This window comes from Flavobacterium chungangense LMG 26729, assembly GCF_000735715.2.
Lineage (GTDB): Bacteria > Bacteroidota > Bacteroidia > Flavobacteriales > Flavobacteriaceae > Flavobacterium > Flavobacterium chungangense.
This window is the reverse complement of the sequence record NZ_JASY01000008.1, coordinates 115343-173013: the sequence shown is the minus strand read 5'-3', so window position 1 is coordinate 173013 and position 57671 is coordinate 115343. Positions and strand designations below refer to the sequence as shown.

The 57671-nt window shown below is 30.6% G+C and carries 64 protein-coding genes (2 of these 64 running past the window's edge); 63 read left to right on the top strand and 1 reads right to left on the bottom strand.

Annotation, left to right across the window (positions count from 1 at the left end; genetic code table 11):
• The 26 genes from rplP to ctlX all read left to right on the top strand — a co-directional run.
• Positions 1–258: the 3' portion of a 50S ribosomal protein L16 gene (rplP, locus tag JE46_RS14655; RefSeq protein WP_007803637.1), read on the top strand. It extends 168 nt beyond the left edge of the window; only the last 258 of its 426 coding nucleotides appear in the window; its start codon lies beyond the left edge, outside the window; the stop codon is at positions 256–258.
• Between the two features lie 13 nt (positions 259–271).
• Entirely contained in the window at positions 272–463 is a 192-nt protein-coding gene (rpmC, locus tag JE46_RS14650; RefSeq protein ID WP_031456038.1) for a 50S ribosomal protein L29, read from the top strand.
• A gap of 17 nt (positions 464–480) precedes the next feature.
• Positions 481–741: a 30S ribosomal protein S17 gene (gene rpsQ / locus JE46_RS14645; protein WP_007803646.1), complete on the top strand. Its 261-nt coding sequence runs from the start codon at positions 481–483 to the stop codon at positions 739–741.
• A gap of 2 nt (positions 742–743) precedes the next feature.
• Positions 744–1112 carry a 50S ribosomal protein L14 gene (gene rplN, locus JE46_RS14640; RefSeq protein WP_007803649.1) on the top strand — a complete coding sequence of 123 codons (369 nt, stop codon included), beginning with the start codon at positions 744–746 and terminating at the stop codon, positions 1110–1112.
• Positions 1113–1123: 11 nt separating this feature from the next.
• Complete coding sequence (gene rplX / locus JE46_RS14635) at positions 1124–1438, top strand: 50S ribosomal protein L24 (RefSeq protein WP_007803650.1); 315 nt, start codon at positions 1124–1126, stop codon at positions 1436–1438.
• A 2-nt stretch (positions 1439–1440) separates the two neighbouring features.
• The gene (gene rplE / locus JE46_RS14630) at positions 1441–1992 is read left to right on the top strand and encodes a 50S ribosomal protein L5 (RefSeq protein ID WP_017495015.1); all 552 of its coding nucleotides are present in this window, start codon (positions 1441–1443) and stop codon (positions 1990–1992) included.
• A gap of 3 nt (positions 1993–1995) precedes the next feature.
• Positions 1996–2265 carry a 30S ribosomal protein S14 gene (gene rpsN, locus JE46_RS14625; protein WP_031456037.1) on the top strand — a complete coding sequence of 90 codons (270 nt, stop codon included), beginning with the start codon at positions 1996–1998 and terminating at the stop codon, positions 2263–2265.
• A gap of 104 nt (positions 2266–2369) precedes the next feature.
• Entirely contained in the window at positions 2370–2768 is a 399-nt protein-coding gene (gene rpsH / locus JE46_RS14620; RefSeq protein ID WP_007803657.1) for a 30S ribosomal protein S8, read from the top strand.
• An 18-nt stretch (positions 2769–2786) separates the two neighbouring features.
• Positions 2787–3329, top strand: coding sequence for a 50S ribosomal protein L6 (rplF, locus tag JE46_RS14615; RefSeq protein ID WP_031456036.1), 543 nt, complete (start codon positions 2787–2789; stop codon positions 3327–3329).
• A gap of 11 nt (positions 3330–3340) precedes the next feature.
• Positions 3341–3691 (top strand): 50S ribosomal protein L18, encoded by a 351-nt coding sequence (gene rplR / locus JE46_RS14610; protein WP_031456035.1) that lies wholly within the window; start codon positions 3341–3343, stop codon positions 3689–3691.
• Between the two features lie 3 nt (positions 3692–3694).
• Positions 3695–4219 carry a 30S ribosomal protein S5 gene (gene rpsE / locus JE46_RS14605; protein ID WP_085950271.1) on the top strand — a complete coding sequence of 175 codons (525 nt, stop codon included), beginning with the start codon at positions 3695–3697 and terminating at the stop codon, positions 4217–4219.
• Between the two features lie 12 nt (positions 4220–4231).
• A complete protein-coding gene (gene rpmD / locus JE46_RS14600; RefSeq protein WP_017495010.1) occupies positions 4232–4414 on the top strand; it encodes a 50S ribosomal protein L30 in 183 nt (60 codons plus the stop codon).
• Between the two features lie 11 nt (positions 4415–4425).
• The gene (rplO, locus tag JE46_RS14595) at positions 4426–4878 is read left to right on the top strand and encodes a 50S ribosomal protein L15 (RefSeq protein WP_017495009.1); all 453 of its coding nucleotides are present in this window, start codon (positions 4426–4428) and stop codon (positions 4876–4878) included.
• A gap of 12 nt (positions 4879–4890) precedes the next feature.
• Positions 4891–6237, top strand: coding sequence for a preprotein translocase subunit SecY (gene secY, locus JE46_RS14590; protein WP_031456034.1), 1347 nt, complete (start codon positions 4891–4893; stop codon positions 6235–6237).
• Positions 6238–6244: 7 nt separating this feature from the next.
• Positions 6245–6460, top strand: coding sequence for a translation initiation factor IF-1 (gene infA / locus JE46_RS14585; RefSeq protein WP_007136545.1), 216 nt, complete (start codon positions 6245–6247; stop codon positions 6458–6460).
• A 12-nt stretch (positions 6461–6472) separates the two neighbouring features.
• Positions 6473–6589, top strand: a complete 117-nt coding sequence (gene ykgO / locus JE46_RS23860; RefSeq protein WP_002987490.1) for a type B 50S ribosomal protein L36 — start codon at positions 6473–6475, stop codon at positions 6587–6589.
• A 2-nt stretch (positions 6590–6591) separates the two neighbouring features.
• Entirely contained in the window at positions 6592–6966 is a 375-nt protein-coding gene (gene rpsM, locus JE46_RS14580) for a 30S ribosomal protein S13 (protein ID WP_031456033.1), read from the top strand.
• An 8-nt stretch (positions 6967–6974) separates the two neighbouring features.
• A complete protein-coding gene (gene rpsK / locus JE46_RS14575; RefSeq protein ID WP_007803677.1) occupies positions 6975–7358 on the top strand; it encodes a 30S ribosomal protein S11 in 384 nt (127 codons plus the stop codon).
• Positions 7359–7449: 91 nt separating this feature from the next.
• Entirely contained in the window at positions 7450–8055 is a 606-nt protein-coding gene (gene rpsD / locus JE46_RS14570) for a 30S ribosomal protein S4 (protein WP_031456032.1), read from the top strand.
• A 21-nt stretch (positions 8056–8076) separates the two neighbouring features.
• Complete coding sequence (locus tag JE46_RS14565; RefSeq protein ID WP_026109818.1) at positions 8077–9069, top strand: DNA-directed RNA polymerase subunit alpha; 993 nt, start codon at positions 8077–8079, stop codon at positions 9067–9069.
• 36 nt (positions 9070–9105) lie between these two features.
• Complete coding sequence (gene rplQ, locus JE46_RS14560) at positions 9106–9597, top strand: 50S ribosomal protein L17 (protein WP_031456031.1); 492 nt, start codon at positions 9106–9108, stop codon at positions 9595–9597.
• Positions 9598–9845: 248 nt separating this feature from the next.
• The gene (gene carA / locus JE46_RS14555) at positions 9846–10955 is read left to right on the top strand and encodes a glutamine-hydrolyzing carbamoyl-phosphate synthase small subunit (protein WP_031456030.1); all 1110 of its coding nucleotides are present in this window, start codon (positions 9846–9848) and stop codon (positions 10953–10955) included.
• Positions 10956–11066: 111 nt separating this feature from the next.
• Positions 11067–12359 carry a phosphopyruvate hydratase gene (gene eno, locus JE46_RS14550; RefSeq protein WP_031456029.1) on the top strand — a complete coding sequence of 431 codons (1293 nt, stop codon included), beginning with the start codon at positions 11067–11069 and terminating at the stop codon, positions 12357–12359.
• Between the two features lie 155 nt (positions 12360–12514).
• The gene (locus tag JE46_RS14545; protein ID WP_031456028.1) at positions 12515–13792 is read left to right on the top strand and encodes a citrate synthase; all 1278 of its coding nucleotides are present in this window, start codon (positions 12515–12517) and stop codon (positions 13790–13792) included.
• A gap of 60 nt (positions 13793–13852) precedes the next feature.
• The gene (locus JE46_RS14540) at positions 13853–14767 is read left to right on the top strand and encodes a dimethylarginine dimethylaminohydrolase family protein (protein WP_031456027.1); all 915 of its coding nucleotides are present in this window, start codon (positions 13853–13855) and stop codon (positions 14765–14767) included.
• Between the two features lie 14 nt (positions 14768–14781).
• Complete coding sequence (gene ctlX, locus JE46_RS14535; protein ID WP_031456026.1) at positions 14782–15717, top strand: citrulline utilization hydrolase CtlX; 936 nt, start codon at positions 14782–14784, stop codon at positions 15715–15717.
• 90 nt (positions 15718–15807) lie between these two features.
• Here ctlX and JE46_RS14530 read toward each other — a convergent pair whose 3' ends face one another.
• Entirely contained in the window at positions 15808–16437 is a 630-nt protein-coding gene (locus JE46_RS14530) for a MarC family NAAT transporter (protein ID WP_031456025.1), read from the bottom strand.
• A 154-nt stretch (positions 16438–16591) separates the two neighbouring features.
• On the opposite strand from JE46_RS14530, the gene JE46_RS14525 reads away from it, so the two are divergent.
• The 37 genes from JE46_RS14525 to JE46_RS14345 form a co-directional block, all read left to right on the top strand.
• The gene (locus tag JE46_RS14525; RefSeq protein WP_031456024.1) at positions 16592–16957 is read left to right on the top strand and encodes a CoA-binding protein; all 366 of its coding nucleotides are present in this window, start codon (positions 16592–16594) and stop codon (positions 16955–16957) included.
• 164 nt (positions 16958–17121) lie between these two features.
• A complete protein-coding gene (recR, locus tag JE46_RS14520) occupies positions 17122–17742 on the top strand; it encodes a recombination mediator RecR (protein ID WP_031456023.1) in 621 nt (206 codons plus the stop codon).
• A 69-nt stretch (positions 17743–17811) separates the two neighbouring features.
• A complete protein-coding gene (locus JE46_RS14515; protein WP_031456022.1) occupies positions 17812–18600 on the top strand; it encodes a polysaccharide biosynthesis/export family protein in 789 nt (262 codons plus the stop codon).
• A gap of 16 nt (positions 18601–18616) precedes the next feature.
• Positions 18617–21067 (top strand): polysaccharide biosynthesis tyrosine autokinase, encoded by a 2451-nt coding sequence (locus JE46_RS14510; RefSeq protein ID WP_031456021.1) that lies wholly within the window; start codon positions 18617–18619, stop codon positions 21065–21067.
• Between the two features lie 13 nt (positions 21068–21080).
• Positions 21081–22064 carry an SDR family oxidoreductase gene (locus JE46_RS14505; RefSeq protein ID WP_031456020.1) on the top strand — a complete coding sequence of 328 codons (984 nt, stop codon included), beginning with the start codon at positions 21081–21083 and terminating at the stop codon, positions 22062–22064.
• A gap of 38 nt (positions 22065–22102) precedes the next feature.
• A complete protein-coding gene (locus tag JE46_RS14500; RefSeq protein ID WP_031456019.1) occupies positions 22103–23494 on the top strand; it encodes a UDP-glucose 6-dehydrogenase in 1392 nt (463 codons plus the stop codon).
• 11 nt (positions 23495–23505) lie between these two features.
• Complete coding sequence (locus JE46_RS14495) at positions 23506–23982, top strand: UpxY family transcription antiterminator (protein WP_031456018.1); 477 nt, start codon at positions 23506–23508, stop codon at positions 23980–23982.
• A gap of 271 nt (positions 23983–24253) precedes the next feature.
• On the top strand, positions 24254–25537 hold the full coding sequence (locus JE46_RS14490) for a nucleotide sugar dehydrogenase (protein WP_031456017.1): 1284 nt from the start codon (positions 24254–24256) through the stop codon (positions 25535–25537).
• Positions 25538–25567: 30 nt separating this feature from the next.
• Positions 25568–26569 (top strand): mannose-1-phosphate guanylyltransferase, encoded by a 1002-nt coding sequence (locus JE46_RS14485; RefSeq protein WP_031456016.1) that lies wholly within the window; start codon positions 25568–25570, stop codon positions 26567–26569.
• Between the two features lie 4 nt (positions 26570–26573).
• Entirely contained in the window at positions 26574–27620 is a 1047-nt protein-coding gene (gene rfbB, locus JE46_RS14480; protein WP_031456015.1) for a dTDP-glucose 4,6-dehydratase, read from the top strand.
• 48 nt (positions 27621–27668) lie between these two features.
• Positions 27669–30092: an SLBB domain-containing protein gene (locus JE46_RS14475; protein ID WP_031456014.1), complete on the top strand. Its 2424-nt coding sequence runs from the start codon at positions 27669–27671 to the stop codon at positions 30090–30092.
• Between the two features lie 14 nt (positions 30093–30106).
• Positions 30107–31180, top strand: coding sequence for a Wzz/FepE/Etk N-terminal domain-containing protein (locus JE46_RS14470; RefSeq protein ID WP_031456013.1), 1074 nt, complete (start codon positions 30107–30109; stop codon positions 31178–31180).
• Between the two features lie 271 nt (positions 31181–31451).
• Positions 31452–32348, top strand: coding sequence for an alpha-1,2-fucosyltransferase (locus JE46_RS14465; protein WP_031456012.1), 897 nt, complete (start codon positions 31452–31454; stop codon positions 32346–32348).
• Between the two features lie 136 nt (positions 32349–32484).
• Positions 32485–33861 carry an oligosaccharide flippase family protein gene (locus JE46_RS14460; protein WP_167343442.1) on the top strand — a complete coding sequence of 459 codons (1377 nt, stop codon included), beginning with the start codon at positions 32485–32487 and terminating at the stop codon, positions 33859–33861.
• Positions 33862–34592: 731 nt separating this feature from the next.
• Entirely contained in the window at positions 34593–35414 is an 822-nt protein-coding gene (locus tag JE46_RS14455; RefSeq protein ID WP_031456010.1) for a hypothetical protein, read from the top strand.
• 298 nt (positions 35415–35712) lie between these two features.
• Positions 35713–36489 (top strand): glycosyltransferase family 2 protein, encoded by a 777-nt coding sequence (locus JE46_RS14450; protein ID WP_051872894.1) that lies wholly within the window; start codon positions 35713–35715, stop codon positions 36487–36489.
• Positions 36486–37664, top strand: coding sequence for a hypothetical protein (locus JE46_RS14445; protein WP_031456008.1), 1179 nt, complete (start codon positions 36486–36488; stop codon positions 37662–37664). Before JE46_RS14450 ends, JE46_RS14445 begins: the two co-directional genes overlap by 4 nt.
• Before the next feature lie 144 nt (positions 37665–37808).
• Positions 37809–38891, top strand: coding sequence for a glycosyltransferase family 4 protein (locus JE46_RS14440; protein ID WP_031456007.1), 1083 nt, complete (start codon positions 37809–37811; stop codon positions 38889–38891).
• Between the two features lie 35 nt (positions 38892–38926).
• On the top strand, positions 38927–39907 hold the full coding sequence (locus tag JE46_RS14435) for an NAD-dependent epimerase/dehydratase family protein (protein WP_031456006.1): 981 nt from the start codon (positions 38927–38929) through the stop codon (positions 39905–39907).
• Positions 39908–39948: 41 nt separating this feature from the next.
• A complete protein-coding gene (locus tag JE46_RS14430) occupies positions 39949–41016 on the top strand; it encodes an EpsG family protein (RefSeq protein WP_031456005.1) in 1068 nt (355 codons plus the stop codon).
• A 40-nt stretch (positions 41017–41056) separates the two neighbouring features.
• Positions 41057–42007 carry an MraY family glycosyltransferase gene (locus JE46_RS14425; RefSeq protein ID WP_031456004.1) on the top strand — a complete coding sequence of 317 codons (951 nt, stop codon included), beginning with the start codon at positions 41057–41059 and terminating at the stop codon, positions 42005–42007.
• 10 nt (positions 42008–42017) lie between these two features.
• Entirely contained in the window at positions 42018–42443 is a 426-nt protein-coding gene (locus JE46_RS14420) for a WxcM-like domain-containing protein (protein ID WP_031456003.1), read from the top strand.
• Positions 42436–43581: a DegT/DnrJ/EryC1/StrS family aminotransferase gene (locus tag JE46_RS14415; RefSeq protein WP_031456002.1), complete on the top strand. Its 1146-nt coding sequence runs from the start codon at positions 42436–42438 to the stop codon at positions 43579–43581. Before JE46_RS14420 ends, JE46_RS14415 begins: the two co-directional genes overlap by 8 nt.
• Before the next feature lie 24 nt (positions 43582–43605).
• A complete protein-coding gene (gene rfbC, locus JE46_RS14410; protein ID WP_031456001.1) occupies positions 43606–44154 on the top strand; it encodes a dTDP-4-dehydrorhamnose 3,5-epimerase in 549 nt (182 codons plus the stop codon).
• An 84-nt stretch (positions 44155–44238) separates the two neighbouring features.
• On the top strand, positions 44239–45084 hold the full coding sequence (rfbD, locus tag JE46_RS14405; RefSeq protein WP_031456000.1) for a dTDP-4-dehydrorhamnose reductase: 846 nt from the start codon (positions 44239–44241) through the stop codon (positions 45082–45084).
• Between the two features lie 76 nt (positions 45085–45160).
• Entirely contained in the window at positions 45161–46045 is an 885-nt protein-coding gene (rfbA, locus tag JE46_RS14400; RefSeq protein ID WP_031455999.1) for a glucose-1-phosphate thymidylyltransferase RfbA, read from the top strand.
• Positions 46046–46127: 82 nt separating this feature from the next.
• The gene (locus JE46_RS14395; protein WP_031455998.1) at positions 46128–48095 is read left to right on the top strand and encodes a polysaccharide biosynthesis protein; all 1968 of its coding nucleotides are present in this window, start codon (positions 46128–46130) and stop codon (positions 48093–48095) included.
• A gap of 103 nt (positions 48096–48198) precedes the next feature.
• Positions 48199–49062, top strand: a complete 864-nt coding sequence (locus JE46_RS14390; RefSeq protein WP_031455997.1) for an ABC transporter permease — start codon at positions 48199–48201, stop codon at positions 49060–49062.
• 31 nt (positions 49063–49093) lie between these two features.
• Positions 49094–50374: an ABC transporter ATP-binding protein gene (locus tag JE46_RS14385; protein ID WP_031455996.1), complete on the top strand. Its 1281-nt coding sequence runs from the start codon at positions 49094–49096 to the stop codon at positions 50372–50374.
• A gap of 61 nt (positions 50375–50435) precedes the next feature.
• Complete coding sequence (locus JE46_RS14380) at positions 50436–51515, top strand: DegT/DnrJ/EryC1/StrS family aminotransferase (protein WP_031455995.1); 1080 nt, start codon at positions 50436–50438, stop codon at positions 51513–51515.
• Positions 51506–52165, top strand: coding sequence for an acetyltransferase (locus JE46_RS14375; protein ID WP_031455994.1), 660 nt, complete (start codon positions 51506–51508; stop codon positions 52163–52165). Before JE46_RS14380 ends, JE46_RS14375 begins: the two co-directional genes overlap by 10 nt.
• The gene (locus JE46_RS14370) at positions 52155–52973 is read left to right on the top strand and encodes a glycosyltransferase family 2 protein (RefSeq protein ID WP_083480890.1); all 819 of its coding nucleotides are present in this window, start codon (positions 52155–52157) and stop codon (positions 52971–52973) included. The genes JE46_RS14375 and JE46_RS14370 overlap by 11 nt, the downstream gene beginning before the upstream one ends.
• A 57-nt stretch (positions 52974–53030) precedes the next feature.
• Positions 53031–53732 (top strand): class I SAM-dependent methyltransferase, encoded by a 702-nt coding sequence (locus JE46_RS14365; RefSeq protein WP_031455992.1) that lies wholly within the window; start codon positions 53031–53033, stop codon positions 53730–53732.
• Positions 53713–54831, top strand: a complete 1119-nt coding sequence (locus tag JE46_RS14360) for a glycosyltransferase family 4 protein (RefSeq protein ID WP_031455991.1) — start codon at positions 53713–53715, stop codon at positions 54829–54831. The genes JE46_RS14365 and JE46_RS14360 overlap by 20 nt, the downstream gene beginning before the upstream one ends.
• Positions 54828–55781 carry a glycosyltransferase family 2 protein gene (locus tag JE46_RS14355; RefSeq protein ID WP_167343441.1) on the top strand — a complete coding sequence of 318 codons (954 nt, stop codon included), beginning with the start codon at positions 54828–54830 and terminating at the stop codon, positions 55779–55781. Before JE46_RS14360 ends, JE46_RS14355 begins: the two co-directional genes overlap by 4 nt.
• A gap of 7 nt (positions 55782–55788) precedes the next feature.
• Positions 55789–56862, top strand: a complete 1074-nt coding sequence (locus JE46_RS14350) for a glycosyltransferase family 2 protein (RefSeq protein WP_031455989.1) — start codon at positions 55789–55791, stop codon at positions 56860–56862.
• Positions 56863–56881: 19 nt separating this feature from the next.
• Positions 56882–57671, top strand: the 5' portion of a protein-coding gene (locus JE46_RS14345; RefSeq protein WP_031455988.1) for a polysaccharide pyruvyl transferase family protein. 26 nt of this gene lie beyond the right edge of the window; only the first 790 of its 816 coding nucleotides appear in the window; the start codon lies at positions 56882–56884; its stop codon lies off the right edge, out of view.

The window sequence follows — 57671 nt, the reverse complement described above, 5'->3', positions numbered from 1 at the left end:
ACTCGTTTCATGAAGAGAGAAGGACAATTATGGATCAAAATATTTCCAGACAAACCAATTACTAAGAAGCCTCTTGAGGTACGTATGGGTAAAGGTAAAGGTGCCGTTGAATATTGGGCTGCCGTTGTTAAACCCGGAAGAATTATGTTTGAAGTTGGAGGAGTTCCTTTATCAGTTGCAAAAGAGGCTTTGCGTCTTGCAGCTCAAAAGCTTCCAGTAAAAACTAAATTCGTTGTTGCTAGAGATTTCGAAGCATAATTAAATTTATATTATGAAACAATCAGAAATAAAAGATCTTTCTGCAGCGGAGTTGCAAGAAAAACTTAGTCAAACTAAGAAAGTATATGCTGACCTAAAAATGGCTCACGCTATTTCTCCAATTGAGAACCCGCTTCAAATCAGAAGTGTAAGAAGAACAGTTGCAAGATTGGCTACAGAGTTAACTAAAAGAGAGTTACAATAATTGTATTCTGCTGAAAGATGGAAGAAAAAAGAAATTTAAGAAAAGAAAGAATAGGTGTTGTTACTTCAAATAAAATGGATAAATCTATTGTTATTGCTGAAGTAAGAAAAGTAAAACACCCATTATACGGTAAGTTCGTGTTGAAAACTAAGAAATATGTTGCACACGACGAAACAAACGACTGTAACATTGGAGATACTGTAAGAATTAGCGAAACGCGTCCTTTAAGTAAAACAAAATGTTGGAGATTAGTTGAAATCTTAGAAAGAGCTAAATAATTATGGTACAACAGGAATCAAGACTAAAAGTAGCAGATAACACGGGAGCAAAAGAAGTTTTAACTATCCGTGTTTTAGGAGGTACCAAAAGAAGGTATGCCTCTGTTGGTGACAAGATTGTAGTATCTATTAAAGATGCAACTCCTAACGGTAACGTTAAAAAAGGAGCTGTTTCAACTGCAGTTGTTGTACGTACCAAAAAAGAAGTGAGAAGAGCTGATGGTTCTTATATCCGTTTCGATGATAATGCATGTGTTCTTTTGAACGCTGCAGGAGAAATGAGAGGAACACGTGTTTTTGGTCCGGTAGCAAGAGAACTTCGTGAAAAACAATTCATGAAAATTGTATCATTAGCACCAGAAGTGCTTTAATTCGTTTTAAGATGATAAAGCTAAAAATAAAATCAGGAGATATCGTAAGAGTTATTGCTGGAGACCATAAAGGTGCTGAAGGTAAAGTTTTACGTGTTTACCGTGAGAAAAATAAAGCGATAGTTGAAGGTGTAAACATGGTTTCGAAACATACAAAACCAAGTGCTAAAAACCCTCAAGGTGGTATCGTTAAGAAAGAAGCTTCTATACAAATATCTAACATTTCACTAATTGATCCTAAAACTAAGGAAACAACTAGAGTTGGTATTAGAGTAGAAGGAGATAAGAAAGTAAGATTTTCAAAAAAATCTAATCAAGTACTATAGTAATGGCATATACACCTAGACTAAAAGAAGAATATAAGAGTAGAGTAATCTCTGCTCTTAAAGAGGAATTCGGATATACAAACGTAATGCAAGTTCCAAAACTTGAAAAAATCGTTTTGAGCCGTGGAGTTGGTGCAGCTGTATCAGATAAAAAACTTATTGACTATGCTGTTGATGAGTTAACAAAGATCACTGGACAAAAAGCAGTATCTACAATTTCAAAGAAAGACGTCGCGTCATTCAAATTGAGAAAAGGGATGCCTATTGGAGCAAAAGTTACTTTACGTGGTGAAAGAATGTATGAGTTTTTAGATAGACTTATTACTTCTGCTTTACCACGCGTTAGAGATTTTAGTGGTATCAAAGCTACTGGTTTCGACGGAAGAGGTAACTACAATCTTGGAGTTTTGGAGCAAATCATTTTCCCTGAAATTGATATTGACAAAGTAAACAAAATTTCAGGAATGGATATTACTTTTGTTACTACTGCAAAAACAGACAAAGAGGCAAAGTCATTATTGGCTGAATTAGGATTACCTTTTAAAAAGAATTAAGACATGGCTAAAGAATCAATGAAAGCCCGTGAGGTGAAAAGAGAAAAAACGGTAGCTAAGTACGCTGAAAAAAGAAAAGCTTTATTGGAAGCTGGAGATTATGAAGGCTTACAAAAATTACCTAAAAATGCTTCACCAGTTCGTTTGCATAATCGTTGTAAATTAACAGGCAGACCAAGAGGTTATATCCGTCAATTCGGTATTTCACGTGTAACTTTCCGTGAAATGGCTAATAATGGATTAATTCCAGGTGTAAAAAAAGCATCTTGGTAATCTCATAATTAGTTTGTAGTTTTGCAAACCAAAAAATAATTTTAATTGATTAAAGGTTCGGGAGATGAGTATCTCCCGAAAACCATAATCGCAATCAAATACATATGTATACAGATCCTATTGCAGATTATTTGACTAGAGTTCGTAACGCTGTGGCCGCAAACCACAAAGTTGTTGAAATTCCAGCTTCTAATCTAAAAAAAGAAATAACTAAGATCTTATTTGATCAAGGTTATATCTTAAGTTACAAATTTGAGGACAACACTGTTCAGGGTTCAATCAAAATTGCTTTAAAGTATGATAAAGATACTAAAGAGCCTGTAATTAAAGATATCCAAAGAATTAGTAAACCTGGTTTACGTAAATACGCAGGTGCTGCCAAATTACCAAGAATCCTTAACGGATTAGGAATTGCTATTGTTTCAACTTCAAAAGGTCTTATGACTGGAAAACAAGCGAAACAATTAAATGTAGGTGGTGAAGTAATTTGTTACGTATACTAATTTTAAAGACTAAATAAGATGTCAAGAATAGGTAAAAGCCCAATTGTAATCCCTGCTGGAGTAACTGTAGAAGTTAAAGACGGTATTATTACAGTAAAAGGAAAAAAAGGTCAACTAACTCAGGAGTTTTCGGACGTAACTGTAACAGTTGAAGGCGATCAAGCTTTAGTAGAAAGATCGTCTGATCATAAAGACCAAAGAGCAAAACATGGATTATACAGATCTTTAATCAGTAATATGATTGTTGGTGTATCTGAAGGTTTTACAAAAGAACTTGAATTAGTTGGAGTTGGTTACAGAGCTTCAAACCAAGGTCAAAAATTAGATTTAGCTCTTGGATATTCTCACAATATTGTTTTAGAAGTTGCTCCGGAAGTAGTGGTAGAAACAATATCTGAAAAAGGTAAAAACCCTATAGTAAAATTAACATCATTTGATAAACAACTTTTAGGTCAGGTTGCTGCGAAAATCAGAGGTTTCCGTAAGCCTGAGCCATACAAAGGAAAAGGTGTTAAATTTGTAGGTGAAGTATTAAGAAGAAAAGCAGGTAAATCAGCTTAAAAAATAAGATTATGTCATTAACAAAATCTGATAGAAGACAGAGAATTAGATTCAGAATTAGAAAATCGATTAGTGGTACTGCTGCTAACCCAAGATTATCTGTATTTAGAAGTAACAAAGAAATTTACGCTCAACTTATTGATGATGTGAATGGAGTTACTATTTTAGCTGCATCTTCAAGAGAAAAAGAAATAGGAAAAGGTACTAACGTTGAAGTAGCTGCTGCAGTTGGAAAACTAGTTGCTGAAAAAGCGTTAAAAGCTGGGATTGATACCATCACTTTTGATAGAGGTGGATATTTATATCACGGTCGTATTAAATCATTAGCAGAAGGCGCAAGAGCGGCTGGACTTAAATTCTAATATATTATGTCTAAATACAAAAATGTAGAATTGGTAAAACCAAGTGGTCTTGAACTTAAAGATCGTCTGGTAAGTGTTAATCGTGTTACTAAGGTTACAAAAGGAGGTAGAGCTTTCGGTTTTTCTGCTATTGTAGTTGTAGGTGATGAAAACGGAGTAGTTGGTCATGGATTAGGAAAATCTAAAGACGTTTCTGAAGCAATTGCAAAAGCAGTAGAAGATGCTAAGAAAAATTTAGTAAAAATTCCTTTGAACGGTCAATCTGTTCCTCACGAACAAAAAGGTAAATTTGGCGGTGCACGTGTTTTTTTAATTCCTGCTTCTCATGGTACAGGAGTTATTGCTGGTGGAGCTGTTCGTTCAGTTCTAGAATCAGTAGGTATTCACGATGTATTGTCTAAATCTCAAGGATCATCAAATCCTCATAACGTGGTTAAAGCAACTTTTGATGCTTTATTGCAAATGAGAAGCGCTTATACTGTTGCAAAACAAAGAGGTGTTTCTTTAGAAAAAGTTTTTAAAGGTTAATTCAAGGAAATTATGGCTAAATTATTAGTAAAACAAGTACGAAGCAAAATCAACTGTCCTCTTTCTCAAAAGAGAGGTTTGGAAGCTTTGGGTCTACGTAAAATGGGACAAGTTGTAGAGCATGATTCAAACCCTGCTATCCTTGGGATGATAAACAAAGTTAAACACTTAGTTTCTGTAGAAGAAGCTAAATAACAAATACTGTTATGAATTTAAGTAACTTACAACCAGCTGAAGGGTCAACACACAATCAAAATAAAAGATTAGGTAGAGGAGAAGGTTCTGGAAAAGGTGGTACTTCTGCAAGAGGTCACAAAGGAGCAAAATCTCGTTCTGGTTATTCTAAAAAGATTGGTTTTGAAGGAGGGCAAATGCCACTTCAAAGACGTGTGCCTAAGTTTGGTTTCACAAACATCAACCGTAAAGAATACGAAGGTGTTAATTTAGATACGCTTCAATTATTAGTAGACAATGGTGTTATTACTGATTCTGTTTCAATGACAGATTTCGTAGCAAACCGTCTGGCTACCAAAAATGAAATCGTTAAGATTTTAGGTAGAGGAGAGTTGAAAGCAAAATTAAAAGTAACTGCTCACAAATTTACTGCTACTGCAAAAGCTGCTATTGAAGCTGCTGGTGGAGAGGCTGTAACAATATAATTTTTCTATTGTATGAAGAAATTTATTGAATCAATAAGTAATGTTTGGAAAATCGAAGAACTGAAAAACAGAATCCTGATTACATTAGGTCTACTTTTAGTATATCGTTTTGGAGCACACGTTACGCTTCCTGGAATTGACGCAACTCAATTGACTGGTTTAGCGGGACAAACAAAAAATGGTTTAGGATCTATCTTAGACATGTTCACCGGAGGTGCTTTCTCTAAAGCTTCAGTTTTTGCTTTAGGTATTATGCCTTATATTTCTGCGTCTATTGTTGTTCAGTTAATGGGAATTGCGATTCCATATTTACAAAAACTTCAAAATGATGGAGAAAGCGGTAGAAAAAAGATTAATCAAATTACTCGTTGGTTAACTATTGCTATTACATTGGTTCAAGGTCCTACTTATATTTATAATTTATACAGAACATTACCAGGGAATGCATTTTTGCTTGGGTTTAACTCTCCTGAGTTTTTATTTTCTTCTGTTATTATCTTAGTTACTGGTACTATTTTTGCTATGTGGCTTGGAGAAAAAATTACTGATAAAGGTATTGGAAATGGAATTTCATTATTGATTATGGTTGGTATATTAGCGCGTTTACCACAAGCTTTTATACAAGAATTTACGACTAGAGTTACTAATAATAATGGAGGTCCAATGTTATTGGTTATTGAAATTATTGTATGGTTATTAGTTATTATTTCTTGTGTATTGCTTACAATGGCGGTACGTAGGATTCCTGTACAATATGCCCGTCGTACGACTACAGGAGATTACGAGCAGGACTTAGCTGGCGGTAATAGACAATGGATTCCTCTTAAGCTTAATGCTTCCGGGGTTATGCCAATCATTTTTGCTCAGGCAATTATGTTTATTCCTGCTGCTGTAGCCGGATTGTCTAAATCAGATACATCACAATCTATTGTTGGTGCATTTAGTAATATGTTTGGATTTTGGTATAATTTTGTTTTTGCAACTTTAATTATTGTATTTACATTCTTCTATACTGCAATCACAGTACCTACTAACAAAATGGCCGATGATTTAAAAAGAAGTGGTGGTTTTATTCCGGGTGTTAGACCTGGAGCTGAAACTTCTGACTTTCTTGATAAAGTGATGTCTTTAATAACTTTCCCTGGATCTTTATTCCTTGCTTTAATTGCTGTGTTCCCAGCTATTGTTGTAAGTATTATGGATGTACAACAATCTTGGGCAATGTTTTTTGGAGGTACCTCTTTAATAATTATGGTTGGAGTTGCAATAGATACTATTCAACAAATCAATTCATACTTGTTAAACAAACATTATGATGGTTTAATGAAGACTGGTAAAAATAGAAAAGCAGTAGCTTAATATATTTATGGCAAAACAATCAGCAATAGAACAAGACGGATCAATTATTGAAGCATTGTCAAATGCTATGTTCCGTGTAGAATTAGAAAATGGACATATTGTAATTGCTCATATTTCTGGTAAAATGCGTATGCATTACATCAAATTATTACCTGGTGATAAAGTGAAACTGGAAATGAGTCCTTATGATTTGTCAAAAGCAAGAATTACTTATCGATATTAAAGGATATTCACTATGAAAGTTAGAGCATCAGTAAAAAAGAGAAGTGCCGAGTGCATTATCGTGCGTAGAAAAGGGAGACTGTACGTAATAAACAAAAAGAATCCTAGATTTAAACAAAGACAAGGATAATTATGGCAAGAATAGCAGGGGTAGATATCCCAAAAAACAAAAGAGGTGTTATAGCACTTACCTACATCTTCGGATTAGGAAGAAGCAGAGCTATTGAGATTTTAGAGAAAGCTCAAGTTAGCCAGGATAAAAAAGTTCAAGATTGGAATGACGACGAGATCGGAGCAATTCGTGATGCTGTTGGATTTTACAAAATTGAAGGAGAATTGCGTTCTGAAGTTTCTTTAAACATCAAACGTTTAATGGATATTGGATGTTACAGAGGTATCCGTCATAGATCTGGTCTTCCGTTGAGAGGGCAAAGAACTAAAAACAACTCTAGAACAAGAAAAGGTAAAAGAAAAACTGTTGCTAACAAGAAAAAAGCAACTAAATAATAAGTAATATGGCTAAAGCAACTGCAAAAAAACGTAAAGTTATCGTTGAATCAACGGGTGAAGCTCATATTTCTGCCACTTTCAACAATATCATTATTTCTTTGACTAATAAGAAAGGTGAAGTTATCTCTTGGTCTTCAGCTGGTAAAATGGGTTTCAGAGGTTCTAAAAAGAATACTCCGTACGCAGCTCAGATGGCAGCAGAAGATTGTAGTAAAGTAGCTCTTGAGGCAGGACTTAAAAAAGTTAAAGTTTATGTAAAAGGGCCAGGAAACGGGCGTGAGTCTGCTATCCGTTCTATTCATAATGGTGGAATTGAAGTTACAGAGATTATCGATGTTACTCCAATGCCTCACAACGGATGTCGTCCTCCAAAGAGACGTAGAGTTTAATAATATATTTAAGTATAACAAGGTAGAATAAACGATTATCGAAGGATTTGACCTGAATTCATAATCTCTATCTTAAATTTAATTTTTAGAAATGGCAAGATATACTGGTCCTAAAACTAGAATTGCTCGTAAATTTGGCGAAGCAATCTTCGGAGATGACAAATCTTTCGAAAAAAGAAATTACCCACCTGGACAACACGGGATGGCTAAAAAAAGAGGTAAAAAATCTGAGTATGCTGTTCAGTTAATGGAAAAGCAAAAAGCTAAATATTCTTACGGAATTTTAGAAAAACAATTCAGAGGTTTATTTAAAAAAGCATCAGCTACTAAAGGTGTTACTGGTGAAGTTCTTTTACAATTATGTGAAGCAAGATTAGATAATGTTGTTTTTAGAATGGGAGTTGCTCCATCTCGTAGAGGTGCCAGACAATTAGTTTCTCACAGACACATTACTGTAAATGGAGAGGTTGTAAACATTCCTTCTTACCACCTTAAGCCTGGTGATAAAGTTGCAGTTCGTGAAAAATCTAAATCTTTAGAAGCTATCGAACGTTCTTTGTCAAATTCAAGTCATGTTTATGAATGGATTACATGGAATAATGATCTTAAAGAGGGAACTTTCGTTTCTGTACCTGCAAGACTTCAAATTCCAGAAAACATTAAAGAACAATTAATCGTAGAGTTGTACAACAAATAATAATTGACTTAGTCGAAATTTATGGCAATATTTAATTTTCAAAAGCCCGATAAAGTTATCATGATCGATTCAACCGATTTTGAAGGTAAATTTGAATTTAGACCTTTAGAACCTGGTTACGGATTGACAGTTGGTAATGCACTTAGAAGAGTTTTGCTTTCAGCATTAGAAGGTTATGCAATTACATCTGTTCGTATCGAGGGTGTAGATCATGAGTTTTCTACTATTTCAGGTGTTGTTGAAGATGTTACCGAAATTATCCTTAATCTAAAACAAGTACGTTTCAAACGTCAAATTGAAGACATCGATAATGAAGCAGTTACTATTTCTGTTTCTGGTAAAGATCAATTAACAGCAGGTGATTTTCAAAAATTTATCTCAGGTTTTCAAGTTCTTAACCCAGATCTTGTTATCTGTAATTTAGATTCTAAAATCAAATTGAATTTCGATTTAACAATCGAAAAAGGTAGAGGATACGTACCTGCTGAGGAGAACAAAAAACAGAATGCTGCAATTGGAACTATTTTTACAGATTCTATTTTTACTCCGGTAAAAAATGTAAAATATGCAATTGAAAACTTCCGTGTTGAGCAAAAAACAGATTACGAAAAATTAGTTTTTGAAATTAAAACTGATGGCTCTATTAATCCAAAAGATGCTCTTACTGAAGCTGCTAAAGTTTTAATTCACCACTTCATGTTGTTCTCTGACGAAAGAATTACACTCGAGGCTGACGAAATTGCACAAACAGAATCGTATGATGAAGAGTCATTGCATATGAGACAATTGCTTAAAACTAAGCTTGTTGATATGGATTTATCTGTGAGAGCATTAAATTGCTTGAAGGCGGCTGAAGTTGATACACTTGGTGATTTAGTATCGTTCAATAAAAATGACCTAATGAAATTCCGTAATTTTGGTAAAAAATCTTTAACTGAACTTGATGAACTTGTTGCAGTTAAAAATTTAACTTTCGGAATGGACTTAGCTAAATACAAATTAGATAAAGAATAATTCAATCCCGCTTGCGGGGTTAAATTTAAAATAGCAATGAGACACGGAAAAAAATTCAATCACTTAAGCAGACAGACTGGACATAGAAAAGCTATGTTGGCTAATATGGCTTGTTCTCTTATCGAGCACAAACGTATTAACACCACTGTTGCTAAGGCTAAAGCGCTTAAACAATTTGTTGAGCCTTTAATCACAAAATCAAAAGAAGATACGACTCACAACCGTCGTATTGTTTTTGCTTACTTACGTAGCAAATATGCGGTAACTGACTTGTTCAGAGATGTAGCTGCTAAAGTTGGAGACCGTCCAGGTGGATACACTCGTATCATTAAAGTTGGAAATCGTTTGGGAGATAACGCTGATATGGCGATGATCGAACTTGTAGATTTCAATGAACTTTACAATGGTGGTAAAAAAGAAGTTAAGAAAGCAAAAAGCCGTCGTGGTGGTAAAGCTAAAAAAGCTGAGGAGACAACTCCGGAAGCTCCTGCTGCTGAATCAGAAACGACTACTGAAGCTTCTGAATAATTATGAAAGTAATGATTCTATAGAAATCAAGGATAAGCTAATTTTTAGTTTATCCTTTTTTTTTTGATTTTTTTAGAAAGAAAATAAAATTTAACTTATTTAGGAATTTAGGTTTTATTTTTATTAATGAAATTTTTAAAAAATTTTGGAGGCACTCTTTTAAAAAAGTAAATTTGCAAAATATCTAATTAAAAATAATGAGCTATTGCTTGTTTATAAGACGATAAAAAAAACAATACAATTAAAGAATGAAATACACGACACGACAAAGCGCCATTTTATTACTAAGTGATGGGACTATTTTTCATGGGAAATCTATCGGTATTAGCGGTAAAACTTTTGGTGAAGTTTGTTTTAATACAGGAATGACCGGGTATCAGGAGATTTTTACAGATCCTTCATACTTTGGGCAAATATTGGTAGCTACAAATGCGCATATTGGAAATTATGGTGTTAATGATTTGGAAATTGAATCGGATAGCGTTAAAATTGCTGGTTTAGTTTGTAAAAACTTTAGCTTTAATTATTCAAGAGAAGATGCTTCGGGAAGTTTAGAAGATTATTTTACAAAACAAAATTTAATCTGTATTTCTGATGTTGATACAAGAGCTCTTGTAAGTTATATCCGTGATAATGGAGCAATGAATGCTGTTATTTGTACAGACGGAACTTCGATTGATGAATTGAAAAAAGAATTGGCTAATGTACCAAACATGGAAGGTTTAGAATTAGCGTCAAAAGTTTCAACTAAAGAACCTTATTTTTTTGGTGATGAAAATGCTACTTATAAAATATCTGCTTTAGATCTTGGAATTAAAAAGAATATTTTGAGAAATCTTGCAAAAAGAGATTGTTATATCAAAGTTTTTCCTTATAATTCAACATATGGAGATTTGACTGCCTTCAGCCCTGATGGTTACTTTTTGTCAAATGGGCCTGGAGATCCCGACCCTCTATTTAGTGCTATACAAGTTGCTAAAGAAATTATAGCAGATGATAAACCATTATTTGGAATCTGTTTGGGTCATCAGGTTATAGCTTTGGCTAACGGAGTTAAAACTTATAAAATGTTTGGAGGTCATCGTGGAATTAATCATCCTGTAAAAAATATTATTACTGGAAAAGGTGAAATAACTTCTCAAAATCATGGATTTGCTGTAAAAAGAGAGGCTTTGGAAGGTCATCCAGAATTAGAGATTACACACGTGCATCTTAATGATGATACAGTTGCGGGAATGCGTATGAAAAATAAAAATTGTTTTTCAGTGCAGTATCATCCTGAAGCTAGTCCTGGGCCGCATGATTCGTCTTATTTGTTTGATCAATTTGTTGATAACATAAAATCTGCAAAGGTCTAAAACGATGTAGTTAATAAATAAAGATGTTTAATGATAAAAATGCGTTTTTAGTATTAAATATTTTTATACTTTCGAAAAAAAATTATATTTTATTAATAAAAAACAAAAATAATGAGTATTATAATTAAAGTTCACGCAAGACAAATTCTTGATTCCAGAGGGAATCCTACTATTGAAGTTGATGTAGTAACTGAAAATGGTGTATTAGGTAGAGCGGCTGTTCCGTCTGGAGCATCAACTGGAGAGCACGAAGCTGTTGAATTACGTGATGGAGGTAAAGCTTATCTTGGAAAAGGAGTTTTGAATGCAGTGAATAATGTAAATACTGTTATTGCTGAAGAATTGGTTGGAACTTCTGTTTTTGAACAAAATACTATTGATCAATTAATGATTGATTTAGATGGAACACCAAATAAATCTAAATTAGGAGCTAATGCTATTTTAGGAGTTTCACTTGCTGCTGCAAAAGCTGCTGCTAATGAACTTGGATTACCATTATATAGATACGTAGGTGGGGTTTCTGCTAATACATTACCAGTTCCGATGATGAATATCATCAACGGTGGTTCTCACTCTGATGCGCCTATCGCATTCCAGGAATTTATGATTTTCCCTGTAAAAGCAACATCTTTTACACATTCTATGCAAATGGGAACTGAAATTTTCCATAGTTTGAAAAAGGTACTACACGATAGAGGTTTAAGTACTGCTGTTGGTGACGAAGGAGGGTTTGCTCCAAACTTGGCAGGAGGAACAGAGGATGCTCTTGATACTATCAAACTAGCTGTGGAAAAAGCAGGTTATACTTTCGGTGACGAAATTATGATCGCTCTTGACTGTGCTGCATCTGAGTTTTATGTAGACGGCAAATATGATTACACTAAATTTGAAGGAGAAACCGGAAAAATCAGAACTTCTGAAGAGCAAGCAGATTATTTAGCTGAACTTGCTGCTAAATACCCAATTATTTCTATCGAAGATGGTATGTACGAAGATGATTGGGATGGATGGAAATATTTAACTGAAAAAATTGGAGATAAAGTTCAATTAGTTGGAGATGATTTATTCGTAACTAACGTTGCTCGTTTGTCAACGGGAATTGAAAAAGGTATCGCTAACTCAATTTTAGTAAAAGTAAACCAAATTGGTACTTTGACAGAAACTATTGCTGCAGTAAATATGGCTAAAAATGCGGGTTATACTTCAGTAATGTCTCACCGTTCAGGAGAAACAGAAGATAATACAATCGCAGATTTGGCTGTAGCTTTAAATTGTGGTCAAATTAAGACAGGTTCTGCTTCTCGTTCTGATCGTATGGCAAAATATAATCAATTGTTGAGAATCGAAGAAGAATTAGGAAGTACTGCTTATTTTCCTGGGTTAAACGCTTTTAAGATCAAGTAATTGTAGCGTTATATTCGTAAAATCAAACCATTCGTATAAACGAGTGGTTTTTTTTTGGGGTTTTAACAAATTCATAGCATTATTCCTTTTTTAATTAGTCTTAAATTCCTTAGATTTGATAAATTATTATTTTAAAGAATTATTTCCCATATATTATGTCAAAAATAGCTACATTAGAAGTAGATGGTAAGAAAATTGAGCTTCCGGTAATCACAGGAAGTGAAAATGAATCCGCTATCGATATTAACAAATTACGTGATTTAACTGGTATTATTACTATTGATCCTGGTTATAAAAATTCTGGTTCATGCAAAAGTGAAATCACTTTTCTGGATGGAGAATTAGGAATTTTACGTTACAGAGGGTATTCAATTGAAGATCTTGCAGAGAAAGCAAGCTTCTTAGAGGTTTCTTATCTTTTGATTTTTGGAGAATTACCAACCGCTGCACAATTAGAGGATTTCGAAAATAATATTAAAAAGCATTCTTTGGTAAACGAAGAAATGAAAAATATTATTGACGGTTTTCCAAAAACTGCTCATCCGATGGGGGTTTTATCTGCTTTGACAAGTGCTTTAACAGCATTTAATCCTAAAGCAGTAAATGTTGATAACGAAAAAGAAATGTACGAAGCTATTTGTAAAACAATGGCTAAATTTCTCGTAATTGCTACATGGACTTACAGAAAGTCAATGGGGTATCCTTTAAACTATTATGACAATACAAAAGGATATGTAGAAAGCTTTATGCAATTAATGTTTAAATTGCCTACAGGTCCTTACTCTGCAAATCCGATAATTGTTAATGCATTAGATAAATTATTTATTCTTCATGCAGATCACGAACAAAACTGTTCTACATCTACAGTAAGAATGGTTGGATCTTCTCATGCTGGTTTATTTGCTTCGGTTTCTGCAGGAGTTTCTGCTCTTTGGGGACCTCTTCACGGAGGGGCAAACCAGGCAGTTCTTGAGATGCTGGAAGATATTAATAAAGATGGTGGAGATACAGATAAGTTTTTAGCGAAAGCGAAAGATAAAAATGACCCATTCAGATTAATGGGGTTTGGTCACAGAGTTTATAAAAACTTTGATCCAAGAGCTAAAATCATCAAAAAAGCGGCTAAAGAAGTTTTGGAAACGTTAGGTGTTGAAGATCCGATTTTAGATATTGCCAGAAAATTAGAAACTGCAGCTCTTGAAGACGATTACTTCAAATCAAGAAACTTGTATCCAAACGTTGATTTCTATTCTGGAATTATTTACAGAGCATTAGGTATTCCAACTGATATGTTTACTGTAATGTTTGCTATTGGTAGATTACCGGGCTGGATTGCACAATGGAAAGAAATGCGAGAAAATAAAGAACCAATTGGAAGACCAAGACAAATTTATACTGGGCATCCATTGAGAGATTTTAAGTCAAATAAATAAAATTGAAAGCTTCACTTAACTGTGAAGCTTTTTTTATATTTGCAACAAAATATAACATATATGTTGCAATTAAATATAAAGAACGAAACCTCAAGATTACGTGCTGTAGTTTTGGGTTCTGCTGTTCATAATGGGCCAACTCCTTCAATAAGGGAAGCTTATGATCCTAAATCATTGGAACATATTAAAGCAGGTACTTATCCTGTAGAAAAAGATATGGTTGCTGAAATGGATGCTTTTAATGCTGTTTTTCAAAAATACGATGTAGTGGTTTATCGTCCGGAAATGATAGAAAATTACAATCAGATTTTTGCCAGAGATATTGGTTTTGTAATTGATGATGTCTTTGTGAAATCAAATATTTTACCTGACAGAGAACGAGAACTTGATGCAATTCAATATGTTATTGATCAGGTTGATCCTTTAAAAGTGCTTCGTCCGCCAGAGGAAGTTCATATTGAAGGTGGTGATGTAATGTTATGGAATGATCATATTTTTATTGGAACTTATAAAGGGAGTGATTATAAAGATTATATAACAGCAAGGACTAATATGGAAGGAGTAAACTATATTAAAAATTTGTTTCCGAATAAAATTGTCAAGGAATTTGATTTGGTTAAATCTAAAATTGAAGCCCGAGATAATGCTTTACATTTAGATTGCTGTTTTCAGCCTGTAGGAAAAGATAAAGGGATTATTTATAAAAGAGGTTTTCGTGAAGAAGCTGATTATATGTATTTGGTAAATCTTTTTGGAAAGGAAAATTTATTTCATATCGAAAGAAACGAAATGTATAATATGTTTTCGAATGTGTTTTCGATTGATGAAAAAGTTGTGGTTTCAGAAAAAAACTTCACGCGTTTAAACAATTGGTTACGTGCAAATGGTTTTATAGTCGAAGAAATTCCGTACGCAGAAATTGCAAAACAAGAAGGATTGTTGAGATGCTCAACTTTGCCATTAATTAGAGATTAATTTTATTTTAAGATATGAAACAAACTACTCACTCGATTGTAATGATTCGTCCAGTTGCTTTCAGAATGAATGAACAGACAGCAGTAAATAATTATTATCAAAAAGTTTTAGACGGCCTTTTACCAAGTACAGTAAATGCAAAAGCACAACAGGAGTTTGATGAATTTGTAGAAAAATTGAGAGCAGTTGGAGTTGATGTTACCGTTATAGAAGATACCTTAGAGACAGATACACCAGATAGTATTTTTCCAAATAACTGGGTGTCGTTCCATGAAAATGGAGAGGTAGTCTTGTATCCAATGTTTGCTGAAAATCGCCGTCAGGAACGTCGCGAAGATATTTTGGATATTTTGGAAGAAAAAGGTTTTGAGATCAGTGATATTATGGATTATACATCTGCGGAAGAGGATGGTATTTTTCTCGAAGGAACGGGAAGCTTACTTTTGGACAGAGCTAACGGAAAAGCATATTGCGCCTTATCACCTCGTGCAGATGAAGAATTGTTTATCGAATTCTGCGAAGATTTTGATTATGCTCCGGTAATTTTTGAAGCTTTCCAGACTGTTGACGGTGAACGTAAATTGATTTACCATACGAATGTTATGATGTGTATTGGTCAAACTTTTGCGGTTATTTGTGCAGATTGCATTGATGATAAAAAAGAGCGTAAAATGGTCTTGGAAAACCTAAAAGCAGATAATAAAGAAATTATTTTAATTACGGAAGCACAAGTAAATAATTTCGCAGGTAATATGTTGGAGGTCCGGGGATCAAATGATAAAAAGTATATCGTTATGAGCTCATCGGCTTATAACAGTTTAACAATAAAACAAATTGAACAATTACAAAAGCATGCTGAAATTTTAAGCTCGGGTCTCGATACAATTGAAGCCTGTGGCGGAGGTAGTGCCAGATGTATGATGGCAGAAGTGTTCTTGCCAAGAGGTTAAAGTTAAATTTTCAATAAAAAAATCCAAATTCCAAATTCCAAAAGCTGAATGCAGTGGGATTTGGAATTTTGTGTTTAATATTCGAAGGAGTTACATCAAATTTGCTTTAACAATATTAATAATAGAACTAACAATATATTGAATTCCAATTGCAATTACAATGAAACCAATAATTCTGGAAATAGCGACAATACCTGAAGCGCCTAATATACGAGCTAAATAATGAGCGCTTTTTAAGATAACAAAAATGGTAATTGCTATAGCTAAAATAGCTAAGCTGGAAATTATTATTTCATTTACTTCATGATGCTCCTGGTAAAAAGCAATTAGTAAAGAGATAGATCCAGGGCCAGCCAGCATTGGAATTGCCAATGGAGTTAATGCAATATCATTCCTTTTTTGAGCATCGTTTTCTACTTTTTTATTAATTCCTCTTTTCTTGCTGATTTTCCCGGATAATAATGAAAAACCTGAATTTAAGATCACAAGGCCACCAGCAATACGAAGTGCATCAATACTAATTCCAAAAAAAGTTAAAACATATTGTCCAATAAAAAATGAAACAATTAAAATAATGAAAACATTAATAGCTGTCCATAAGGATATTCTGGAACGCTCACTATCTGAATCATCATGAGTAAGCCCTACAAAGATAGGAACAGTACCAATTGGATTTAAAACAGAGAAAAGAGCAGCAAATAAATAAATGAATAAATCCATAATGTTTTCGATTGATAAAGTAAAAATAATCAAATTTTAAGATTTTACTCGAATACGATGTTAGGATATTGTTTTTTTGTCTTTAATAGCTCTAAATCAAAAGAGGAAGGTATTTCAGCCTTTTTTGATTACTTTTGTGGCTTATTCAGAAATAATGAAAAATAAAAAAACTTTAGTTTTAGGTGCAACAACAAAACCTGAACGTTATGCTTTTAAAGCCATAAATATGTTGACTCAAAAAGGGCATACAGTTTTAGCAATAGGACAAAAAGCAGGTGAAGTTGCAGGTGTGAAAATTTATACCAAAGCAATTCCCGTTAAAAATATAGATACAGTAACCTTATATTTAAACCCGGCTCGTCAGCGTGATTATTATAATTATATTATCGAAGCACAGCCGAAGCGAGTAGTTTTTAATCCCGGAACTGAAAATCCCGAGTTTTATCAGTTACTTGAACTTAATAATATCAAAGCAGAGGTTGCTTGTACTTTGGTTTTGTTGGCAACAAATCAATATTAGTTTTCTTAGAAGTTATTTCCTGTTATGTACTATGTCTTTTTTGTCAAATGAGGTGCAAAAGGATTTTTAATAGGGTTAGAAATCACTTTTAAGATCGCTTTGTGATACTATGTATGTTTAAATTGTAAGTCCTTCCAAACCATATAAATTATTATTTTTGTTTCATGGAATTTTCTTCAAAATTAATAGAAAAAGCAGTCAATGAAATGTCTCAATTACCTGGGATTGGTAAACGTACGGCGCTTAGACTGGTGCTTCACTTATTGAAACAACCCAAAGAGCAGACAGGCTTTTTATCTCAGGCACTATTAAATATGCGTGAAGATATTAAATTTTGCGAAAGCTGTCACAATATTTCAGATACAAAAGTTTGTGAAATATGTGCTAATTCTTCTAGGAATCATCAGACTATTTGTGTTGTAGAAGATATCAGGGACGTGATGGCTATAGAAAATACAGCTCAATATAAAGGGATTTATCATGTTTTAGGAGGTAAGATATCTCCAATTGAAGGAGTTGGACCAAGTCAGTTGAATATAGCAACTTTAGTGGAAAAAGTAAAACTAGGCAAAGTTGTTGAAATTATTTTTGCATTAAGTTCCACCATGGAAGGAGATACCACAAATTTCTATATTTATAAACAAATTGCCGATTCTGAAATTATAATATCTACAATAGCGCGAGGGATTTCCGTGGGAGATGAATTAGAATATGCTGATGAAGTTACGCTCGGCCGAAGTATTTTGCATCGTATTCCTTTCGAAAAAACTTTCAAAAATAATTAAATAATACAAACTGAGTAAGATTTCCTTAAGATTAAAGGAATGGTTATATTTGCTTATAAAATTTTTAAAATGACAAAAAACTGTTTTTATTTATTATTAATTAGTACGTTTTTTACATCGTGTATCCCAGTAAAAGATTTAGTCTATTTACAGGATAAAGGAACCGTTGGAAATGAAACTACTGTTTCATCAATTGTATTAAAACCTTACAGATTGCAAGTCAACGATATTTTGAATATAGATATTAAAGCGATAGACCCTAAGTTGGTTGCAATTTTTAAATCTACTGAAGTTGAAAATAGTATGGGTAAATCGGAGTCACAACTATATTTTAATGGTTTTACTGTTGATGATCATGGGAATATAAGAATGCCTATTTTAGGGGAAATAAATGTAATTGGATATACTCTCGAAGAAGTACGTGTGAAGATTGAGAAAAAATTACTGGAGGAATATTTTAAAACAGAAGCAAATATTTTTCTTACTGTAAAATTAGCGGGTTTTCGATATACAATAAATGGAGAAGTAGGGATTACAGGTACTAAAACATTATTTCAGGAACGTGTAAATATCATGGAAGCTATTGCCAATGCTGGAGATATCACTACTGTTGGTAATCGTAAAGCAGTTACTGTAATACGTCAAACACCTACAGGAGTACAAATGAATGATATTGATCTCACAGATGAAAATGTAATGAAATCACCATACTATTATTTACAGCCTAATGATTATGTTTACGTTAAGCCGCTAAAGCAAAAAACGTGGGGTACTGGTCAGACAGGAATTCAATCTGTTGGTACAATTATAACTTTGTTATCTTTGGCCACAACGGTTTATTTATTGTTGAAAAATTAAAAAGTAAATACAAGAGATGTTAGACATAAAAGATTTTTCAATTTTTGAAAATCATCCCAGTTTTGATTTTAAAGGCTTTTTGCTGAAAATCGCTGGTTATTGGAAATTGTTTTTGGTGAGTTTAATTATTGCATTTACGATAGCTTATCAGGTTAATATTCGTAAGGAAAAGATTTATGCCATGCAGACCTTAATTTCGATAAAAGAAGAGAGTAATCCTTTCTTTACCTCGAATACAAGCTTGGTTTTTAATTGGGGAGGTATTTCTGATCAGGTAAGTGGTGTTTCGACTATTTTGCAATCGAGATCACATAATGAATTGGTAGTGGATAAATTACAGTATTATATTGATTATCTAGCGAAAGGCGAATATAATATGGTCGATGTATATGGTGCGGTCCCTTTTTATGTTAATATAGATAAAACGAAGCCTCAATTAACAGGAATATTAATTAGTGTTAAATTTTTAAGTCCTAATGAATATGAGATTAGAATTCCATTTGAGAATAATTCGGTTTCATTGCTTACTTATTCAAATAATACTTATAGCAGTACTGCCGTTCAGCCTGTTGAATTCTTAAAAAAGTATAAAGTTGGGGAACAAGTTGTATTGCCATTTTTGAATTGGAAACTTGAAATAACTGATAATCCTGGTTTCTATAAAGGAAAAGAATATTTTGTCAGATTTAATGATTTCGATTCTACCGTTTCACGTTATCGTGGAATTGATGTTAATTCTGAGGAAAAAGGCGGATCTATACTTACACTATCGATGCAGGGTACAAATAAAGCACGGATGGTTGAGTATTTAAATTCCACAGTCAAAATGTTAATCAAAATTCAATTAGACGGTAAAAATCAGTTTGCTACAAACACTATAGCATTTATTGATAGCACTCTTGTGTCTATGGAATCTCAGTTGAAAGAAACCGGAAATGAACTTAAATCTTTTCGAAAAGATAAAAATATATATGATATTGAAGAAGGTGGAGCTAAGTTTTCAGATAAAATTTTAAATTTTGATGTTGAAAAAGATGCGGTAGCACGAAAAATTGCGTACTATAATTCGTTAAAAGCCTATCTTAAAAACAGTGTTGATTATTCTAAATTACCAGCACCATCCGTTGCAGGAATTGAAGATCCGAATATTGTTACGAATGTTTCTAAACTTATTGCTTTATCAACCCAAAGATCTGAAATGTCTTATGCAGTAAAAAGTGATAAGATTTTTAAAGATTTCGATAATCAAATGATGGCTGTGAAAAATGTTTTGCTTGAAAATATAGCCTCAGCCAAGTCTTCTTTGCAATATGATTTAGCTTTAGTTAATAATAAAATTGGTGAAGCAGAGAGTAAAATCAAAAAACTTCCTGAAGAACAACAAGAATTACTGAAGATTAAAAGGAAATATGATTTAAGTGATAATATTTATAGTACATTTCTCCAGAAAAGAAATGAAGCTGATATTGTAAAAGCTTCTAATTTATCAGATATTCATTTTATAGATCCTGCGAAAGATATTGGAGGAGGTTTAATTGGTCCCAAAACTTCTGTTAATTATGTGTTAGCTTTGTTTTTAGGGTTTTTAATTCCTCTAATTATTGTTTTCATATTTTTCTTTATTAATAATACAATTCAAAATACAGAAGATATTAGTAAACAAACACAAATTCCGTTAATAGGGGTTGTGGGTATTAATAAAGAGAACACCAATCTAGCGGTTTTTGAAAAACCAAAATCAGCATTGTCGGAAGCTTTTAGAGGTATACGTTCTTCATTACAGTTCTTATACAAAAAAAAGCAGTTAGACGGAGCAAAAACGCTAATGATTACTTCATCAATAAGTGGAGAGGGAAAGACGTTCTGTTCTATAAATATTGCGACTGTATTTGCCTTAAGCGAAAAAAAGACAGTTATAATAGGTTTAGATTTAAGGAAACCACGTCTGGCAGATGAATTTAATATGGTAAACCAGTATGGGGTAGTTAATTATTTAATAAAGCAAAAAACACTTCCAGAAATAATAAATAAAACTCAGATTCCGTATCTTGATGTTATTTTATCAGGTCCAATTCCTCCAAATCCTTCAGAATTAATTATAAGTGAAGTGATGGGTGAATTGATTGAGGAGCTTAAGAAAACATACGATTATATTATATTGGACACACCTCCGGTTGGACTTGTTTCGGATGCTTTAGAACTAGTGCAATTTAGTGATGTTACTTTGTATGTGGTGAGACAGAATTATTCAAAAAAGGAAATGATTACATTGTTAAATAACCGTGTCAAACGAGGAGAGTTGAATAATGTTAGTATAGTTTTAAATGGTTTTGAAAATAAAGCTAAATACGGGTCAGCATATGGTTATGGTTATTATGGAGGTTATGGAACGTATTCAAACGGTTATCATGAGGAAGAGGAGAAAGTAGGTTTTTTTAAAAGTGTTTTTAAAAAATTTAAAAAATAATAATTTGAAATAGATGGGAGCAGTTATTCAAAACACTATTTTAATAACAGGAGGAGCTGGTTTTATTGGTTCTAACTTATGTGAATATTTTTTAAATTCAGGACACAAAGTAATTTGTTTAGACAATTTTTCAACTGGACATTATCATAATCTGGAAGAATTTATTGTAAATCCGAATTTTAAATTAATTGAAGGAGATATTCGAAATATATCTGATTGTAATTTAGCTGTTAAAGAAGTAGATTATGTGTTGCATCAGGCTGCGTTAGGCTCTGTTCCAAGATCAATAAATGATCCAATTACTACAAATGATGTAAATGTTACGGGTTTTTTAAATATGTTGGTAGCTGCCCGTGATGCAAAAGTAAAGCGATTTATTTATGCTGCAAGTTCTTCAACCTATGGCGATTCTGAAGGATTGCCTAAAGTAGAAGAAGTAATTGGTAAACCTTTGTCTCCTTATGCAATAACTAAATATGTCAATGAATTGTACGCTGAAATTTTTAGCAAACAATATGGGCTTGAAACTATAGGTTTGCGCTATTTTAATGTGTTTGGAAGAAGACAGGATCCAAAAGGGGCTTATGCAGCGGTGATTCCAAAATTTGTCATGCAATTAATGAATTACGAAAGTCCGGTAATTAATGGAGATGGAAATTATTCAAGAGATTTTACTTATATTGATAATGTAATACAGATGAATGCTCTCGCAATTTCATCGAATAACTCTGCCGCAATCAATAATATTTATAATACCGCGTTTGGAGATAGGAATACTTTAAATGATTTAGTTGAATATTTAAAAAAATATTTAGCCGTATATGATTCAAAAATAGCAACTGTGCCAATTATCTATGGTGAAACTAGAGCTGGAGATATACCCCATTCATTAGCAAGTATAGATAAGGCTAAAAAATTATTAGGATATAATCCCAAATATTCCTTAGAAGACGGGCTAAAAGAAGCACTGAGCTGGTATTGGAATAATTTAAAATAAAAGGAAACATAATATATAAGAAGTATAATATATAAAATATGAAAATCACAAAAATTTGTTGCATCGGTGCAGGTTATGTAGGAGGTCCAACTATGGCAGTAATTGCACAAAAATGTCCACATATTCAAGTAACTGTTGTCGATTTGAATGAACAAAGAATTAAAGATTGGAATGATCCAAATACGGATAATATTCCAATTTATGAGCCGGGCCTTTCTGAAATTGTGGCTGAAGCAAGAGGGAGAAATCTTTTCTTCTCAACCAATGTTGAAGAAGCTATTGATGAAGCTCAGATTATTTTTATATCTGTAAATACACCTACTAAGACTTATGGTAAGGGTAAAGGAATGGCAGCAGATTTGAAATTCATAGAATTATGTGCCAGACAAATAGCAAAAGTTTCAAAAAACAATAAAATAGTTGTTGAAAAATCAACTTTGCCTGTTCGTACTGCTGAAGCAATAAAAAGTATTCTGGATAATACAGGAAATGGTGTTCAGTTTCAAATTCTTTCTAATCCGGAGTTTTTAGCAGAAGGAACTGCTGTTACAGATTTACTAAATCCTGATAGAATTCTTATTGGAGGAGATTCAACTCCTGAAGGAGAATCTGCAATTAATGCTTTAGTTGATGTTTATGCTAATTGGGTTAGTAAAGATAAAATCTTAACAACAAATGTTTGGTCGTCTGAATTGTCTAAACTTACTGCAAATGCTTTTTTAGCTCAACGTATTTCATCAATAAATGCAATGTCTGAGTTGTGTGAGAAAACTGGTGCCGACGTAAGCGAAGTAGCACGTGCTATTGGAATGGATAGTCGTATTGGTTCTAAGTTTTTGAAGGCATCTGTTGGATTTGGAGGTTCTTGTTTTCAAAAAGATATATTGAATTTAGTTTATATAGCAAAATCTTACGGATTAAATGAAGTTGCCGATTACTGGGAGCAAGTAATCATCATGAATGATTATCAAAAGAGAAGATTTTCAAATAAAATCGTTCAGACTTTATACAACACAGTGGCCGATAAAAAAATAACTTTCTTAGGTTGGGCGTTTAAAAAAGATACAAACGATACACGCGAATCTGCAGCAATATATGTAGCAGACGATTTGATTAACGAACAGGCTAAGATTTCGGTTTATGATCCGAAAGTTTCAAGAAATAAGATTTTAAGTGATTTAGATTATTTAGAAGCAAGAAAATCTTCCGCGAATGCAGATGCTGTATTAACATTTGAAGATTCTTACGAAGCTTGTAAAGGAGCTCATGCCATCGCAATACTTACAGAATGGGATGAATTTACACAATACGATTGGCAAAAAATATATGATTCTATGCAAAAACCTGCTTTTGTTTTTGATGGAAGAAATATACTAAATGCAAAAGATTTAAAATCAATTGGCTTTATTTATAATGGAATAGGTTCTTAAAAATAAATTACATGAATTGGTATGTTGTTTATACAAAACCTAAATGGGAAAAAAAAGTAGCTGAAAAGTTAAATGAAATAGGAATTGAATGCTACTGCCCTTTAATTACTCAGATAAAACAATGGTCTGACAGAAAGAAAAAAGTTGAAGTTCCTCTTTTTAATTCTTACGTTTTTGTTCAATTGTCTGATGCAGACAGAAATTTGGTATTTCAGGTGGCAGGTGTGATCCGTTATTTGTTTTGGTTAGGAAAAGCAGCAATTGTTCGAAATGAAGAAATTACAACGATAAAAAAATGTCTTTCAGATACAAGTATTTCTGATGTTTCAGTGGTGTCTTATAAAAAGGGAGATAAAATAAAATTGGAAGCTGGGGTTTTCAGTAGTCAGAATGCAGTTATTCAGGAAGTGACAAATACTCATTATATTCTTGTTTTAGAATCTTTAGGATGTATTTTGAAAATAAAATATAAAAAAGATGTTGATTGAATATACTGAAGAATGAAAAGCTTGAAAAAAGCAAAAAATCACCAAACTTAGTGATTTTTTGCTTTTTTTTTAGAAGTATTTTCTTTTGTTTGTTGACTTTGAGGCTGTTAAATTTATTTATTTAATAGGATAATCATAAGATTTTTTAAGGGTTGATAAAATTGACTTATTGTACTATATTTGCTGAAATTGAATTTTTCGATATTCAGGTCATTAGTGTGACTGTGAATCGCGAAGCCGTACCATGTCAAAAACGAAATTAAGGAAAAAGATGAATAATAACGTAAAAATTGCCGTTATTGGATTAGGTTATGTAGGGTTGCCTTTAGCTCGTTTATTTGCTACAAAATATCCTGTAGTAGGTTTTGATATTAATGAATCAAGAATTACAAGTTTAAGGCAAGGTACTGATTCAACATTGGAAGTTGAAGATGCTATTTTGCAAAGTGTATTAGTTGATAGTACAAACAAAACAAAAGGACTTTATTGCACTGACGATATAAATAATATTGCAGATTGTAATTATTTTATAATAACCGTTCCTACTCCTGTAGACAGAAATAATCGACCTGATTTAACTCCTTTATATAAAGCAAGTGAAACTGTAGGTAAAATGTTAAAACAAGGAGATATTGTAATTTATGAATCAACAGTGTATCCTGGAGTTACTGAGGAGCAATGCGTACCGGTTTTAGAAAAAATATCAGGATTAAAATTTAATGTAGACTTTTTTGCAGGATATTCGCCAGAAAGAATTAATCCCGGTGATAAAGAACATACGGTAGAGAAGATTCTGAAGATTACCTCCGGTTCTACTGCTGAAACAGGTTTAAAAGTTGATGAGCTTTATAAATCAGTTATTACCGCGGGAACTTATCTTGCACCAACAATAAAAGTTGCTGAAGCAGCCAAAGTAATTGAAAATTCACAACGTGATATTAATATTGCTTTTGTAAATGAACTTGCTAAAATATTTAACTTAATGAATATTGATACACAAGAAGTATTAGCTGCTGCGGCTACGAAATGGAATTTCCTTCCTTTTAAACCAGGTTTGGTAGGAGGACACTGTATAGGTGTAGATCCTTATTATTTAGCACAACGAGCACAAGAATTTGGTTATCATCCTGAAATAATTTTAGCTGGGCGGCGTTTGAATGATAGTATGGGCGAATACATAGCATCTCAGGTTGTGAAATTAATGATAAAAAAAGGTATTTCAGTAAATAATGCTGAGCTTTTAATGCTTGGAATTACTTTTAAAGAAAATTGTCCAGATGTTCGGAATACTAAAATTGTAGATGTGGTAAGGGCATTAAAAGAATATGGTATTTCGGTTACAATATATGACCCAATAGCAAATATTGAAGAAGTTAAAAAAGAATACGGATTAAAAACGATAAATATTTTTCCGAAAGAAAAATTTGATGCAATAGTTTTAGGAGTTGCACATTCTGAATTTTTAAACTTAGATTATTTTGAGATTCAAAAAACAAATAGTTTGATATATGATGTAAAAGGAGTTTTAGGAACTATAGCTGATAATAGACTGTAGCCTAAAACTTTTTTATTTAAAATAAAAAATATGAGTAATTCAATTGTACATGTAATTCTTACAGGAGGAGTTGGTAGTAGACTATGGCCGCTTTCACGTAAAAGCCAGCCTAAACAATATCTAGAGATATTTGATGGGAAATCATTATTTGAAATGACGGTTAATCGCAATAGCCATTTAGCAAATAAAGTGATGGTAGTAGGAAATGTCGATAATCATCATTTAAGTGGTAAAGTTATGGATAAATCCCAAACAGCTTATCTCAATATTGTTGAAGCCACACCTAGAAATACGGCTGCTGCTATTGCTTTTGCAGCTTTTGCAAGTGATCCGGATGATATTTTGATTATTACTCCTTCTGATCATATTATTGATAAAATGGAGAATTATAATGATGCGATTAATGATGCAATTAGTAAAGCACAGGAAGGTTTCATTGTAACTTTTGGAATCATTCCTACTAAACCTGAAACGGGTTATGGTTATATAGAATCAAAAGGAGATAAAGTACTTTCATTTAGAGAAAAACCAAATGAAACAACTGCTAAAGATTTTATTGCGAAAGGTAATTTTTTATGGAATAGCGGAATGTTTTGTTTTAAAGCCAGTGTACTTTTAGAAGAATTGAAACAGTTTCAACCCGAAGTTTACGAAAAATCCAAAATAGTCTGGGAATCAAGTAAAGAAGGCTTTCTGGACTTAGAAGCATCTCTGGAAATTCCATCGATCAGTATTGATTATGCAGTAATGGAACGAAGTAAAAAAATTAAAGTAGTTCCTGCATCATTTTCCTGGTCAGATTTAGGTTCATTTGAGTCTGTTTATGATTATTTATTTTCTAAAGGGCATCCGATAGACAAAAATGGTAATATGGTTATAGGCTGTAATAAACATACCACTTTTTTAGGGTTAAAAAACACAATTTTTGTTTATACAGACACTGCTAATTTAATTTTACAAAAAGAAAATTCACAAGATGTAAAAGACATATATAGTGAGTTAGAAAAACAAAACTCAGAATTATTAAATTAAGAAAATGAAAAAAATTCTTATAACTGGTGGTGCTGGTTTTATCGGTTCACATGTAGTGAGGCGTTTTGTAAACAAATATCCTGAATATCAAATTTACAATCTTGATGCTTTGACTTACGCTGGAAATTTAGAAAATATTAAAGATATTGAAAATTGTCCTAATTATAATTTCGTAATGGGAGATATTGTAAATGAAACTTTTATTAATGAACTTTTTTCAATTCACAATTTTGATGGGGTATTGCATTTGGCCGCAGAATCTCATGTTGACAGATCAATCGAAGATCCGTTAGCATTTGTAAAAACAAATGTTATTGGAACAATGAATTTGCTTAATGCCGCAAAAAAACAATGGAAAGACAATTTTGAAGGCAAAAGATTTTATCATATTAGTACAGATGAAGTTTATGGATCTTTAGGAACCGAAGGGCTTTTTACTGAAACTACACCATACGATCCAAACTCTCCTTATTCAGCTTCAAAAGCAAGCTCAGATCATTTTGTACGGGCATATGGTGAAACGTATGGTTTACCCTATGTTTTGACAAATTGTTCAAACAACTATGGGGCTTATCATTTTCCTGAAAAATTAATTCCGCTTTTTATCAATAACATTATTAATAACAAGCCACTACCTGTTTATGGAGATGGTAATTATACTCGTGACTGGCTTTTTGTTGAAGATCATGCCATTGCCATTGATTTAGTTTTCCATAAAGGGAAAAACCATGAAACTTATAATATTGGTGGTTTTAACGAGTGGAAAAACATTGATTTGGTTAAATTGTTATGCCATATCATGGATGAAAAATTAGGAAGAGAAAAGGGACAATCTCAGGAATTAATCACCTACGTGAAAGACAGACCGGGACATGATTTGCGTTATGCAATTGATGCTTCTAAAATTAATAAGGAATTAGGCTGGAAGCCATCGGTAACTTTTGAAGAAGGTTTGGAAAAAACCATTAATTGGTATTTGAACAATGAAGAATGGTTAAAAAATGTAACTTCTGGTTCTTATAAAGATTATTATAAAAAACAGTATTCTTAAAAATAAATTCCATTCTGATTTGAATTTCTTATCAAAACATCATTAAATATGAAAAATATAACGGTTGTTGTTTTATTATTTTTTACTTTTTTACTTTCTTTTCAAGTAAGTGCTCAGGATTTAATGAAATCAAGTGATTTGAGTACTTTAAAAGTGGATTATTTGTCTGATAGTGATATTGCTAAAATACGAATTCAACTGCAAAATAACAATATGACTATTGAAGAGGCTGAACCTATGGCTTTATCAAAAGGGATGAGTGCTGCGGAATTTTCAAAGCTAAAAGCAAGAGTAAATGAAGTATCCATTAGTAATTTAAATAAAAAAAGTAACGAAAATACTGTTGCAAACAAAAAAGATTCAGGACGCACTCAGGATAAAATAGTAAATAATAAAGTTAAAGATTCTGCTAATGCCTTAATATTTGGTTCTGAATTATTTGATAATCCGACGTTGAACTTTGAACCGGATTCAAATCTTGCAACTCCTATGAATTATGTTTTAGGACCGGGAGATGAACTTCAGGTAAGTGTTTATGGAGTACAAGAGTACAATGCCAGTATACCCGTAAGTGTTGAAGGAAAAATTACGATTCAGTATGTTGGTCAAATTTCAGTTTCCGGAATATCAATTGAGGCTGCAACACAAAAAATTAAGGCAGCAATTGCAAAAGTTTATAGTACTGTAAGATCGGGGCAATCTCAAGTAAGTGTGAGTTTAAGTAGAATTAGAACCATTAAAATTACTATTGTAGGTGGAAAACAGCCAGGAAATTATTCTATTTCATCTTTAGCGACAGTATATAATGCTTTGCATTTAGCTGGGGGTCCAGGAAAAAACGGCAGTTACAGAAATATAGAATTAATTAGAAATAATAAGATTTATAAAAATATAGATATTTATCGTTTTTTAGTTAAAGGTGATCAGTCAGACAATGTAAGTTTAAAAGAAAACGATGTAATTCGAATTCCAGTTTATACACAAAGAGTTACTGTCGAAGGAGAAGTAAAGAGACCTGGAATTTTCGAGATGAAGAAAAGCGAAAAATTTTCAGATTTATTAAATTTTGCATCTGGATTTAACGAATTTGCTTATACTGCATCAGTAAATGTTTTACAAAAAACAGGCAAAGAGTTTAAGGTTCATGATATTAAGGAAAGTGAATTCTCTTCATATCTGCCAAAATCTGGTGATGTTTTCCGAGTTACTAAAATCTTAAACCGATTTGAAAATCGTATTAAAATAGAAGGGGCAGTATTCAGACCGGATTATTATTCTTTTGATGAAGGAATGAGAATTTCAGATCTTATTGCCAGAGCAGAGGGAGTTAAGGAAGATGCTTATACTAAAAGAGCCAGAATTATTCGTTTAAAATCTGATTTAACTACAGAAATTGTAAATATTGATTTAGCGAGCGCATTGTCCGGAAATTTGAATTCTGATATCGAATTAAAAAGAGAAGACGAAGTAACAGTATACTCAATTTTAGATTTTAGAGAAGAGTATAAAGTTACCATTGATGGTGAAGTAAAAACTCCTGGAGAATATCCATTCTTTGATAACTTAACATTAAATGATTTGATTATTCAGGTAGGAGGATTAACAGGTTCAGCTTCTAAAAGAGTTGAAATTGCAAGAATGATAAAATCTGATGAAATTGATGATACTAATCCAAGGCGTATTGAATTAGTAGAATTAGAAATAACCGCTGACAATAATGAACAGGTAAAAAACTTTCTTTTAAAGCCTTTTGATGTGATAAATATTAGAAGAATGGCCGTTTATGAAAAACCACAAATGGTAACAATTAGCGGAGCCGTTGCTTATCCGGGAAAATACGTTCTGGCAAATAAAAAAGAATCCGTTTATAATGTAGTTATGCGTGCAGGAGGATTAACATCAGTAGCAAATTTAGAAGGGATGAAAATAAAAAGACCAATAAAACAAGAACAAATCGATAAAATAGAAAGGATTGATTTGAATTTGTCTAAAAATGATACTTTAAAAAAAGATCTAACTAAAAAGCTAAAAGATGAACTGAAATATGCAGTAATTCCTCTTGATTGGAGTAAAATAGTAAAAGATAAAAATCATTATTCCAATGTAACTTTATTTCCTGATGATGAAATTGAAGTTGCTACTTTTAATGAGGGAGTCAAAGTTACAGGAAACGTTTTATTAACTTCTGAAATTCCTTATAGAAGAGGAAAGAGTTTTAAATATTACATAAATGCAGTTGGAGGAGTTGATAGCAAAGGTTGGAAGAAAAAAGCATATATTATTTATCCCAACGGAAAAGCTTCAGTGACAGGTTCTTTTTTGTTTTTTAGATCCTACCCTAAAGTTATACCTGACTCTCAAATTGTTGTTCCTGAAAAACCTGAAACCAAGAAAATGAGTACGGGTGAATGGGTAAGTATTGGCAGTGTAATTACAAGTTTAGCGTTATTAATTGTTACAGCTTTTAAATAAAGTTTATATTCTATATGGAAAATAATTTATCAGTTAAAAGTGATGAAATCTCATTGAAAGAATTGTTGGAAAAGGCAAAAAAACTTTGGAAGTATTTACTTTATCAATGGAAAGTTATCATCATCGCAGGCCTAGTTGGAGCTTCTTTAGGACTTGCTTATTCATTTAGTAAAAGCCCAATTTATACTGCTACATTGTCATTTGCGTTAGAAGATGAAAAAAGTGGAGGTGGTTTAGGAGGGGCTTTGGGATTAGCAAGTTCATTTGGTATTGATTTAGGCGGAGGTGGAGGGAGTATTTTTACAGGTTCTAACTTGACTGAATTATTTAAATCCAGGTCAATGGTAGAAAAAACATTACTTTCACCTGTTGTAGTTGAAGGAAAGACTATTTCATTAGCAGAAATGTATATTAAAAATAATAAATGGCGTAAAAACTGGATAGATAATCCAAAATTAGCGGGTCTAGAGTTTTTGCCCACTGTAAACCGTAAATATTTTACCCGTGTTCAAGACAGTATTATGGGAAAAATATATGAAAATTTGTCAAAAGGAGGTTTAACAGTTGATCAAAAAGATAAAAAGATTTCAATTATTAATATTGACGTTACATCTCAAAATGAGCTTTTTGCAAAATATTTTTGTGAAGCATTAGCGAAACAAGTATCAGATTTTTATATAGCTACTAAAAGTAAAAAAGCAAGAATTAACATGGCTATTTTACAACGTCAAACAGATTCTATCCGAAGAGAACTCAATGCAGCAATTACCGGTGTAGCTGTTGCAAATGATAATACATTTAATCTAAATCCAGCACTAAATGTTCGTCGTACACCATCAGCGAAAAGGCAAGTTGATGTCCAGGCCAATACGGCAATATTAACTGAGCTTGTAAAGCAAACCGAACTAGCAAAAGTAACATTACGGAAAGAAACTCCTCTGATACAAGTTATTGATAGACCTATTTTGCCTTTAGCAAAAGAACGGTTGGGTAAATTAAAAGCATTAATAATAGGAGGAGGGATATTTGGTTTTTTGGCAGTATTAATATTACTTTTAAAGAAAATAATTAATGACATTGTCGGGTAATTTTTTACACACTATTCAGAAGAAGATTAAATTATGAATTATAATAATTTATTCCAGAAAACTGATAAAATCATAATTTATTCGATAGCCTGTTACTCTTATTTAGATATAAAAAACATTGAAAAATTTGAAAAATCAGTTTTGAATAAATGTGCAAGAGCCTTATTTAGTTTTGAAGAAAAATTTATTATTTAAAAAACGAAGAGTTTTGTTGTTTTAGCTATAATTTTTAATCAATTAGAATTTAATGGCTATCTTAAATATCATATAAATGTTAATAATAGAAGTTATAGGAGGCTTAGGTAATCAGATGTTTCAATATGCTTTTTATATTGCTTTAAAAGAGCACTATAAGAATCAAGAAATTAAATTATATATAAATAGATTTAATGAAACTTCAGATAATCAAGGATATGAAATTGAAAAAGTATTTGATGTTAAATCAGAATATTTTGAATCTGATATTTCGAATTTAGTTGATGATTCAACAGAGTTAAAAGCAAGAATCAGAAGAAAATTTTTAGGCACAAAATCAAGCTTTTTTATTGAAAAATTTTTTAAATACGATAAAAATGTTTTAGAATTAAGTGATGAAAAGTTAATTTATTTAAGAGGACTTTGGCAGGATGAATTATATTTTTGTCAACATAGAAAGATACTACTAAATAGTTTTGAATTCAAAAAGGAGTTGGATACAATTAATCTTAAGTTATTAGAAGAAATTAAAAATAGTAATTCTGTAAGTATTCATATAAGAAGAGGGGATTATGTTTCAAATAAAAAATATAAAAATCTATTAGGAGACGTTTGCTCTTATAAATATTACTATGATGCATTAAATTATATTAAAAATAGAATCGATAAATTGACTTTGTATGTGTTTTCGGACGACATTAATTGGGTAAAAACTAATTTTGATTTTTTAGCTGATGAAGAGGTTGTTTTTGTAAGTCATAATATAGGAATTAAAAGCTATATAGATATGCAATTAATGAGCAATTGTAAGTATAATATTATTGCTAATAGTACTTTTAGTTGGTGGGGAGCATGGTTAAATAAAAACCCTTCTAAAATGGTGTTAGCCCCAAATAAATGGTTTAAAAAAAATAAAAGATTACAAGACAATCATATAGTTCCTGATGATTGGATTAAAATAGATAACTTATAAAAAATATATTTAGCGTAATTCAGATAAATTAGCCAAATACACTTAAACATTTTTTTTACTTTTTTTAAATGATTCTCTTGGCTCCTAAATATTCTTAAAAATTTAAAATGCAACATTATAATTGAATATATATTTATTGAAAACATTAATTAAAAACATTTTACTAAGGTATTCAACGAAAAATAATCGAGAAATAACAAAAAATATATTTCTTTCTTTTTTTGCAAAGGGTATATCACTATTTGTTAGTTTTTCATCTGTATCCTTACTCTTGAATTATTTAGGAAAAGAAAATTATGGAGTTTGGTTAACAGTTTTTTCAATTATCTCCTATTTTTCTTTTTTCGATTTAGGATTAGGTAACGGATTGAGAAATTATTTAACATCTGCATTTTCTTTAAATAATGTAGAATTAGCTAGACAATATATAACTACTGCTTATTTTATATTAGGCTTGTTTTTATTAATTACATTAATTATAATCCAAATTTGTGTAGGTTTTGTTGATTGGCAAGTGGTTTTTAAAAGTACTTCTAATTTTGATTTTTATAAAATAGTATCAATTTGTCTCTGGGGGTTAGGGTTATTACTCTTATCTAATTTAATAGTTTCTATATTGCAATCGAAGAAAAAAACTGGTTTTGGAAATTTATTACATTCTTTAGGCGGGTTAATTTCACTTATTATATTTATTGTATTTTCTCAATTTAAGTTTAATTCAAAATTAAATTTCGTAGCATTCATATTTACTTGGAGCACGCCACTATTTCTATTTATATTTTCTTTTTTTTACTTTATTATAAATAAAGATTCTTTGATGCCCAAATTGCATCACTTCAGAAAAGCACTTATCAGAAAGCTTTTCGGACTTGGATTAAGTTTTTTTTTAGCTCAATTTTTGGTGTTAATTTTAAATCAAGCTTCAAATATAATTATCACACAAGTTCTAAATCCTTCTGAAGTAGTTATATATTCAATTCCTCAGAAACTCTATTCTATTATTTCAATAAGTTTAGGAATTATTTCTTACACCTTACTTCCTTATTACACAGAGGCTGTATCAGTTAATGACTATTTAAGAATACGAAATATGACTTTTAAATTTTTTAAATTTTTCATGATAGTTGTCTTGTTTTCATTAGTTTTACTTTTCACTTCTGAAGTTATAATTAAATTTTGGTTAGGCAACATTGTTAAAGTACCATTCACATTATTGTTATTGCATTTAATTTTGGTTTTAGTGTGTGGCATTAATACAATATTCTCTACTGTGCTCAACGGGCTGGGTAAAATAAAAATTCAGTTACCAATAATTTTAATTGCAGTAATAATTTTTATTCCTTCTGCCATATATTTAGGAAAGAGTTTTCAATTAAATGGTATTGTTGTGGCTTCTATAATGGCACAATTGCCTATTTCGTTTTTTCTTTTTTTTCAATCAAGAGAAATTATAAGTAAAAAAAACATAAGTAAAAAAAATACATTTAATGGAAATATTACTGTTGACAGCTAATGTAAATGTTAAATTAGTGTCGCCTATAATATCCACTTAACTGATAATAAGGAGAGATTAGCTCAATATAAAATATTTTAAAAAGATATATAGAAGTTTCTTTTTTTGATAAACTTGTTTTTTGGGAAAATACGTGCTTTAATTTTTCAAAAGACGACTTAATAGATTTAGCAATTAAGAATAATAAACAGATTGAGTTTTTAATTTTTATATCTGACATAAAAAGCAGTAAATAAATATGGTAAAGGGGCGTGTCTTAAGCATGCTATAGAAAACAGTGAATTTATAAATAACAATAAGTTTTTTATAAAGTTACAGGAAGGCTCTTTGTAGAGAATATAAATTTAATAATTAAAAAGATAGTAATATTAATAATTGTTTTTATACTGATGTATGGAATTCAACTAGTGTAAATACTTTTTTTAAGTGTGATGCTTCCTTTTTAAAATGTATCTCGAAAATTCCTATTTAGAGGTAAATGATTCGCAAGGTAGATTTTTAGAGTTTATTTATTTTGATATTTTAATTAAATAAAGAATAAGGAGTTTTAGACGTTTGCCTTTTATTTCAGGTAATTCTGGTTCGACAGGAAATGCTTATACTGTAGAATCAGAATATAGAATAAAAAAAATATTTTTTATTGGTTTTATTCACTTAATATAGTAATCTATAAAATTTTAAGAATATTAAAAAAATAAAAGTATTATGTTTAATAGTAAGAGATTGTAATTGTGATTGTATCAATTAATTATTCTGATCAAAACTTTAAAAAGAAGCAACGATTAAATAGTTGGACTGCGAAACATATAGGTAAAGTAGATAAAGTAATCTCTTATTCGTCAGCTGATATTGATTTAGATTTTTTTGAAGCTAATAAAGAAATTCTTACCCAAAAAAGAGGCGGAGGTTATTGGCTTTGGAAACCCTACATAATTCTTAAAACGCTTAATGAGTTAAATGATGGTGATTTTTTATTTTATGTTGACTCAGGAATTCAATTTATAAAAAATGTAAATGGATTAATAACGAAACTCGAACAAAGCGGACAGGAAATAATGGTCTTTCAGTTACCTTTATTAGAAATACAATGGACAAAAAAAGAAGTTTTTGATTATTTTGATATTTCGAATAATGATTTTTTGTATTCAAATCAGATTATGGCTTCTACTCTGTGTTTAAAAAAGAATGAAAATTCTGTCTCTTTTGTTAAGAAATGGTTAGGAATATGCCAGAATCAATCTTTATTATTGCCCTCTTCAAACTTACATTTGGATGAATATAAATGTTTTATTGCTCACAGAGAGGATCAATCATTATTAAGTGTTTTGTCAAAAATAAGTAATATAAAACCTTTTAGTGATCCGACAGATTTTGGAAAATTTCCTTATCAATATTTAAAGACGAATAGGCTTTTTAATATTACTGAATTTGACGCTGCTTTTTCTTTAAATGAGACATATTTTTTACACAATAGAACTAATAATCCTTTTCTTTATTTTTTTAAGTATCTGATAAAGATTGTTTTGTTAAGGTTTAGTTTGTTTATAATTTGATTACAACTTTATGATTTTAGTTTAAATATCGTTCCTTCTGGTGAATTGCTAAAATATCTTAATGAATTAAATTAGCCCATATAAAAATAACAGTGCCAGTTAAGTGTATGAAAATTTATAAGGAAATAAAAAAATCAAGAGTAGATGCTAACCTAACTACTTGTCTTATTTTAAATTAGTCGTTGTAGTATAGATTATATATTAAGTATAGTAATATAGCGAAGTTCTATGTACTATATTTATTTTGATTTTTGTTTTAAATTTATTGGATATGCAATAAATTAATTGTAGAAAAAATATGAAAAGAATTGATATAAATAATTATGCACCATTAATAACTATCATTACGTCAACTTTCAATGCAGAAAAGGATCTGGAACAATGTATTAAAAGTGTAATATCTCAATCTTATACAAATATTGAGTACATTATTATTGATGGAGGTTCAACGGATGGTACTTTAGAAATTGTAAAAAAATATGAAAAATTTATAACTACTAATCTTTCAGAAAAGGATAATGGAATTTATGATGCTTGGAATAAAGGTGTGAAATTAGCAAACGGAGATTGGATAGCTTTTTTAGGAGCAGATGATATTTACATGCATGACGCTATTGAAAAATACGTACAAGAGTTAAGTAAATTAGATTATCATAGTTTAGATATGATTTCCTCAAAAGTAAGGCTGGTAGATGATAAGGGGACAGAATTAAGAATTATAGGAAAAGAATGGGTTTGGAATAAATTTAGAAGATTTATGTGCACGGCTCATGTAGGTTCTTTTCATTCTAAATCTTTTTTTAAAAAATATGGATTATACAACATAGACTATAAAATTGTAGGTGATTATGAGATTTTATTAAGGGCTAAACATTTGCTTAAAGCTGCATATTTTGACGAAATAACTGTTAATATGAAGGTTGGAGGTATAAGTAATCTAAATAATGCTGCAATTAAAGAAGCGTACAAAGCAAAAAAAAGGAATAATTCGGTAAATAATGTATTAGTTTTAAAATATGATTTTTTTAAAGCAAATGTTATATTTTTTCTTAGAAAAGTTTTAAACCGGATATGAAAAATTATATTTTTTATTCTACTATTTTATGTGCTTTTACTGAAGCCTTGAGTCTAAACATAGGATTCGATTTGAAATTTTTTTATTTTGTAGTATTTATTAATTTTATTATTCTAGTTAGTTTCAATAAAGTTGTATATACTAAAGGGCTCTTGATATTTCATTGTTTAGTTTTGTTTTCTGGACTGTTTTCTTGTGTTTTTGGTTATAATAAGTTTGGATACTTTTTTGTTCAATTTTTTTTTCTTTTACTCATACCAACTTATTATAATTCATTTTTCAACTTCTTTAAAGATAGATTTAAAGATATTGCTTCTCTTTATTGTAAAATTTGTTTCATACTAGCTGTGATTGGTTTTTTAAAATTACCTCATGATATTTCAATTGGGAGGTCTTTTGAAAGTTTATTACTTGAGCCGGCACACTACTGTACAATTGTTTTACCCGCGTATTTTATTACGTTGAAGGATAAAAGTTATCCACGTTATTATTTTATAATAATAATGTTTTCTATTATTGTAAGTGGTTCAAGTTTAGGGTTTCTGGGATTAGGTTTATCATTAATCTTAATGTTAAAAAAAATTTCTTTTACCAGAGTAATTCTGCCCATAATTGGTGTTACACTTATTGGGACTTTTGTTTATTTTAATTTTGCTCCGTTTAAACTTAGAGTTGACGATACCGTTAATAGTATGGTAAGTGGGGATTTATCAAAAGCTAATTTAAGTACTTATGCTCTTTTATCTAATTTTTATGTATCTGCTAAAAGTTTTTCTTCAAATCCTATTATAGGCAATGGTATAGGTTCGCATGTGTATTCTAGGGAGTTATATTTAAGTAAGATTGAAGGTATAGAAGTTTTTGAAAGTATGAACAGTGAAGATCTAAATGCCAAAGATGCCGGTTCATTATTTTCAAGAGTAATGTCTGAACTAGGTTTAATGGGACTTTTAGGAATATTTATTTATATATCTAAATTTTATGTAAAAAATTTAGATGAAAAAAGCTCTATAAATTCAATTATATGCAAAGGAATAATGTTGTATTTCTTTGCTAAATTATTTAGAGAAGGCCATTATTTTTCACCTGAAATGTATTTTTTTGTTTTTTTATATGTTTTTAATAAATACGATAGTTCTAAGTCAAATAATTTGCAATTGGCCATAAAAGTATAAAACATGCAAGTTCTCTAAACTTTATTATAAGAATAACAGAATATACAAAAATAATATTTGTTTTATATTTATACCGAAACTTAAATTGTTTTAATTCTAGATTCTAGCTTATTTGTATTGATCTCAGATAAATATTTAACACTAATGAAAAAAAACATTTTATTTTTTTGCCCTATTCCTCCACCTATCGGAGGGCAGGCATTAATTTCAAATATGGTCTATAATTTAATTAAACCAAAGTTTTTAATTAACACCAATGTAAAAAGTAAATATTTAGGCACAATAATAACTTTATTAAAAACTTTTTGGATTTTCATTTTTCATAAAGTTGATCTAGTTTATTTTACATGTACACGAAGTAAAAAAGGAGCAATAAAAGATATTGTTTTGTTATTTTTATGTAAAATAAAGGGAGTTAAAGTCATTAATCATTTACATGGTAATGAGGTTATGGATCTTTTTACAGGTGGGATATTTTCAAAAATTATTCATAGCGCATATACTAATATTGACGAAACGATTTTTGTGACAGAGAGGCAAAAACAACTTATGCCTTCATCATTAACGAAAATGAAAAGAAGCGTAATTCCCAATTGTTATGATTCGGTTTTAGATGATGTTGATTTTGATTTAAAAAACAAAAATGAAGAAGTACATATTCTGTATATATCATTTTTGATGAAAAGTAAAGGCATTTTTGTGGCTTTAGATACTTTTGAAAAAATAGCTAAAGATCATAAAAATGTCATATTTAATATTGCCGGCGAACCTCTCTCAGATTATTTGATGTCAGCTTTAGAAGTGAAAAAAAAATTTGATGATAGATTCCACGAATTAAATCAACTTTATCCAAATAGGATAGTTTATCATGGAGTTGTTAAGGGAGTCAGCAAAATAAATCTATTTTTGAATAGTGACATTTTACTCTTTCCAACATTTTTTAAAACTGAATCATTTGGTTTAGTAAATATTGAAGCAATGAGAACAGGAAATGCAATAGTTACCACAGATCATAATTTTTTATCAGATATTGTTACTAAAAGCGAAGGACTGTTAGTTAAACCAAATGATGTTGATAGTACATATAATGCAGTGAAATTCTTTCTTGATAATCCTGAATTGTTATTAAAAATTCAACAGCATAATATTATACATTCAAAATGTGAATTTTCTCCAGAAAAATTCAATAGTAGAATAAATCTTTTATTCTCCCAATATTTGAGCTAAAATCTAATTAAATTAATTTTTTAAAAATATTAATAATGTTAATTAAACATAAAATACTAATAACTGGAGGCTCAGGATTTATTGGGACTAACTTCTCGCAGAAGTTGATTCAAGACGGTCATGAAATTTTAAATATTGATGTTAAAGAACCAAGTAACAAAGAATTCCTTAAATATTGGACTAAAATAGACATTAATGATTTATTGGAGTTAAAGCAAGCAGTTCTTAATTTCGAACCTGATTATATTTTACATTTAGCTGCACGTACAGACTTGGACGGTAAAGGCTTGGAAGATTATAATTCGAATGTTTTAGGTGTAAAAAATTTGCTTAAAGCCACAACCGAATTAAAGAATTTAAAAAAAATTATTATAACTTCATCAATGTTGGTTTGTTATGGAGGGTATTATCCAAAAAACCAGTTTGATTATGCACCAACTACAATTTATGGAGAAAGTAAAGTGAAAACAGAACAATTGGTGTGGGAAAACAGGCCTGATTGTGATTGGGCAATAATAAGACCTACGTCAATTTGGGGACCTTGGTTTGGTATACCTTACAAGAATTTTTTTGATATGATTATTGCTGGAAAATATTTTCATGTCGGAAATAAAGGATGTACTAAAACATATGGATTTATTGGTAATGCTGTTTGCCAAATTGAAAGTATACTTTTTACCGAAACAATAAATGATGAACAAAAGGTTTTTTATATTGGAGATGATCCTGCAATAAATATTGAAGAATGGGGTAATGAAATAGCAACTGAACTTGGGACTAAAATTAAAAAAGCACCTTATTTTATAATCAAGGGAGCAGCTTTTTTTGGAGATATTTTGAAATTATTTAAAATTCATTTTCCAATGAATTCATTCAGATTACATAACATGACAACTAATAACATTATTGATTTAAAAAATACTTATAAAATAGCTCCATTGTTACCATATTCAAGAAAGGATGGTATAAAAATAACTTTAAAGTGGATGTCAGAGAATAAGTCTGAAAATTTCTAAACGAAGTACAGTTTTTAAATAATACTTTACAAAATAGATAGATGGTTTTTTATATTATACTGATTTTTATTGTACTAACTTTATTTTTATTTAGTTATAATTACCCTGGTAAAGAGAAAATTGTTAGTGTATGCCTTCTTGTGATTATGATTTTAATAGGGGGGTTTAGAGAAGGTATAGGTTGGGATTATAATAATTATACTTATTGGTATTTGTATGGGACAAGAGACAATAATGTTGAGTATGGTTTTTTAATGATAATGAAAATTTTTAGGTTTTTGAACCTGAGTTACACATTTCTTTTCTTCTTTTTTTCTTTTTTCACCTATTTTTTTGTTTATTTAGCAGTCCGAAAATACACCCCAAAAAGTAGTTTACCACTTGTGTTATACTTCATGGTTCCTGTTTTGTTTCTGTATTCATTCACCTATATAAGACAGTTTTTATCAGTTGCCATTGCATTTTATGCATTTAGCTTTTTATTAGATAAAAAATATTATTACTATTCTGTATTAATGCTGTTGGCTATGTTCATTCATTATAGCTCTTTAATTCCTTTTGTTGTCTTTTTAATGATTTTTAAATGGGGGGAGTTTGTTAGAGTCGGGTATTTATATATGATAATTGGTGTTTCATTTGTTATATCGCAAATTGGGGTTATTCATTTGTTTACTTTTATTTTTAAAGAATCACATTATCTCTATTATGTTTCTAATGAATTTGCCGTTCCGGTATCTTTTTTAAAGTTAGTTGCATTAAATACAATGGCACTAATTATTTTATGGTATTATCAGAAATTCGGATTTAAATTATCTCATCAAAAATATTTAATGTTAGCTTATATATCTTCAATTGTTTTTGTAAATATGTTTTCAGAATCTACAGAGTTGACTAGAATTTATATTTATTTTAGAATTTTTGAAATAATTTTGGTTTCTGAAATAATTTATTACACATTACTGAATAAAAAAATCTTGTTAGTCAGTTTTATATGTTTTTTTTATTTATTTCCTTTTTTTAGAGCTATAATAATAGATCAAGAAAAACAAAAAGATGAAAAACAGAGATTAATTCCATACAGGTCTCTATTGATTAAAAATAGCATGTAAGCAATTTTAAAAATTAACAAATAAAATTTTAAAATAAATAATGGAATACACAATATTAGGATTTCTTTTAATGATTTTAATGTTACTTTATTTTAAGGTAGCTGACCGTTTTAATATTATCGATAAACCAAATCAAAGAAGTTCGCATACTGAAATTACTTTACGTGGAGGGGGAGTTGTTTTTTGGTTTGCAGCTTTGTTGTACTCGGTCCAACATATCCAAAATAATTATTTTTTCTTTATAGGAATTACATTAGTGAGTTTAGTAAGTTTTTGGGATGATATTCAGAGTTTGTCAAATAAAATTCGAATCTCGATTCACTTTTTGGCTATTACTTTAATATTTTTCGATTTAGGTATTTTTAATCCTGCCTTTCTTTTAGGTCTTGTAGTAGCTTACATTACAGCTATTGGCTTAATAAATGCTTATAATTTTATGGATGGAATAAACGGCATAACAGGTTTATATACTTTAGCAGTAATGGGTTCGCTATTATATGTAAACAAAAATATTCAACTATTCACAGATGAGAATTTTATAAAATATGCCATAGTCGCTAGTTTGGTTTTCCTTTTTTTTAATTACAGAAAAAAAGCGAAATGTTTTGCCGGAGATGTTGGCAGCATAGCAATTGCTTTTTGGATAATATATCTGGTTTTTAAACTTATTTTAGCCACGAACTCAATCATTTGGATATTATTCTTAGCAGTTTATGGAGCAGATTCATGTTGTACAATTTTACATCGGTTATATTTAAGGCAAAATATATTTGAAGCACATCGCTTGCATCTATATCAGGTTTTAAGCAACGAATATAAAATTCAACACAGATTAGTTGCTCTATATTATGCATTAGCACAAATAGCGGTATCGGTTTTAGTTGTTTTTTTATATCATAAAGTTCAGGATATATTAATATTTGCAATTATTATCCCTCCTTTACTTTTGGTATATACCCTAAAATTCTATTTGCTAAAAAAGACAATTTAAAATTAAATTAATGGATTCTAAAATAATTCAGGGCAGCAATTTTTCAGATCATCGGGGAACTATTTCGTATGTAAATGATTTCAGTTTTAAGGATATCGAAAGGTTTTATATTATTAGTAATTCTGATGAAAATCCTATTAGAGCCTGGCAAGGGCATAAATTAGATGCTAAAAATTTCTATTGCATAAACGGATCTTTTAAAATTCATTTTGTAAAAATTGATAACTGGGAAAATCCTTCAAAAGAATTGAAAGTTGAAAGTATTATCATGATAGCCTCTGATAGCAAAATTTTACATATACCAGCTGGTCATGCAAACGCTATTGAATCATTAGAAACAAATTCTAAGCTGATATCATTTTCGACTTTGCCATTAACAAAAGTTAGTGATGATGATGTTCGATATACTTCGGATTATTGGAAAATTAATGACTAATAAAAGAATTTTTTTATCCTTGTCAAAACAAAGTGGTTTTGAACAAAAATATATTCAGAAAGCCCTTGAAGATAACTGGATCACTTCTGGTGGGCCAAATGTTAATGATTTTGAGAAGGTTCTGAAAAATTATCTTGATGATAAAATATTTGTAACGGCCTTAAATTCTGGGACATCTGCAATTCATTTAGCGTTGATTTTATTAGGTGTAGGAATTGGAGATGAAGTTATTTGTCAAAGCCTGACATTTTCGGCCTCAGCTAATCCTATTTTATATCAAGGTGCTATTCCCGTATTTGTAGACAGCGAAACAGAAACCTGGAACATTTGTCCCAAGAGTCTTGAAATTGCCATTCAGGATAGAATAAGTAAGGGTAAAAAACCTAAAGCTATTATTGCAGTACATTTGTATGGAAACCCATATAAGGTAGATGAAATTCATACAATTGCTAAGCGATATGAAATTCCTGTTCTTGAGGATAGTGCAGAAGCTCTCGGGAGTACTTATAAAGGTAAAAAGTGCGGTACTTTTGGCACTTATGGAGTTTTGTCTTTTAATGGAAATAAAATCATTACTACTTCCAGTGGTGGAGTTTTAATTTCTAATTCACAATCATCTAAAGAAAAGGCTATTTTTTATGCCACCCAATCAAAAGATAAAGCAATACATTATGAGCATAGTCAAATAGGCTATAATTACAGAATGAGTAATGTTTGCGCAGGTATAGGTCTTGGTCAGATGGAGATTTTAAAACAAAACATTATTGCCAGAAGAGAAATAAATAGTTTTTATGAAAGAATTTTCAAGAATATAGACGAAATACATTTTTTTCAGGTAACTAATAATGATTGTTTTTCAAATTATTGGTTAAGTACAATTTTAGTTGAACCAAACGAAAAAAAAAATATAGATAGAGAAAGTTTAAGACTTGCATTTGAAAATGCAAATATTGAATGTCGCCCAATATGGAAACCAATGCATCTGCAGCCTCTTTTTAGTAATTATCCATATTATGGCAATAATGTTGCTGAATATTTATTCGAAAGAGGATTGTGTTTGCCATCAGGTTCCTATCTTACAAATCATGAAAAAGACAGAATTAAAGAAGTGATTTTTAATTTCTTTAAAATAGCATAAATAAAAAAGAATTACATTTTAAAAATGAAAATTGAAAAAACCTTTATAAAAGATTTAATAATAGTGGAACCAACAGTTTTTGGTGATGAGAGAGGTTATTTTTTTGAATCCTACAGCAAAACTAAATTTGAAGATTTAGGAATAGATATTGATTTTGTTCAGGACAATCAATCTTTTTCAAGAAAAGGAACTTTAAGAGGTTTGCATTATCAAAATCCACCTTTTGCACAAACTAAACTGGTTCGTGTTTTAGAAGGAGAAATTATTGATGTTGCAGTAGATTTAAGAAAAGATTCTCCAACTTATGGGAAATCATTTAGCATTTTACTTTCGGCTGAAAATAAAAAACAATTATTAGTGCCTCAAGGTTTTGCTCACGGATTTTCGGTTATTAGTGAAACAGCTTCCGTGATGTATAAATGTGATCAGTTTTATAATAAAGCTTCCGAAGGTGGAATTAAATTTGATGACCCTTTTTTAAAAATTGATTGGGGTATGAACTTAGAACATGCAATAGTTTCTGATAAAGATAAAATACTTCCTTTTATAGAAAAATGTAATAGCTTGTTTTAACAAAATAGACATGATTCAATCTTTTAAAAAAAAACAAATAACGTCCATAATTTATTCCATTAAAAAAGCAAATATTAACTTAGTATGAAAAAAATACTAGTAACAGGAGCAAAAGGTCAATTAGGATCTGAGCTTTCGGTTTTATCAGCAAAATATTCACAATATGAATGGTGTTTTGCAGATAGAGCAAAAATTACTTTGGATGATTTAGAAGTTTTAGAAAAACAATTAAAAGAAATTCAACCTAACATAATTTTTAATTGTGGAGCCTATACTGCAGTTGATAAAGCAGAATCAGAAAAAGAAATTGCCTTTACTGTAAATCACTCAGCAGTAGAATTAATAGCAAAATATGCTAAAGAAAACAATGCAAAATTAATACACATTTCAACGGACTATGTATTTGACGGATCTTCTTCAATTGCTTTAAATGAAGAAGCTGAAACAAATCCGATCAATATTTATGGTGCTAGTAAGCGAGCAGGTGAGATCGCTTGTCTGACTGAAAATCCAAATTCAATTATAATAAGAACTTCTTGGGTTTACAGTAAGTTTGGTAATAATTTTGTTAAAACGATGCAGCGGCTAATGAAGGAAAAAGAATCAATTAATGTGGTAAATGATCAAATAGGTTCTCCAACTTACGCTGCTGACTTAGCTCAAACCATGTTGGATATTTTGGATTCACCAAATTGGATACCAGGAATCTATAATTATTCCAATGAAGGCGAAATAAGTTGGTATGAGTTTGCGTTAAGTATAAGAGAATTTGGAAAATATAATTGTAATGTTGGGGGAGTCTCATCTGCATCATATCCAACACCGGCAAAACGCCCTCAATTTTCTTTACTGGATAAGAAAAAAATAAAAAGAATTTATAATTTAGATGTTCCGGATTATAGAGAAAGTTTAAAAAAAATGTTTGTTTAAATAAAAAAGATTGAAGTTTTCCAAGATTTCTAAAGCAACTTAAAAAGAAATCTAATTCTAAAAATTGCAAAAATATATGAAAGGAATTATATTAGCTGGTGGTTCAGGAACAAGATTACACCCTTTGACTCTTGCTATGAGTAAACAAATGATGCCAGTATATGATAAGCCTATGATTTATTATCCATTATCAACATTGATGATGTCGGGAATAAATGAAATATTAATTATTTCTACACCCCATGATTTACCAAATTTTAAAAAATTATTAGGTGATGGTGTGAGTTTAGGATGCAAATTTAGTTATGCCGAACAAGCGATTCCAAATGGTTTAGCTCAGGCTTTTGTAATTGGAGAAGAATTTATTGGTAATGATGATGTTGCTCTTATTTTAGGAGATAACATATTTTTTGGTTCCAATATGCAAGAGCTTTTAAAGTCAAACACAAAGCCCAATGGAGGAGTTGTGTTTGCTTATCATGTTTCAGATCCGGAACGTTATGGAGTTGTAGAATTTGATGAAAACCTTAAAGCTATCTCAATTGAAGAAAAACCCGAAGAGCCAAAATCAAGTTATGCAGTTCCTGGATTGTATTTTTATGATAACTCAGTTGTAGAAATAGCTAAAAATATTCAGCCAAGTGCCAGGGGAGAATATGAAATTACAGATGTGAATAAAGTTTATTTAGAAAAAGGATTTTTAAAAGTTGGTATCTTAAGCAGAGGAACTGCTTGGTTAGATACTGGAACTTTTAATAGTTTAATGCAGGCCGGACAATTTGTTCAGGTCTTAGAAGAAAGGCAAGGATTAAAAGTTGGCTGTATCGAAGAAATTGCATGGAGACAAGGTTTTATTAAAGATGAACAGTTAGAAGAACTTGCGCTGCCTCTTGTTAAATCAGGTTACGGGGCCTATCTGTTAGAATTTTTGAAGCAAAAGAAAAAGGGAGCCAGATTTTAATTCTTTTAAAGAAATATCTTTTTATATGTTAAATTAGTACTTTTGTAATTGTGCTTAGTTGTAAATATTAAATATAACCAATTTGAATACAGATAAACGAAACAAAATGGCGGCTTTGTTACATAATAATTTTTCGCCAAGAAATCTTAAAGCAAACATTAATAATCTTAGTTATTTACCAAGATGGATTATTGTTGCTATTGATGTAATGGTTCTTATCTTTTCGTTTACATTTACTTATATGTTGTTTGAGGGAACAGCATTAGGGTATATTATAACATCATTTCATTTCATTTTTGTTACAAGTCTTATACTTGTTAATGTGTTTTTCTTCTGGCTTTTTAGAACATATTCAGGAATTATTAGGCATTCTTCCTATATAGATGCAATCAAATTACTGTTTTCACAGATGTCAGTTTTGGTTTTCTTTTTGTTCTTTAATTTGATATATGAGTTATATTCAGGACATAAAGCTTTTTTAAATACAGCTCTTTTTATAAACTTAGTACTTTCTTTCTGTGGTTTGTTTTTATATAGGGTAATTGTAAAACAAACTTTTGAAATTTATTTTTCAGAAAAAACGGATTCTAAATTAATAAGAACAGTTATTTATGGTACAGATGCTAATGCAATTTCAGTTGCCAATGCATTAAAATTTGAAACGCCTTCCAGATTTAAGATTGTTGGTTTTGTAGATAAAAATAATCAAAACGCCTCTAAGCGAATGCTTGATATGCCAATATTGATTCAAAAGAAAAAATTACCAGCATTAATGCGATCAGTAGCAGCAGAAGGAGTTATTATTGCTGATAAAAGTTTATCTAAGGAAGAGCAGTTAATTATTGTTGACCAATGTTTAGAATTTAATTACAAGGTATATACAGTTCCTTTAATTTCAGATTGGGAAAATCAAAAAGAGATTTCTCAAAAAGTAAAAAATATTCAGATTGAGGATTTATTAGAAAGGAAACCAATTGTTTTGGATAGTAAATCTATATCTAAACAATTGAAAGATAAAGTGATCTTAATTACAGGGGCCGCAGGTTCTATTGGTAGCGAAATTGTAAGGCAGGTTTTAGGATTTAATCCTAAAACAATAATTATTTTAGATCAAGCTGAAACACCTTTGCACAATCTATGTCTGGAAACTTTGAGTGTGGATTCTCAAACAAAAATAAGAGCTGTTATTGCTGATGTTAAGAGTAAAAAAGCTTTAGAAAAAGTATTTATAGATCATAGTCCCCAGGTAATCTTTCATGCTGCGGCGTACAAGCATGTTCCTCTGATGGAAGAAAATCCCTCACAAGCGGTTCTTACAAATGTAAAAGGGACTAAAAATTTAGCGGATTTGGCTTGTAAATACAAGGTTAAAAAATTTGTAATGGTTTCTACTGATAAAGCCGTTAACCCTAGTAATGTTATGGGGGCGAGTAAGCGTATTGCGGAAAAATATGTACAGTCTTTATTTTTAAAAAATCAAACCGAAAAATCGCAATGTGTAACTAAATTTATTACAACCCGTTTTGGGAATGTATTAGGTTCCAATGGATCAGTAGTTCCTTTGTTTACTAGACAGATTGCCGAAGGAGGTCCTGTTACTATAACTCATCAGGATATTATACGTTATTTCATGACCATCCCCGAAGCCTGTCAGTTGGTTTTAGAAGCAGGAGCAATGGGAAAGGGTGGTGAAATTTACATCTTTGATATGGGTAAACCGGTAAAGATTATAGATTTAGCAAAAAAAATGATTAAGTTAGCTGGCTTTATCCCTGATAAGGAAATAAAAATAAAGATTGTAGGACTTAGACCAGGTGAAAAATTGTATGAAGAATTATTGAATGATACTTCTAAAACTTTACCAACCTATCATAATAAAATTATGATTGCACAGGAAATCCAGGATGAATATGAAAATCTGCATACTGAAGTTGACGAGCTCATAGAGATTGCTAATTTTCACAGTAATGATGATATTGTTGGTAAAATGAAAAAAATAGTTCCTGAATTTAAAAGTATGAATTCTTCTTTTGAGGTTTTGGATGTATAAAATGTTTATTATATAGTAAATATGGAAGGTGTTTTTATAAAAAAACGCCTTTTTGCTTTTTTAATCTTTTTTTGAATGGGTAAAAACCCTGTTAATTTATGAAATGAATAATATTGATAATAAAGATTGGTTGTTTGAAATAACACCAAAAAATAATTTTTTTGCTCTTAATTTTAAAGAAGTATGGCAATATAGGGATTTGTTATTTCTATTTGTAAAACGAGATGTAATTACAGTTTATAAACAAACAGTTTTAGGGCCGCTTTGGTATCTGATTCAGCCTTTACTAACCTCTTTAACATACACTATTATTTTCAATAGCGTTGCTGGGATTGACACAGGAAAAGTTCCTGCGTTTTTGTTTAATCTTGCCGGAATAACTGTATGGAATTACTTTACCTCCTGTTTGACAAGTACATCCGATACATTTAAAGCCAATGCTGGAATCTTTGGAAAAGTTTATTTCCCAAGAATTATAACACCGCTTTCTATTGTGATTTCTAATTTAATAAAATTAGGCATTCAATTCCTTATTTTTATAATCTTTTATATTTATTATTACACTAGTGGATTTTTAATTTCTTTAAATATTGCAGTTGTATTTTTGCCGTTTCTAATCTTGCTTATAGGAATTTTAGGTCTCGGATTAGGAATGTTGATCTCCTCTTTAGTCACTAAATATAGAGATTTTAGTTATTTAATAGGTTTTAGTATACAATTGCTAATGTATGTTTCTGCGGTAATGTATCCTATAGAATTAATTAAAGCAAAATTGCCTCAGTATGGGTGGATTGTAGCATATAATCCATTAGCTTATATTATTGAAACCTCGCGTTATATGCTCTTAAATGTTGGACATATATCTTCTTTAGGTCTAATATATACTTTTATAGTAACCATAATTATATTTTTTCTGGGGCTTTTAATGTTCAATAAAACTGAAAAAAGTTTTATTGACACTGTTTAGTCTCCTAATAATTTATTAATAACAGTTAATTGTGGAAAAAGATATTATTTTAAAAGTAGAAAATGTTTCTAAACAATACCGATTAGGACAAATTGGGACAGGTACTTTGAGTCATGACTTAAATAGATGGTGGTATAAAGTTCGAGGGAAAGAAGATCCTTATTTAACTATAGGTGATACTAATGACAGGTCGACTAAAGGAACCAGTGATTATGTCTGGGCGTTACAAAATATTGATTTTGATGTTGAGAGAGGAGAAGTTGTTGGGATTATAGGTAAGAATGGTGCCGGAAAATCCACCTTATTGAAAATTCTTTCTAAAGTAACAGCTCCTACTACGGGAAGTATAAAATCAAAAGGAAGAATTGCTTCCTTATTGGAAGTAGGAACAGGTTTTCATGGTGAAATGACCGGTCGCGAAAATATTTACCTTAACGGGGCTATTTTAGGAATGACCAAAAGAGAAATTACTTCAAAGCTCGATGAAATAATTGAATTTTCTGGTTGTGAACGTTACATTGATACTCCTGTAAAAAGATACAGTAGTGGTATGACTGTTCGATTAGCTTTTGCTGTTGCAGCTTTTTTAGAACCTGAGATTTTAATTATTGATGAGGTTTTAGCTGTAGGTGATGCTGAATTCCAAAAAAAGGCAATTGGAAAAATGAAAGATATATCTAAAGGTGAAGGAAGAACTGTTTTATTTGTTAGCCATAATATGGCAGCAGTAAAAAGCTTGTGTAATAAAGGGGTGGTTTTAGAAAAAGGAAAAATTAAATTGATTAGTAATATTGAACATGCTGTAAGTTACTATTTAAGTGGTGATTCTGAAATTATGAACCAAAGAAAATTTGATGAATTGTATGATAAAGAAATATTTAAATTATTAGAAATTTCAATTAATAATACTGGTAAAACTATCGAAGATCCGATTGTAGAGAACAAAGCAATTGAACTAAAAACTTTTATTGAACTTAAAAATAAAAAAGAAAAAGAATATCATGTTACCTATCATTTATATAATGAAATGGGTGAAACCTTATTTTCTTTTTCAAATGGGGAAACAGCCGCTAAATTAGTGAATGGTAATAATGAATTAACGTGTTTTTTTCCGGCCTCCTTTTTTCAGTCAGGACAATACTTCTTATCCTTTTTTTTGGTTGAAGACAGAAAAAAACCCATTTTTATAGAAAAAGATATCATATCATTTACAGTAATTGATGGGGGTAGGGATTTAGGGGTTTACATGGGTAGAGAACCAGGATATATTAAGCCCCAATTTGAATGGGAAATAAATACAGATTCTAAATAATAAAATTTAATTCAATTAAATTTTAGGCAATAATTTTAAAACAATTGCACATAGCAAAAAAATGATTAACGTAACTAAAACATTCTTACCTCCAAAAAATGAATACGATGAAATTCTAAATGATGTTTGGGCTACACAATGGCTTACAAATAGAGGTAAACTCGTTTTAGAGTTAGAAACTAAATTAAAGTCGTATCTAGATGTTTCTTCAGTTTTAATAACTAGTAACGGAACTGTTCCATTGCAAATAGCAGTAAAAATTTTAGGAGAAAATAGCGAAATTATTACCACTCCGTTTAGTTATGTTGCTACTTCAGCGGCAATAATATGGGAAAATTGTACACCAGTTTTTGTTGATATCCATCCTGATTATTTTACTATTGACGAAACTAAAATTGAAGCAGCAATTACTTCAAAAACAAAGGCAATATTAGCCACACATGTTTTTGGTAATCCCTGTGATGTAGAGACTATTGAAAAGATTGCGCAAAAGCACAACTTAAAAGTAATTTATGATGCAGCTCATTGTTTTGGTGTAAAATATAAACAAAAAAGTATTTTTGAATATGGAGATGTTAGTACTGTAAGTTTTCATGCTACAAAACTTTTTCATACTGCAGAGGGTGGAGCTTTGTTCTGTAAAGACGAGAAATTATTTCAGAAATTATATTATTCGCATAATTTTGGACATAAAGGAGAACTTGATTTTTATGGTTTAGGAATAAATGGAAAAATTTCTGAGCTTCAGGCAGCCATGGGTTTAGCTGTATTTCCTTACTTAGATTATATTCTGGATGAGAGAAAAAAAGTGGTAGAGTATTATAATGCGAATTTGGATAAAAATAAAATTAAAAAAATACAACTTAGAGAAAATACAACCTGGAATTACAGTTATTACCCTGTTGTATTTAATAATGAAACTGATTTATTAAATGTTCAGACTCATCTCAACAAAGTTTCAATTTATCCCAGAAGATATTTTTATCCTTCATTAAATACAATAAACTACATCAATAAGGCAGAAATGCCTATTAGTGAAAGTATTTCTTCGAGAATATTGTGTTTGCCATTATATGTTGGAATAAAAGAATCAGAATTGGAACAAATTGTTGCAGTAATTAATAAAAGTTTATGCTTATAATAGGTGCAAAAGGTTTTGCTAAAGAGGTGTTAGAAACATTTTATCATAAAAACGATTTAGAGAATGTTGTATTTTATGATGACATAACCTTAAATGCGCCTGATTTTTTATTTAAAAAATTCAAAATACTTCATTCTAAACAAGAAGCTCAAAAATATTTTCAGACTACAGACTCCTCGTTCACAATAGGAATCGGAAAGCCTATTTTGAGAAAACAGATAAAAGATACTTTTGAGGCTTTGGGAGGGAGCTTATCATCTACAATTAGTCCATTAGCTCAAATAGGAAATTTTGATGTTTCAATTGGTGCTGGAAATAACATTTTGCAGGGAGCTATAATTTCTAATGGTGTTCGTTTGGGTAAAGGGTGTATTGTTTATTATAATGTCATTGTAACTCACGATGTTTTGATAGGAGATTTTGTTGAAATTTCACCAAATGCTACTTTACTAGGCAGATGTGAAATTGGCTCATTTTCGCACATTGGCAGTGGAGCTGTTATTTTGCCAGATGTTTCCATAGGTAAAAATGTTGTTGTAGCAGCCGGATCTATAGTAACTAAAAATGTTCCTGATAATTGTATGGTAGCAGGAAATCCTGCAAGTTTTAAAAAAGAAATAGCACCATTAGATTTTTATTATGAAGGTTAGTGTATGCATGATTACCTATAAGCATGAAAATTACATTCGCGAGGCAATAGAAAGTATTTTGATGCAAAAAACTAATTTTGATTTTGAACTCATAATTGCAAATGATCACTCTCCAGATCGTACTGATGAGGTGATCAGAAGTATAATAACATCACATCCTAAAGGAAATTGTATTCGATATTTTTTGCATCCTAGTAATCTAAGAATAATGCCAAATTTTATTTTTGCTTTAAAAGAGTGTTCCGGCGAATATATAGCACTCTGTGAGGGAGATGATTATTGGACTGACAAAAATAAGCTTCAAAAACAAATTGATTTTTTAGATAATAACAAAGATTATTCAGGTTGTTTTCATAATGTAATTATGATTAATGAGATGATTCCAAATTTTAAACCACAACCTTGGCGCGTTTATGAAAAAAATGATTTTGAACTTAAAGACACTTTTTCTAAAACGGCACTTTTTCATACCTGCTCGTTCGTGTTCCGAAAAGAATTTTTGCAAATTCCAGATTGGTTTGAGAAGGTCTTAAGTGGTGACAGAGCTTTGTTTTCATTAGTTGCTTCGAAAGGCAGACTTAAACGAATTGAAGGAGAAATGGGAGTTTATCGAAAAAATGAAAATGGCGTTACTTCAATTCTGTCATTAAAAAATTATCATAAAAAAAATATTAAGCTTTTTAGATTTTTTAAAACTCATTTTAGTAATTCGTATCAGAATGAATTAGATAAAATGATAAATTATCATCGCTATGAATATCTAAAACTATATATAAGTAAAGGGCTTAAATTTTTAAAATTAAAGTAGGGCTTATGGCTCAAAAATTATGAATAAAATAATTGATAAAAAGATTTTAACAAATTAATGGATAATTTTACAAAAATAGAGCTCAATAATAGTAATTTAGATACTTATTGTATTCGCAAAGCAATTTTTAATGCTTTAAAATCAAATATAAACCTGTTTTCGGGTCATATTCTGGATATTGGATGCGGTAAAAAGCCATACGAAAAATTTATTCTCGAAAATAGTCAAGTCTTAAATTACACAGGATTAGATATTGAAAATGCATTAATTTATGATAATTTGGTAAAGCCAGATTATACATGGGATGGTGTTGTAATGCCATTTGACAATAACAGTTTTGAATGTGCCTTTGGAACAGAAGTTTTAGAGCATTGTCCTGAACCGGAAATTGTATTGAAGGAAGTTTTTCGGGTTTTAAAACCAAATGGGGTGTTTTTTTTCACGGTCCCTTTTTTATGGAATTTGCACGAAGTTCCCCATGATGAGTATCGATACACTCCATTTTCACTTGAAAGACATTTAAAAAAAGCAGGTTTTACAAATCTTCAGATTAAAGCAACAGGAGGATGGCATGCAGCAATGGCACAAATGCTGGGATTATGGGTAAAAAGAAGTTCATTATCTAAAAATAAAAGAAAGATAGCAACCCTGTTAATAAAACCATTGATTAAAATATTATTAAAAAAAGATAAACCTGGTCAGGTAAAATTTAACGAAGGACAAATGATAACTGGATTATATGGGACTGCAAGAAAATAAAATAGCGATAATCTCACCTTCACAAAATGCATACTCTGAAACTTTTATCCAGGCGCATAAAAATCATTTGTCAGGCAAAGTTTATTATTATTTTGGATCGGTTTCAAACTTAAATTTAGAAGGAGAAGGAATATTGTTAAAAGGAGCAAAGAAAATTTATGGTAAATTTTTGAATCTCCTGCTAAAGAAAAAATTTTATTCTGAAAAAAAGGCATTATTAAATTCATGGAAAAAAAAAGGCATTGATCTGCTTTTTTTTGAATACGGAACAACAGCCGGACTGTTTATAGATGTTATAAAAGAATCTAAAATTCCGTTAATAGTTCATTTTCATGGATACGATGCTTCAATGTATTCTACAATAAAGGAATTCGAAAAACAATATGCTCGAATATTTGATTATGCAACTTATATTGTAGTTGTTTCTGAGGTAATGAAAGAGAAATTACTTGAACTGGGCTGCCCAAGAGATAAATTAGTTAAAAATATTTATGGACCTAACAATTTATTTTTAGACTGTCAGCCTAACTTTAGTAAACAGCAGTTTATATCAGTAGGAAGATTTACAAATAAAAAAGCACCTTATTACACATTACTGGCTTTTAAAGAAGTATTAAGTGAATTTCCGGAAGCTAAATTAATTATGGGAGGAGATGGTAATTTACTTGAAACCTGTGAAAATATTTGTAAATACTATCAGTTGGAGAACTCAGTTTTCTTTGACGGCATTATTACTCCCGAAAAATATGGGCAATATTTGACCGAATCTTTAGCCTTTGTTCAACATTCTATTACTGCAAAAAATGGCGATATGGAAGGAACACCATTAGCCATTTTAGAATCAAGTGCTGCCGGTTTACCCGTAATCGCATCTAGGCATGCAGGTATTTCTGAAGTCATTACAGATAAGCAGACAGGTCTTTTATTTGAAGAACATGATGTAAAAAAAATGGCAGAGCATATGAAGACCATTCTGAGAGATAAAGAGTATGCCATTTCTTTAGGTTTGAGAGGCAAAGAAAATATTAGGACATATTTTTCTATGAAAAAGCATATTGATACTCTTGATTGTTTGATCTTAAAAGCAATACAATCGTGAAACCACTAGTATCTATCATTATTCCATTTTATAACAGGAAACATTTGATTTTAGAAACACTTGAAAGTATTGGTTCTCAAAGTTTTCAAAACTGGGAATGCATATTAGTAGATGACCATTCGACAGATCATTCATTTGAGATAATATCAGATTTTATAAAAAAGGATTCCAGATTTAGATTATTCAAGCGCCCTGATAACAGAATTAAAGGAGCAAATGCTTGTAGAAATTATGGTTTTGAAGTTTCTCAGGGAGAATTTGTTAATTGGTTTGACAGTGATGATATTATGCATCCTGAGTTCATTCTTCAAAAAATAACAACTTTACAAGAAAAAACTAATTTAGACGGTGTGATTTCTAAAACAATGATGTTCAAAGAAACAATTACTCAAATTACTGGTAGAGAGAATCGAACTTTTTTAACTCAAAATACATTGGTTGATTTCCTGACACTAAAGATTTCGTGGTATTTACCAGATGTTATGTGGAAAATGTCTTTTTTGAAATCGCAAAAACTTCTTTTTGACGAAATACTCCTTGCTGGACAAGATGGCGATTTTTATGCAAGAATTCTTTTAGAAAATCCTAACCTAAAAGTTGTTGATTCATACCTGACATATTACAGGAAGCATGAAAATAATATAACCTCGCATATTGACAATAGAAAAAAGGCAGTATTGAAAGTATCGCATTTGCATAGTGTCGTTAGGTTAATAGAATTATTAGAGAAGAGAGATAAGCTATCAAATGAATTAAGATTATATTATTTTAAATCGATGATGAAATATTTGCCTTTTGTGATTTCGAATACAGCAGATTTAATTTGTCTTTTTAAATTACTTAAAAAACTCACTTTTTTTAAGAAGGACTATTTGATGCTTTGGAGTAAAGTTATAGTGGCATATTTTTGTTTTAAAATAATAGGAAAAGGTGAAAAATTATTAAAGTAATTAAAAAATGATTACCATTATTTATCCTTATCGAAATCGGGAAACTATACGTATCAGGCGTTCTTTAGATTCATTGGCACAACAAAAAGAGCAAAATTTTGAAGTTGTTTTTATTGATTATGGGTCAAAAAAAGAAATAGCATCAGAAATTAAAAAAATAGTTGAAGAATTTTCATTCTGTACCTATCACTATTTGTTTTCAGAATTTCAGCCTTGGAATAAAAGTAAAGCACTCAATTTTGTTATCAAAAATTTACAATCAGATTATTGTTTAGTTGCTGATGTTGATATGATTTTTCATTCTGATTTTACGACTGTCATGAAGCAGTATTGTGCAAATGATAAAGTTACTTATTTTCAGGTAGGGTTTCTTTCAGAACAAGAAAGTAAAAAAGAAAAATCGTTTGAAAAATATAAAATAAATTTCTTTAGCAATGGCGATGCCACAGGGATTTCTCTTTTTCCAGTTAATAAATTAAAAGAAATTAGAGGCTTTGATGAAGTTTTTCATTTTTGGGGAGCTGAGGATACAGATGTTCATAATCGCTTAAAAAATGTAGGTTGCGAAGTGCATTTTTATGATAAAGAAACCATGGTATTGCACCAGTGGCATTTTAATTATCGAAGAAGAGAAATCAAAAAACTTAATGCCGAATTGCAATTATCAGGAATTGTTGAATTCAATAATCAGCATATGAAGCAAAATTTGAAAAATGGAACAACCACAGTTAATAAAGACTCCTGGGGAAATGTTATCTCAGAATCTGACTTTGATAAATTAAAGAATTATCCAGTTGTTCAAGTGTCAAACAAGAGAGAAAATATTGATTATTTTTTGTTTCACGAATTGGCTTTAGCTAATGAATGCATCTTGGCTATTCAAATTAAAAATGACCCTTTCGAAAATTCAATAAAATATAAATTAAAAAAATATTTAGGAAAAAAAGTGCCTCAATTTTATACTTTGAAGGAAGTAAACGATCGAATTTTGCAGCATATGATTTCATTTTATCATACTAAAGCCTATATTTATAAGATTGAAGAAAATTTGAAAAGCGTCGTTTTCAAAATTAAATTTTAAAAAATAGTTTTAAGGTTTTATGATAAATCGAAAAAAGATCAGGCTGTTCTGGTGGAGTGAAATTCATTTAGCCAGTAAAAAAGAGGAAAATTATGGTGATTTGATTGGCAGGTATTTAGTTGAAAAAATATCTGATAAAAAGATTATTTGGACGCATCCAAAAAAGCGCAATTTTTTGAATCATTTTCACACAGTTTATTTTACAGTTGGAAGTATCTTATCTCAAATAAATGGGAGATGTATAGTTTGGGGAAGTGGTATTATATCTAAAGAATTTAAAATTAAAAAAGCAGAATTTTTGGCAGTCCGGGGACCTCAAACAAGAAAACTGTTAATCGAACAAGGATATCAGGTTCCTGAAATCTATGGTGATCCTGCTTTACTGATGCCGAAGCATTATAATCCTGAGTACAAAATAAAATATAATTTAGGGATTATTCCTCACTATGTTGATTATGAAAATGTTATGATTCAATATAAAGGATTAAAAGATATTCTGGTCATTAATTTAATGACTAATAATGTCGAAGAGGTCACTGACGCTATTTTGTCCTGCAAAAAAATAATTTCTTCCTCCTTACACGGAGTAATTGTATCACATGCATATCAAATTCCAGCAGTTTGGGTTGAATTTTCAAATAAAATTTTTGGTGATGGGATTAAATATCAGGATTATTTTGAATCGGTCGATCTTGCAATGTATAAACCACTTTTTTTAGAAGGGCCAATTACTAATGATCAATTAGAGATTGTTTTTAGTTCAAGTAATATATTGCCAAAAAAGGAAAGAATTATTCAGATCCAAAAAC

What these genes read in the sequence shown, in the direction of transcription:
- rpmC (WP_031456038.1), top strand. Translation starts at nt 272, where the DNA reads ATGAAACAATCAGAAATAAAAGATCTTTCTGCAGCGGAGTTGCAAGAA.
- rpsQ (WP_007803646.1), top strand. Translation starts at nt 481, where the DNA reads ATGGAAGAAAAAAGAAATTTAAGAAAAGAAAGAATAGGTGTTGTTACT.
- rplN (WP_007803649.1), top strand. Translation starts at nt 744, where the DNA reads ATGGTACAACAGGAATCAAGACTAAAAGTAGCAGATAACACGGGAGCA.
- rplX (WP_007803650.1), top strand. Translation starts at nt 1,124, where the DNA reads ATGATAAAGCTAAAAATAAAATCAGGAGATATCGTAAGAGTTATTGCT.
- rplE (WP_017495015.1), top strand. Translation starts at nt 1,441, where the DNA reads ATGGCATATACACCTAGACTAAAAGAAGAATATAAGAGTAGAGTAATC.
- rpsN (WP_031456037.1), top strand. Translation starts at nt 1,996, where the DNA reads ATGGCTAAAGAATCAATGAAAGCCCGTGAGGTGAAAAGAGAAAAAACG.
- rpsH (WP_007803657.1), top strand. Translation starts at nt 2,370, where the DNA reads ATGTATACAGATCCTATTGCAGATTATTTGACTAGAGTTCGTAACGCT.
- rplF (WP_031456036.1), top strand. Translation starts at nt 2,787, where the DNA reads ATGTCAAGAATAGGTAAAAGCCCAATTGTAATCCCTGCTGGAGTAACT.
- rplR (WP_031456035.1), top strand. Translation starts at nt 3,341, where the DNA reads ATGTCATTAACAAAATCTGATAGAAGACAGAGAATTAGATTCAGAATT.
- rpmD (WP_017495010.1), top strand. Translation starts at nt 4,232, where the DNA reads ATGGCTAAATTATTAGTAAAACAAGTACGAAGCAAAATCAACTGTCCT.
- rplO (WP_017495009.1), top strand. Translation starts at nt 4,426, where the DNA reads ATGAATTTAAGTAACTTACAACCAGCTGAAGGGTCAACACACAATCAA.
- secY (WP_031456034.1), top strand. Translation starts at nt 4,891, where the DNA reads ATGAAGAAATTTATTGAATCAATAAGTAATGTTTGGAAAATCGAAGAA.
- infA (WP_007136545.1), top strand. Translation starts at nt 6,245, where the DNA reads ATGGCAAAACAATCAGCAATAGAACAAGACGGATCAATTATTGAAGCA.
- ykgO (WP_002987490.1), top strand. Translation starts at nt 6,473, where the DNA reads ATGAAAGTTAGAGCATCAGTAAAAAAGAGAAGTGCCGAGTGCATTATC.
- rpsM (WP_031456033.1), top strand. Translation starts at nt 6,592, where the DNA reads ATGGCAAGAATAGCAGGGGTAGATATCCCAAAAAACAAAAGAGGTGTT.
- rpsK (WP_007803677.1), top strand. Translation starts at nt 6,975, where the DNA reads ATGGCTAAAGCAACTGCAAAAAAACGTAAAGTTATCGTTGAATCAACG.
- rpsD (WP_031456032.1), top strand. Translation starts at nt 7,450, where the DNA reads ATGGCAAGATATACTGGTCCTAAAACTAGAATTGCTCGTAAATTTGGC.
- JE46_RS14565 (WP_026109818.1), top strand. Translation starts at nt 8,077, where the DNA reads ATGGCAATATTTAATTTTCAAAAGCCCGATAAAGTTATCATGATCGAT.
- rplQ (WP_031456031.1), top strand. Translation starts at nt 9,106, where the DNA reads ATGAGACACGGAAAAAAATTCAATCACTTAAGCAGACAGACTGGACAT.
- carA (WP_031456030.1), top strand. Translation starts at nt 9,846, where the DNA reads ATGAAATACACGACACGACAAAGCGCCATTTTATTACTAAGTGATGGG.
- eno (WP_031456029.1), top strand. Translation starts at nt 11,067, where the DNA reads ATGAGTATTATAATTAAAGTTCACGCAAGACAAATTCTTGATTCCAGA.
- JE46_RS14545 (WP_031456028.1), top strand. Translation starts at nt 12,515, where the DNA reads ATGTCAAAAATAGCTACATTAGAAGTAGATGGTAAGAAAATTGAGCTT.
- JE46_RS14540 (WP_031456027.1), top strand. Translation starts at nt 13,853, where the DNA reads ATGTTGCAATTAAATATAAAGAACGAAACCTCAAGATTACGTGCTGTA.
- ctlX (WP_031456026.1), top strand. Translation starts at nt 14,782, where the DNA reads ATGAAACAAACTACTCACTCGATTGTAATGATTCGTCCAGTTGCTTTC.
- JE46_RS14530 (WP_031456025.1), bottom strand. Translation starts at nt 16,437, where the DNA reads ATGGATTTATTCATTTATTTATTTGCTGCTCTTTTCTCTGTTTTAAAT.
- JE46_RS14525 (WP_031456024.1), top strand. Translation starts at nt 16,592, where the DNA reads ATGAAAAATAAAAAAACTTTAGTTTTAGGTGCAACAACAAAACCTGAA.
- recR (WP_031456023.1), top strand. Translation starts at nt 17,122, where the DNA reads ATGGAATTTTCTTCAAAATTAATAGAAAAAGCAGTCAATGAAATGTCT.
- JE46_RS14515 (WP_031456022.1), top strand. Translation starts at nt 17,812, where the DNA reads ATGACAAAAAACTGTTTTTATTTATTATTAATTAGTACGTTTTTTACA.
- JE46_RS14510 (WP_031456021.1), top strand. Translation starts at nt 18,617, where the DNA reads ATGTTAGACATAAAAGATTTTTCAATTTTTGAAAATCATCCCAGTTTT.
- JE46_RS14505 (WP_031456020.1), top strand. Translation starts at nt 21,081, where the DNA reads ATGGGAGCAGTTATTCAAAACACTATTTTAATAACAGGAGGAGCTGGT.
- JE46_RS14500 (WP_031456019.1), top strand. Translation starts at nt 22,103, where the DNA reads ATGAAAATCACAAAAATTTGTTGCATCGGTGCAGGTTATGTAGGAGGT.
- JE46_RS14495 (WP_031456018.1), top strand. Translation starts at nt 23,506, where the DNA reads ATGAATTGGTATGTTGTTTATACAAAACCTAAATGGGAAAAAAAAGTA.
- JE46_RS14490 (WP_031456017.1), top strand. Translation starts at nt 24,254, where the DNA reads ATGAATAATAACGTAAAAATTGCCGTTATTGGATTAGGTTATGTAGGG.
- JE46_RS14485 (WP_031456016.1), top strand. Translation starts at nt 25,568, where the DNA reads ATGAGTAATTCAATTGTACATGTAATTCTTACAGGAGGAGTTGGTAGT.
- rfbB (WP_031456015.1), top strand. Translation starts at nt 26,574, where the DNA reads ATGAAAAAAATTCTTATAACTGGTGGTGCTGGTTTTATCGGTTCACAT.
- JE46_RS14475 (WP_031456014.1), top strand. Translation starts at nt 27,669, where the DNA reads ATGAAAAATATAACGGTTGTTGTTTTATTATTTTTTACTTTTTTACTT.
- JE46_RS14470 (WP_031456013.1), top strand. Translation starts at nt 30,107, where the DNA reads ATGGAAAATAATTTATCAGTTAAAAGTGATGAAATCTCATTGAAAGAA.
- JE46_RS14465 (WP_031456012.1), top strand. Translation starts at nt 31,452, where the DNA reads ATGTTAATAATAGAAGTTATAGGAGGCTTAGGTAATCAGATGTTTCAA.
- JE46_RS14450 (WP_051872894.1), top strand. Translation starts at nt 35,713, where the DNA reads ATGAAAAGAATTGATATAAATAATTATGCACCATTAATAACTATCATT.
- JE46_RS14445 (WP_031456008.1), top strand. Translation starts at nt 36,486, where the DNA reads ATGAAAAATTATATTTTTTATTCTACTATTTTATGTGCTTTTACTGAA.
- JE46_RS14440 (WP_031456007.1), top strand. Translation starts at nt 37,809, where the DNA reads ATGAAAAAAAACATTTTATTTTTTTGCCCTATTCCTCCACCTATCGGA.
- JE46_RS14435 (WP_031456006.1), top strand. Translation starts at nt 38,927, where the DNA reads ATGTTAATTAAACATAAAATACTAATAACTGGAGGCTCAGGATTTATT.
- JE46_RS14430 (WP_031456005.1), top strand. Translation starts at nt 39,949, where the DNA reads ATGGTTTTTTATATTATACTGATTTTTATTGTACTAACTTTATTTTTA.
- JE46_RS14425 (WP_031456004.1), top strand. Translation starts at nt 41,057, where the DNA reads ATGGAATACACAATATTAGGATTTCTTTTAATGATTTTAATGTTACTT.
- JE46_RS14420 (WP_031456003.1), top strand. Translation starts at nt 42,018, where the DNA reads ATGGATTCTAAAATAATTCAGGGCAGCAATTTTTCAGATCATCGGGGA.
- JE46_RS14415 (WP_031456002.1), top strand. Translation starts at nt 42,436, where the DNA reads ATGACTAATAAAAGAATTTTTTTATCCTTGTCAAAACAAAGTGGTTTT.
- rfbC (WP_031456001.1), top strand. Translation starts at nt 43,606, where the DNA reads ATGAAAATTGAAAAAACCTTTATAAAAGATTTAATAATAGTGGAACCA.
- rfbD (WP_031456000.1), top strand. Translation starts at nt 44,239, where the DNA reads ATGAAAAAAATACTAGTAACAGGAGCAAAAGGTCAATTAGGATCTGAG.
- rfbA (WP_031455999.1), top strand. Translation starts at nt 45,161, where the DNA reads ATGAAAGGAATTATATTAGCTGGTGGTTCAGGAACAAGATTACACCCT.
- JE46_RS14390 (WP_031455997.1), top strand. Translation starts at nt 48,199, where the DNA reads ATGAATAATATTGATAATAAAGATTGGTTGTTTGAAATAACACCAAAA.
- JE46_RS14380 (WP_031455995.1), top strand. Translation starts at nt 50,436, where the DNA reads ATGATTAACGTAACTAAAACATTCTTACCTCCAAAAAATGAATACGAT.
- JE46_RS14375 (WP_031455994.1), top strand. Translation starts at nt 51,506, where the DNA reads ATGCTTATAATAGGTGCAAAAGGTTTTGCTAAAGAGGTGTTAGAAACA.
- JE46_RS14370 (WP_083480890.1), top strand. Translation starts at nt 52,155, where the DNA reads ATGAAGGTTAGTGTATGCATGATTACCTATAAGCATGAAAATTACATT.
- JE46_RS14365 (WP_031455992.1), top strand. Translation starts at nt 53,031, where the DNA reads ATGGATAATTTTACAAAAATAGAGCTCAATAATAGTAATTTAGATACT.
- JE46_RS14360 (WP_031455991.1), top strand. Translation starts at nt 53,713, where the DNA reads ATGGGACTGCAAGAAAATAAAATAGCGATAATCTCACCTTCACAAAAT.
- JE46_RS14350 (WP_031455989.1), top strand. Translation starts at nt 55,789, where the DNA reads ATGATTACCATTATTTATCCTTATCGAAATCGGGAAACTATACGTATC.